The sequence below is a fragment of the Xanthomonas protegens genome (assembly GCF_038442435.1).
Taxonomy (GTDB): Bacteria; Pseudomonadota; Gammaproteobacteria; order Xanthomonadales; family Xanthomonadaceae; genus Xanthomonas_A; species Xanthomonas_A sontii.
Genome location: NZ_JAQJCQ010000008.1, coordinates 168,914 through 224,555, shown reverse-complemented (window position 1 = coordinate 224,555; position 55,642 = coordinate 168,914). Strand labels below are relative to the sequence as shown.

The 55,642-nt window shown below is 68.8% G+C and carries 49 protein-coding genes and 1 tRNA gene (2 of these 50 cut by a window edge); 25 read left to right on the top strand and 25 right to left on the bottom strand.

Annotation, left to right across the window (positions count from 1 at the left end):
- The 3 genes in view from PIQ37_RS11680 to PIQ37_RS11670 are tightly spaced (each overlapping or abutting the next) and all read left to right on the top strand, a layout consistent with a single transcriptional unit that may run on beyond the window.
- Positions 1-917: the 3' portion of a TolC family protein gene (locus tag PIQ37_RS11680; RefSeq protein WP_267116748.1), read on the top strand. The gene continues 256 nt to the left of window position 1, outside the view; 917 of the gene's 1,173 nt are visible here — the last part of the coding sequence; its start codon lies off the left edge, out of view; its stop codon occupies positions 915-917.
- Positions 907-3,075, top strand: a complete 2,169-nt coding sequence (locus tag PIQ37_RS11675) for a type I secretion system permease/ATPase (protein WP_342073586.1) — start codon at positions 907-909, stop codon at positions 3,073-3,075. The genes PIQ37_RS11680 and PIQ37_RS11675 overlap by 11 nt, the downstream gene beginning before the upstream one ends.
- Entirely contained in the window at positions 3,068-4,252 is a 1,185-nt protein-coding gene (locus tag PIQ37_RS11670) for an HlyD family efflux transporter periplasmic adaptor subunit (RefSeq protein ID WP_342073585.1), read from the top strand. Before PIQ37_RS11675 ends, PIQ37_RS11670 begins: the two co-directional genes overlap by 8 nt.
- Positions 4,253-4,680: 428 nt before the next feature.
- On the opposite strand, the gene PIQ37_RS11665 is transcribed toward PIQ37_RS11670, so the two are convergent.
- From PIQ37_RS11665 to PIQ37_RS11650, 4 genes are all read right to left on the bottom strand, one after another.
- Positions 4,681-4,757: transfer RNA gene (locus tag PIQ37_RS11665), tRNA-Pro, on the bottom strand.
- Between the two features lie 60 nt (positions 4,758-4,817).
- Complete coding sequence (gene cydX / locus PIQ37_RS11660) at positions 4,818-4,949, bottom strand: cytochrome bd-I oxidase subunit CydX (RefSeq protein ID WP_017912084.1); 132 nt, start codon at positions 4,947-4,949, stop codon at positions 4,818-4,820.
- Between the two features lie 23 nt (positions 4,950-4,972).
- Positions 4,973-6,124 (bottom strand): cytochrome d ubiquinol oxidase subunit II, encoded by a 1,152-nt coding sequence (gene cydB, locus PIQ37_RS11655; RefSeq protein WP_342073584.1) that lies wholly within the window; start codon positions 6,122-6,124, stop codon positions 4,973-4,975.
- 19 nt (positions 6,125-6,143) lie between these two features.
- The gene (locus PIQ37_RS11650; RefSeq protein WP_017912086.1) at positions 6,144-7,733 is read right to left on the bottom strand and encodes a cytochrome ubiquinol oxidase subunit I; all 1,590 of its coding nucleotides are present in this window, start codon (positions 7,731-7,733) and stop codon (positions 6,144-6,146) included.
- Between the two features lie 272 nt (positions 7,734-8,005).
- Between PIQ37_RS11650 and cydD the strand changes: the two genes are divergently transcribed.
- From cydD to PIQ37_RS11635, 3 genes are all read left to right on the top strand, one after another.
- On the top strand, positions 8,006-9,751 hold the full coding sequence (gene cydD, locus PIQ37_RS11645; protein WP_342073594.1) for a thiol reductant ABC exporter subunit CydD: 1,746 nt from the start codon (positions 8,006-8,008) through the stop codon (positions 9,749-9,751).
- Positions 9,748-11,445 (top strand): thiol reductant ABC exporter subunit CydC, encoded by a 1,698-nt coding sequence (gene cydC, locus PIQ37_RS11640; RefSeq protein ID WP_342073583.1) that lies wholly within the window; start codon positions 9,748-9,750, stop codon positions 11,443-11,445. Before cydD ends, cydC begins: the two co-directional genes overlap by 4 nt.
- A gap of 268 nt (positions 11,446-11,713) precedes the next feature.
- A complete protein-coding gene (locus PIQ37_RS11635) occupies positions 11,714-13,591 on the top strand; it encodes a S8 family peptidase (protein WP_342073582.1) in 1,878 nt (625 codons plus the stop codon).
- Between the two features lie 290 nt (positions 13,592-13,881).
- Here PIQ37_RS11635 and metX read toward each other — a convergent pair whose 3' ends face one another.
- From metX to ccmA, 11 genes are all read right to left on the bottom strand, one after another.
- Entirely contained in the window at positions 13,882-14,994 is a 1,113-nt protein-coding gene (gene metX, locus PIQ37_RS11630) for a homoserine O-acetyltransferase MetX (protein ID WP_342073581.1), read from the bottom strand.
- Between the two features lie 71 nt (positions 14,995-15,065).
- Complete coding sequence (locus PIQ37_RS11625) at positions 15,066-15,461, bottom strand: nuclear transport factor 2 family protein (RefSeq protein WP_342073580.1); 396 nt, start codon at positions 15,459-15,461, stop codon at positions 15,066-15,068.
- A gap of 118 nt (positions 15,462-15,579) precedes the next feature.
- The gene (locus tag PIQ37_RS11620; RefSeq protein ID WP_342073579.1) at positions 15,580-16,614 is read right to left on the bottom strand and encodes a tetratricopeptide repeat protein; all 1,035 of its coding nucleotides are present in this window, start codon (positions 16,612-16,614) and stop codon (positions 15,580-15,582) included.
- A gap of 4 nt (positions 16,615-16,618) precedes the next feature.
- Complete coding sequence (locus PIQ37_RS11615; RefSeq protein ID WP_342073578.1) at positions 16,619-17,074, bottom strand: cytochrome c-type biogenesis protein; 456 nt, start codon at positions 17,072-17,074, stop codon at positions 16,619-16,621.
- On the bottom strand, positions 17,071-17,676 hold the full coding sequence (locus PIQ37_RS11610; RefSeq protein WP_407136835.1) for a DsbE family thiol:disulfide interchange protein: 606 nt from the start codon (positions 17,674-17,676) through the stop codon (positions 17,071-17,073). The genes PIQ37_RS11615 and PIQ37_RS11610 overlap by 4 nt, the downstream gene beginning before the upstream one ends.
- On the bottom strand, positions 17,676-19,610 hold the full coding sequence (locus PIQ37_RS11605) for a heme lyase CcmF/NrfE family subunit (RefSeq protein WP_342073577.1): 1,935 nt from the start codon (positions 19,608-19,610) through the stop codon (positions 17,676-17,678). The genes PIQ37_RS11610 and PIQ37_RS11605 overlap by 1 nt, the downstream gene beginning before the upstream one ends.
- A 207-nt stretch (positions 19,611-19,817) precedes the next feature.
- Positions 19,818-20,267, bottom strand: coding sequence for a cytochrome c maturation protein CcmE (gene ccmE / locus PIQ37_RS11600; RefSeq protein ID WP_342073576.1), 450 nt, complete (start codon positions 20,265-20,267; stop codon positions 19,818-19,820).
- The gene (locus PIQ37_RS11595) at positions 20,264-20,440 is read right to left on the bottom strand and encodes a heme exporter protein CcmD (protein ID WP_342073575.1); all 177 of its coding nucleotides are present in this window, start codon (positions 20,438-20,440) and stop codon (positions 20,264-20,266) included. Before PIQ37_RS11595 ends, ccmE begins: the two co-directional genes overlap by 4 nt.
- Positions 20,437-21,186, bottom strand: a complete 750-nt coding sequence (ccmC, locus tag PIQ37_RS11590) for a heme ABC transporter permease CcmC (protein WP_010343777.1) — start codon at positions 21,184-21,186, stop codon at positions 20,437-20,439. Before ccmC ends, PIQ37_RS11595 begins: the two co-directional genes overlap by 4 nt.
- Before the next feature lie 129 nt (positions 21,187-21,315).
- Positions 21,316-22,011 (bottom strand): heme exporter protein CcmB, encoded by a 696-nt coding sequence (gene ccmB / locus PIQ37_RS11585; RefSeq protein ID WP_017907306.1) that lies wholly within the window; start codon positions 22,009-22,011, stop codon positions 21,316-21,318.
- Complete coding sequence (gene ccmA / locus PIQ37_RS11580; protein ID WP_010343781.1) at positions 22,008-22,655, bottom strand: heme ABC exporter ATP-binding protein CcmA; 648 nt, start codon at positions 22,653-22,655, stop codon at positions 22,008-22,010. Before ccmA ends, ccmB begins: the two co-directional genes overlap by 4 nt.
- A 205-nt stretch (positions 22,656-22,860) precedes the next feature.
- Here ccmA and PIQ37_RS11575 point away from each other — a divergent pair, with 205 nt between their 5' ends.
- From PIQ37_RS11575 to PIQ37_RS11560, 4 genes are all read left to right on the top strand, one after another.
- Positions 22,861-24,009 carry a pyridoxal phosphate-dependent aminotransferase gene (locus tag PIQ37_RS11575; protein WP_342073574.1) on the top strand — a complete coding sequence of 383 codons (1,149 nt, stop codon included), beginning with the start codon at positions 22,861-22,863 and terminating at the stop codon, positions 24,007-24,009.
- A 67-nt stretch (positions 24,010-24,076) separates the two neighbouring features.
- Positions 24,077-24,385 carry a hypothetical protein gene (locus PIQ37_RS11570; RefSeq protein ID WP_342073573.1) on the top strand — a complete coding sequence of 103 codons (309 nt, stop codon included), beginning with the start codon at positions 24,077-24,079 and terminating at the stop codon, positions 24,383-24,385.
- Entirely contained in the window at positions 24,382-25,209 is an 828-nt protein-coding gene (locus PIQ37_RS11565; RefSeq protein WP_342073572.1) for an amidohydrolase, read from the top strand. The genes PIQ37_RS11570 and PIQ37_RS11565 overlap by 4 nt, the downstream gene beginning before the upstream one ends.
- A gap of 420 nt (positions 25,210-25,629) precedes the next feature.
- On the top strand, positions 25,630-26,067 hold the full coding sequence (locus PIQ37_RS11560; protein ID WP_017914143.1) for a hypothetical protein: 438 nt from the start codon (positions 25,630-25,632) through the stop codon (positions 26,065-26,067).
- Positions 26,068-26,267: 200 nt separating this feature from the next.
- On the opposite strand, the gene PIQ37_RS11555 is transcribed toward PIQ37_RS11560, so the two are convergent.
- Positions 26,268-26,963, bottom strand: a complete 696-nt coding sequence (locus tag PIQ37_RS11555; RefSeq protein WP_342073592.1) for a hypothetical protein — start codon at positions 26,961-26,963, stop codon at positions 26,268-26,270.
- Between the two features lie 263 nt (positions 26,964-27,226).
- Between PIQ37_RS11555 and PIQ37_RS11550 the strand changes: the two genes are divergently transcribed.
- Complete coding sequence (locus PIQ37_RS11550) at positions 27,227-27,673, top strand: pesticin immunity protein (protein WP_342073571.1); 447 nt, start codon at positions 27,227-27,229, stop codon at positions 27,671-27,673.
- A 177-nt stretch (positions 27,674-27,850) separates the two neighbouring features.
- On the opposite strand, the gene PIQ37_RS11545 is transcribed toward PIQ37_RS11550, so the two are convergent.
- From PIQ37_RS11545 to PIQ37_RS11535, 3 genes are read right to left on the bottom strand one after another with little or no spacing between them, the layout of a single operon-like run.
- Positions 27,851-29,404: a pseudouridine synthase gene (locus PIQ37_RS11545; RefSeq protein ID WP_342073570.1), complete on the bottom strand. Its 1,554-nt coding sequence runs from the start codon at positions 29,402-29,404 to the stop codon at positions 27,851-27,853.
- Positions 29,397-30,362 carry an SMC-Scp complex subunit ScpB gene (gene scpB / locus PIQ37_RS11540; protein WP_342073569.1) on the bottom strand — a complete coding sequence of 322 codons (966 nt, stop codon included), beginning with the start codon at positions 30,360-30,362 and terminating at the stop codon, positions 29,397-29,399. Before scpB ends, PIQ37_RS11545 begins: the two co-directional genes overlap by 8 nt.
- A 22-nt stretch (positions 30,363-30,384) precedes the next feature.
- Positions 30,385-31,326, bottom strand: coding sequence for a segregation and condensation protein A (locus PIQ37_RS11535; protein ID WP_010342676.1), 942 nt, complete (start codon positions 31,324-31,326; stop codon positions 30,385-30,387).
- A 373-nt stretch (positions 31,327-31,699) separates the two neighbouring features.
- On the opposite strand from PIQ37_RS11535, the gene PIQ37_RS11530 reads away from it, so the two are divergent.
- The 9 genes from PIQ37_RS11530 (at position 31,700) to PIQ37_RS11490 (ending at position 44,807) form a co-directional block, all read left to right on the top strand.
- Entirely contained in the window at positions 31,700-31,999 is a 300-nt protein-coding gene (locus PIQ37_RS11530) for a YciI family protein (protein WP_017909689.1), read from the top strand.
- On the top strand, positions 31,996-32,280 hold the full coding sequence (locus PIQ37_RS11525; protein ID WP_342073568.1) for a BolA family protein: 285 nt from the start codon (positions 31,996-31,998) through the stop codon (positions 32,278-32,280). The genes PIQ37_RS11530 and PIQ37_RS11525 overlap by 4 nt, the downstream gene beginning before the upstream one ends.
- 234 nt (positions 32,281-32,514) lie before the next feature.
- A complete protein-coding gene (locus PIQ37_RS11520) occupies positions 32,515-33,528 on the top strand; it encodes a LacI family DNA-binding transcriptional regulator (protein ID WP_342073567.1) in 1,014 nt (337 codons plus the stop codon).
- Between the two features lie 105 nt (positions 33,529-33,633).
- The gene (locus PIQ37_RS11515) at positions 33,634-36,606 is read left to right on the top strand and encodes a TonB-dependent receptor (RefSeq protein WP_342073566.1); all 2,973 of its coding nucleotides are present in this window, start codon (positions 33,634-33,636) and stop codon (positions 36,604-36,606) included.
- A gap of 130 nt (positions 36,607-36,736) precedes the next feature.
- A complete protein-coding gene (locus tag PIQ37_RS11510; protein WP_407136839.1) occupies positions 36,737-38,323 on the top strand; it encodes a glucoamylase family protein in 1,587 nt (528 codons plus the stop codon).
- A gap of 11 nt (positions 38,324-38,334) precedes the next feature.
- The gene (locus tag PIQ37_RS11505) at positions 38,335-39,630 is read left to right on the top strand and encodes a sugar ABC transporter substrate-binding protein (protein ID WP_407136856.1); all 1,296 of its coding nucleotides are present in this window, start codon (positions 38,335-38,337) and stop codon (positions 39,628-39,630) included.
- Positions 39,627-40,508: a carbohydrate ABC transporter permease gene (locus tag PIQ37_RS11500; RefSeq protein WP_010342668.1), complete on the top strand. Its 882-nt coding sequence runs from the start codon at positions 39,627-39,629 to the stop codon at positions 40,506-40,508. The genes PIQ37_RS11505 and PIQ37_RS11500 overlap by 4 nt, the downstream gene beginning before the upstream one ends.
- Entirely contained in the window at positions 40,505-41,341 is an 837-nt protein-coding gene (locus tag PIQ37_RS11495; protein WP_017909683.1) for a carbohydrate ABC transporter permease, read from the top strand. Before PIQ37_RS11500 ends, PIQ37_RS11495 begins: the two co-directional genes overlap by 4 nt.
- Positions 41,342-41,690: 349 nt before the next feature.
- Positions 41,691-44,807 carry a discoidin domain-containing protein gene (locus tag PIQ37_RS11490; RefSeq protein WP_342073590.1) on the top strand — a complete coding sequence of 1,039 codons (3,117 nt, stop codon included), beginning with the start codon at positions 41,691-41,693 and terminating at the stop codon, positions 44,805-44,807.
- Between the two features lie 140 nt (positions 44,808-44,947).
- Here the strand turns inward: PIQ37_RS11490 and PIQ37_RS11485 are convergent, their stop codons facing one another.
- The 5 genes from PIQ37_RS11485 to zwf form a co-directional block, all read right to left on the bottom strand.
- Positions 44,948-45,610, bottom strand: a complete 663-nt coding sequence (locus PIQ37_RS11485) for a bifunctional 4-hydroxy-2-oxoglutarate aldolase/2-dehydro-3-deoxy-phosphogluconate aldolase (protein ID WP_342073565.1) — start codon at positions 45,608-45,610, stop codon at positions 44,948-44,950.
- An 81-nt stretch (positions 45,611-45,691) separates the two neighbouring features.
- Positions 45,692-47,608, bottom strand: coding sequence for a phosphogluconate dehydratase (edd, locus tag PIQ37_RS11480; protein ID WP_342073564.1), 1,917 nt, complete (start codon positions 47,606-47,608; stop codon positions 45,692-45,694).
- Between the two features lie 138 nt (positions 47,609-47,746).
- Positions 47,747-48,466: a 6-phosphogluconolactonase gene (pgl, locus tag PIQ37_RS11475; RefSeq protein WP_017917731.1), complete on the bottom strand. Its 720-nt coding sequence runs from the start codon at positions 48,464-48,466 to the stop codon at positions 47,747-47,749.
- Positions 48,463-49,470 (bottom strand): glucokinase, encoded by a 1,008-nt coding sequence (gene glk / locus PIQ37_RS11470; protein ID WP_017917730.1) that lies wholly within the window; start codon positions 49,468-49,470, stop codon positions 48,463-48,465. The genes pgl and glk overlap by 4 nt, the downstream gene beginning before the upstream one ends.
- Positions 49,467-50,930 (bottom strand): glucose-6-phosphate dehydrogenase, encoded by a 1,464-nt coding sequence (gene zwf / locus PIQ37_RS11465; protein WP_342073563.1) that lies wholly within the window; start codon positions 50,928-50,930, stop codon positions 49,467-49,469. The genes glk and zwf overlap by 4 nt, the downstream gene beginning before the upstream one ends.
- A 414-nt stretch (positions 50,931-51,344) precedes the next feature.
- On the opposite strand from zwf, the gene PIQ37_RS11460 reads away from it, so the two are divergent.
- On the top strand, positions 51,345-52,469 hold the full coding sequence (locus PIQ37_RS11460) for an ABC transporter ATP-binding protein (protein ID WP_342073562.1): 1,125 nt from the start codon (positions 51,345-51,347) through the stop codon (positions 52,467-52,469).
- Between the two features lie 24 nt (positions 52,470-52,493).
- Here the strand turns inward: PIQ37_RS11460 and ygfZ are convergent, their stop codons facing one another.
- Positions 52,494-53,366 carry a CAF17-like 4Fe-4S cluster assembly/insertion protein YgfZ gene (ygfZ, locus tag PIQ37_RS11455; RefSeq protein WP_342073561.1) on the bottom strand — a complete coding sequence of 291 codons (873 nt, stop codon included), beginning with the start codon at positions 53,364-53,366 and terminating at the stop codon, positions 52,494-52,496.
- Here ygfZ and PIQ37_RS11450 point away from each other — a divergent pair.
- The 4 genes in view from PIQ37_RS11450 to sdhA are tightly spaced (at most 60 nt apart) and all read left to right on the top strand, a layout consistent with a single transcriptional unit that may run on beyond the window.
- On the top strand, positions 53,268-53,576 hold the full coding sequence (locus tag PIQ37_RS11450; RefSeq protein ID WP_318526716.1) for a DUF1674 domain-containing protein: 309 nt from the start codon (positions 53,268-53,270) through the stop codon (positions 53,574-53,576). The genes ygfZ and PIQ37_RS11450 overlap by 99 nt on opposite strands.
- A gap of 60 nt (positions 53,577-53,636) precedes the next feature.
- The gene (sdhC, locus tag PIQ37_RS11445) at positions 53,637-54,029 is read left to right on the top strand and encodes a succinate dehydrogenase, cytochrome b556 subunit (RefSeq protein WP_017912577.1); all 393 of its coding nucleotides are present in this window, start codon (positions 53,637-53,639) and stop codon (positions 54,027-54,029) included.
- A complete protein-coding gene (gene sdhD, locus PIQ37_RS11440; protein ID WP_010342655.1) occupies positions 54,026-54,412 on the top strand; it encodes a succinate dehydrogenase, hydrophobic membrane anchor protein in 387 nt (128 codons plus the stop codon). Before sdhC ends, sdhD begins: the two co-directional genes overlap by 4 nt.
- Positions 54,413-54,445: 33 nt before the next feature.
- Positions 54,446-55,642: the 5' portion of a succinate dehydrogenase flavoprotein subunit gene (gene sdhA, locus PIQ37_RS11435; protein ID WP_010342654.1), read on the top strand. 594 nt of this gene lie beyond the right edge of the window; 1,197 of the gene's 1,791 nt are visible here — the first part of the coding sequence; the start codon lies at positions 54,446-54,448; its stop codon lies beyond the right edge, outside the window.

The window sequence follows — 55,642 nt, the reverse complement described above, 5'->3', positions numbered from 1 at the left end:
AGGACGCCGGGGTGGAGGTCGCCGCCGACGATGCCGCGCTGGCGATCGTGGACGTGTACCTGGACGTACTGCTGGCGCAGCAGCGGCTGCAGGCGGTGCAGGCGCATCTGCAACGCCTGCAGGCCATCGCCGACCTCAGCGAAGCGCGCAGCGGTGGCTACGCCGATCGCAGCGAACTGGAGCGCACGCGGCTGGAACTGGCGCGTGGGCAGGACCAGTTGGCGTCCGAGCAGGGCACGCTGCAGGAGGTGCGCAACCAGTTCCTGCTGCTGGTTGGCACAGAGGCCGAGGGTCTGCTCGAACCGGATCTGCCGGACCTGCCGCAACTGGCGCCGGCACAATTGCCGCGGACGGTGGACGCCTCGCCCTTGCTGCGCAAGGCCAACGAACAGGTGCGTGCCGCCGAAGCGGAAGTGCGCGAGGCCCGCGCGGCGTTGAAGCCGCAACTGAATCTGGAAGCCGCCGCACTGCGTCGCGACGTCGGTGGGCGCCTGCAGAACGATTCGACCATTTCGCTGCGTCTGAGCATGGACGTCTTTCAGGGCATGTCGACGTTCCTGCGCCCGCAGGCCGCCCGGCAGCGCCTGGAAGCGGCGCAGTGGAACGTGGATGCCGTGCGCCGCGAGATCCTGCGCACCGTGCAGACGCTGGCCGATGCCGGCGATGCACTGCGCGGGCGCGAGCAGGCACTGCTGCAACAGGCGCAGCAGGCGGTGGAAGTGGCCGAGCTCTACCGCGAGCAGTTGAGCGTGGGTCGGCGCGAGGTGATCGAACTGCTCAACGTACAGCGGGAGCGGCTGGAGGCCGAACGCCAGTTGATCGCGCTGCGGATCGAACGTAAGCGCCTGCGTTACCGTGCCGCGGCGCAGATCGGGGCGTTGCAGGCCATGTTCCGGGAGAGCGCTCATGCAGGTTGAGGACAATTCGGCGGTGTCGGTCGGCGCCGCGCAGGCCGCGGAGGTGGATGGCCTGCGGCCTGGCCTGGTGTTGCTGTGCCAGCGCCTGGGGCGGCCGTTGACCGATGCCGAACTGGTGGATGGCATCGCGCTGGATCAGGGGCGACTGCCGTTGCGGTTGGTCCCCCGGGCACTGCGCCGCGCCGATCTCAATGCCGACGTGCTGGACTACCCGCTCGCGGGGATGGACGGCTATCTGCTGCCCGCGCTGCTGTTGCTGCACGATGGCCGCACCCTGCTGCTGGAGGCGATCGAGTCGGGGCAGGCGCGGGTGCTGCTGCCGCATGCCAGTGGCGGCGAGCAGGACATGCCGCTGTCCGAACTGGAGCGGCTGTACAGTGGCTCGGCGGTATTCGCCAAACCGCGCTTTCGCGACGATGGACGCATCGGCGGCTATGCGGGCAGCGACGCTGAGCACTGGTTCTACGGCCCGCTGAAGAAGTTGTGGCGCTCTTACGCCGAAGTGGCGACGGCGGCGATGGTCGCCAACCTGCTGGCGATCGCCACCGCGCTGTTCGCAATGCAGGTCTACGACCGCGTGGTGCCCAACGCGGCCTTCGATACCTTGTGGATCCTCGCCAGCGGCGTGGTCCTGGCGATCGTGCTGGAAGGCGTGTTGCGCACCCTGCGCGGGCAGTTGCTGGCGGTGCTGGGCAAGCGCCTGGACCTGCAGTTGTCCACGCTGCTGTTCTCACGCGTGCTGGCCATGCGCATGGCGGCCAAACCGGGGTCGATGGGGGCCTTCAGTACGCAGGTCCGCGAGTTCGAGTCGGTGCGCGAGTTCTACACCACGTCCAGCGCAGCGCTGATCAGCGATTTGCCGTTCGTGGCGATCTTCCTGGCCATCATCGCCTTGATCGGCGGCCACGTGGTGTGGGTGCCGCTGGTCGCCTGCGTGTTGATGGTGCTGCCCGGGCTGCTGGCGCAGCGCCTGCTCGGCGCGCTCTCGCGGCAGAACCTGCGCGAGGGCGCGATGAAGAACGGCCTGCTGCTGGAGGCGTTCGAGCATCTGGAATCGATCAAGGCCGCGCGTGCCGAAGGCCGCTGCCAGGGCCTGTGGGAGGGCCTGACCGCGCAACTGGCGGCCTCGGCGATGAAGACCCATTCGCTGACCACCGCGCTCAGCTATGCCGCCTCGGTGGTGCAGCAGCTGGCCTACGTCGGTGTGGTGGTGTTCGGCGTCTATCGGATCCAGCAGGGCGAGATGACCGTCGGTGCGCTGGTGGCCTGCTCGCTGCTGGCCGCACGCGCGATCGCACCGCTGGGGCAGGCGGCCGCGGTGCTGGGGCGCTGGCAGCATACCCGGGTGGCGATGGAGGGGCTGGACCAGTTGCTGGGCGCAGCGCAGGAGCGTCCGGCCGGCAAACGCTTCGTGCACAAGCTGCGGCTGAAGGGCGATTATCGCCTGGATGCGGTGACGCTGCGCCATGGCGATCAGCCGCCGGCGCTGGACGTGCAGGCGCTGCGGATCGGCGCCGGCGAGCGCGTGGCCTTGCTCGGTGGCAACGGCGCCGGCAAGTCCACCCTGTTGCGCCTGCTGGCGGGCCTGGTCGACGCGCAATCGGGGCGGCTATTGCTCGACGACGTGGCGATCGCGCAGATCGACCCGGCCGACCGCATGCGCAACATCGGCTACCTGCCGCAGGACGTGGCCCTGTTCCACGGCAGCCTGCGCGACAATCTCAACCTGCACGGCGCGGCGCTGGGCGACGACGAGCTGTACGCGGCGTTGGACGGGGTGGGGCTGGGGGCATTCGTGCGCGCGCATCCCTTCGGCCTGGACCTGCCGATCCAGGGCAACACCAGTCTTTCCGGCGGACAGCGGCAGGCGCTGGGCCTGGCGCGGCTGCTGCTGCAGGATCCCGGCGTGGTGCTGCTCGACGAACCCACTGCGGCGTTCGATCAGCACAGCGAGCAGTTGGTCATCGCCTACCTGCAGCGCTGGCTGGGCACGCGCACGCTGGTGCTGAGCACGCACAAGCGCAGCATGCTCGAACTGACCCGGCGTGCCGTGGTGCTGCGGCAAGGACGCGTGGTGGTGGATGGACCGGTGGAGCAGGTGCTGCAGGGCAACCGGGTACAGGCGCCGGCGCCGGCACTGGCGGGCGGCCATGGCTGAGCGCTCCTCGATCGCGCTGCGGCGGCGCTTGGCCGATCCGCTGCTGGCCTCCACCCATCCTCTGTACCGGCCGTTGTTGTGGACCGTGTTGGCGACCGTGGCGATCTTCCTGGCCTGGGCGGCCTGGGCCGAGCTGGACGAGGTCACCCGTGGTGATGGCCGCGTGGTGCCATACAGCCGTATGCAGAAGATCCAGAGCCTGGAGGGCGGGATCCTGGATCGGCTGCTGGTGCAGGAAGGCGAACTGGTCAAGCCGGGACAGCCGCTGGTGCGCCTGGAACGCACCCACTTCCTGACCAACTATCAGGAGTCGGTCAACCAGGAGCAGGTGCTGCATGCGGCGATCGCGCGCCTGGAAGCCGAAGTGCTGGGCAAGGACCGCATCGCCTTCCCTGAGCAGGTCGCCTCCAATGAGGCCTTGCAGCGTTCCGAGCGCGACCTGTTCGAGTCGCGCCGCAGCAAGCTGGCCGAAGGCAGCCAGGCGATCCAGCGGCAGATCCGGCTGGCCCAGGACCAGTTGAACATCGTGCGGCCGCTGGTCGCCCGCGGCGCGGTCAGCCAGGTCGAGGCGCTCAAGCTCAGCCAGGACATCGCCACCTTGCAGGGCCGGCTCGGCGAGCTGCGCAACAGCTATTTCCAGGAGGCTTATACCGAACTGGCCAAGCGCAAGGCGGATCTCGGTGCACTGGAGCCGATCGTGCGCCAGCGCCATGACCAGTTGCGCCGCACCGAGATCCTGTCGCCGGTAAGGGGGCGGGTCAACACCGTGCTGATCAACACGCGTGGCGGCGTGATCCCGCCGGGCGAGCCGATCATGGAGATCATCCCGGTGGAGGAGCGGCTGCTGGTGGAGGCGCGGATCAAGCCGCGCGACGTGGCGTTCCTGGTGCCGGGCATGAACGCGCGGGTCAAGATCACCGCGTACGACTACACGATCTACGGCGAGCTCAACGGCACGGTCGAACAGATCAGCGCCGACACCATCGAGGAGCAGACCCCGCATGGGAAGGAGTCGTTCTACCAGGTGCTGATCCGCACCGACGGCAGCCAGTTGCGCCGCGGTGGCGAAGCGTTGCCGATCATCCCTGGCATGGTGGCCGAGGTCGACATCCTCACCGGCAAGCGCAGCGTGCTCAATTACCTGCTGCGGCCGCTGTTGAAGGCGCGGTTGCGCTGAGCGCGGCCGCGCCCAGTCCAGCTCAGCTGCGTGACTCAACCAGAGAGATGCCCACCCGATCCACCGTTTTGTCGCGTTCGGTCACCGCTGCCACTGGCGCGCAGTAGAACGCAATCGGTGACAGGCAGAGTGCGCCCTGCGGTTTTATGGCGCGTGTCCGTTTGTCTGAGTCGTGAGCGTCGAAACGGGCATGCCCGCCGCCTCGCCTTTGGCGCGTGTCGTCGCCGAAGACGCAGGTCGTGATGCATGCGCCGGTTCCCCGTCGCCATTGTGGCGAGGCGCCGGGCCCGGGCGTCAAGGCCAGGTTGCTTCGAGAAAACGGAGGCGGGCGGCGGCGGGTGGTTGCCGCGCTGCGTGGCCGCACCGGATTGCGGACACAAAAAAACCCGGAAAACTGTCGTTTTCCAGGCTTCTTGTGACCTTGAAACTGGTCGGGGAGACAGGATTCGAACCTGCGACCTCTACGTCCCGAACGTAGCGCTCTACCAGACTGAGCTACACCCCGAAGGAGCCGCACATGATACGGAGGTCTTCCGCATTCGGCAAGCGCCTTTGCAAAAAAATTTCAGTCCGCCGCGTCGGCCGCGTCCGCGGCGGCATCCGCGGCGTTGCGCTCGCGCGCCTCGAACCACATGCCGTTGAGGATGGCGGCGGTGGAGGCCAGGCCGACACCGAGAATCCAGGCGAAGTACCACATGATCGTTTCTCCTTGCGGGCGCGTCAGTACGCGTTGGGGTTGTCGTCCAGGGAGGCGGCGGTCACCTTGCCCTTGAGCACGCGGTACACCCAGGTGGTGTAGCCGAGGATGATCGGCAGGAACACCACGGTGGCCAGCAGCATGATCCACAGGGTCAGGTGGCTGCTGGAGGCGTCCCACACGGTCAGGCTGGAGCCGGGCTGGCTGGAGGAGGGCAGCAGGAACGGGAAGATCGCAAAGCCCACGGTCAGGATGATGCCGGCGATGGCCGCGCCGGAGGCGATGAACGCCAGGCCGCCGCGGCGCTTGCGCAGCAGCACCGCGCTGAGCAGCAGGCCGAGCAGGCCGGCGGCCGGGGCCAGGGCGGTCAGCGGCATGCGCTGGTAGTTGTGCATCCAGCCGCCCACCTCGCCGAGCACGGCGGTCTTCAGCAGCGGGTTGGTGGCGCCGTCGGTGACCACCTGCGAGGTGACCGCATAGCCGGGCAGGCCGGTGGCCACCCACACCCCGGCGCCGGCGAACAGCGCGCAGGCCACCAGGGCGGCGAGGCTGCCGTAGCGCGCCGCGCGCTCGGCCACCGGGCCGTCGGTCTTCAGTACCAGCATCGCCGCGCCGTGCGCCACCAGCATGCTCACGCTGAGCAGGCCGGCGAGCAGGGCGAACGGCATCAGCAGGCCGAAGAAGCTGCCGGTATAGAACACCCGCAGGGTGTCGTCGAAGTGGAACGGCACGCCCAGCAGCACGTTGCCCACCGCCACGCCCATGATCAGCGCCGGGATGAAGCCGCCGACGAACAGCGCCCAGTCCCAGCCGTTGCGCCAGCGCTGGCTGGGCAGCTTGCCGCGGAACTTGAACCCGACCGGGCGCAGTATCAGCGCGAACAGGATCACGAACATCGCCAGGTAGAAGCCGGAGAAGCTCACCGCGTAAAGCGGCGGGAAGGCGGCGAAGATCGCGCCGCCGCCCAGGATCAACCAGACCTGGTTGCCTTCCCAGACCGGGCCGATGGTGTTCACCACCAACCGGCGCTCGGCGTCGGTCTTGGCCACGAACGGCAGCAGCGCGCCGACGCCCAGGTCGAATCCGTCCATCACCGCGAAGCCGATCAGCAGGATGCCCAGCAGCAGCCACCAGATCACGCGCAGCGTGGTGTAGTCCAATGCAATGAAGTCCATGGTGTGTCTCCTGCCGGGGTCAGAGGTGGCCGGCGGCCGCAGGCGCGGCGATCGGGGTAACGGGACGCGGGGCGGGCTGCAGCAGGGCCGGCAGCGCGTCCGGTCCCTTGCGGATCGCCTTGAGCATCAGCTTGATCTCGATGATCAGCAGCGTGGTGTAGATCGCCACGAAGCCGGCGAGGGTGATCAGGATGTCGTGCAGGGCCAGGCCGGAGGCGGCATAGAAGGTCGGCAGCACGCCTTCTACCGCCCACGGCTGGCGGCCGTACTCGGCCACGAACCAGCCGCACTCGATCGCGATCCACGGCATCGGCAGGGTCCACAGCGCCAGCTTCAGGAACCAGCGCTTGTCCTCGAAATTGTGCTTGCACGAGAACCACAGTGCGGCGGCGAAGAAGGCGATCAGGTAGAAGCCCAGGCCGGCCATCACCCGGAACGTCCAGAACAGCGGCAGCACACGCGGCACCGTGTCCAGCGCGGCCTTGGCGATCTCCTCCGGCGTGGCGTTGAGGATGTCCTCGCGGTAGCGCTTGAGCAGCAGGCCGTGGCCCAGGTCCTGCCAGTGGCGATCGAACACCGCGCGCGCCTCGGCGTCGTTGCGGTTGGCCTTAAGCCGCTGCAGCGCGCCGTAGGCGATCTGCCCGCCGCGCACGCGGTGCTCGGCGCGCTTGACCAGTTCCAGGATGCCCGGCACCGGCGTGTTCAACGAGCGCGTGGCGATCAGGCCCATCAGGTACGGCACCTTGATCGCGTAGTCGTTCTTGCCGGTGGCCTGGTTGGGGATGCCGAAGGCGGTGAAGTCGGCCGGCGCCTGCTCCGTCTCCCACATCGCCTCGATCGCGGCCAGCTTCATCTTCTGGTGTTCGTTGGCGGCGTAGCCGCTCTCGTCGCCCAGCACCACCACCGACAGCGAGGACGCCAGGCCGAACGCGGCGGCCACCGCGAACGAACGCCGGGCGATGTCGCGGTGCTTGCCGCGCAGCAGGTACAGCGCGCTGATCGACATCACGAACACCGCGCCGGTCACGTAGCCGGCGCTGACCGTATGCACGAACTTGGCCTGCGCCACCGGGTTGAACACCACCGCCATGAAATCGACCACTTCCATGCGCATGGTGTCCGGGTTGAACACCGCGCCGGTCGGGTTCTGCATCCAGCCGTTGGCGATCAGGATCCACACCGCCGACAGGTTGGTGCCCAGCGCCATCAGCCAGGTCACCATCAGGTGCTTGACCGGGGTGAGCTTGCTCCAGCCGAAGAAGAACAGGCCGATGAAGGTCGCTTCCAGGAAGAACGCCATCAGTCCTTCGATCGCCAGCGGCGCACCGAAGATGTCGCCGACGTAGTGGCTGTAGTAGGACCAGTTCATGCCGAACTGGAACTCCATGACGATGCCGGTGGCCACGCCCATCGCGAAGTTGATGCCGAACAGCACGCCCCAGAACAGGGTCATGCGCCGCCACACGTCCTTGCGGGTCATGACGTACACGCTCTCCATGATCGCGATCATGAAGGACAGGCCCAGGGTGAGCGGGACGAACAGGAAGTGGTACATCGCGGTCATGGCGAACTGCAGCCGCGACAGCTCTACGACAGTGGTGTCGATCATGGCTGTGCTACCTCGTGGAAGATGTGCATCTGGGTGGCCGAGTGGCGGGAGATTGGAGGCGATCTTCCGCCGCGCCGGTGCGTTCGACCTTGATTCAGATCAATGTGCGCAACCGGGGCGCCCGGCATCGTGGCGGCCACGGCGGTTCCGGCCCGGAAGCGCCTTCCCGCTAAACTGGCGACTTCGTTCGCCGCGCCGAGCCCGTTTTGACCGATTCCGCCGAGCCGTCCACCGCACTGCCCGCCGATACGCCGCAGCAGCGGCAGCAGCGCATGCGCTGGCTGGATGCCCTGGCTGCGGCCGCGCGCGGCCGCCAGCGCCTGGCTGCGGCGGCCATCAGCGTCTCCGGCGCGCTGCTGATCGTGCAGGCCGGCGCCATCGCCTGGCTGGTGCAGGCGCTGCTGGTCGAGCGCCGCGACCTGGCGCAGGCACTGCCGGCCTTCGCCCTGCTGGCGCTGGTGTTGGTCCTGCGCGCTTGGCTCGGCGCCGCCGCGCAGCGGGCTGCCGGCGATGTCGCCGATGCGGCCAAACTCGAATTGCGCCGGCGCGTGTACCGGCAACTGCTGCAGCGCGGGCCGCTGTGGCTGCGTGGGCAGCGCAACGGCGAACTCGGCGAGTTGCTGCTGGCGCATGGCGATGCGCTGGATGGCTACTACGCCGGCTACCGGCCCGCGCGCTGGGAAGTGAGCGTGGTGCCGCTGCTGATCGTGCTGGCGGTGGCCTGGAGCGACTGGGTGGTCGGCTTGATCCTGCTGTTCACCGCGCCACTGGTGCCGATCTTCATGATGCTGGTGGGCTGGGGCGCCGAAGCCGCCGGCCGCCGGCAGTTGCGCGAGTTGGCGCGGATGGGCGGGCACTTCGCCGACCGGCTCAAGGGCCTGGGCCTGTTGCGCCTGTACGGGCGCGGCGACGACGAACTGCGCGGGATCGCCGCTGCCGCCGAGGGCGTGCGCGAGCGCACGCTGAAAGTGCTGCGCATCGCGTTCCTGTCGTCGACTGTGCTGGAGTTCTTCGCCTCGGTCAGCGTGGCGATCGTCGCGCTGTACCTGGGCCTGAGCTACCTCGGCATGATCGCCCTGCACGGCAGCGTGCCGACCCTGGGCACCGGCGTGTTCTGCCTGCTGCTGGCGCCGGAGTTCTATGCGCCGCTGCGGCGCCTGGCCGCGCATTACCACGATCGCGCCAATGCACTGGCCGCGGCGGCCGAGGTTGAGCGCTTGCTGGAAAGCCTGCCGCAGGCCACGGACGTGCCAGTCGCGCGCGACGAGGGTGCCGCCGTGTCGAACGATGTTGGTGCCGTGACGCCGATCGAGACCGATGCCACTGCAGCGATGTTTTCCGCGCCTGCAGCGGGCGCGACGCGTGCGGAGGCGCCACTGCTGCGCGCACGCGGGCTGCATCTGCGTCCGCTGGGCGCGCGCTGTGATGCGGTGCGGGGCCTGGATGTCGACCTGCATGCCGGCCAGCGCCTGGCCCTGGTCGGGCCCAGCGGCAGCGGCAAGAGCACGCTGCTGGAAGCGCTGGCCGGGTGGCTGCCGCCGCGCGCCGGCGCATTGCAGGTGCGCGCAGGCCTGCGCATCGGCTACGCCGGGCAGCGGCCGTATCTGTTCCACGGCAGCATCGCCGACAACCTGCGCCTGGCCGATCCGCAGGCCAGCGATGCGCAGGTGCGCGCGGCCGCCGAGGCGGCGCAGGTGATGCGTTTCGCCGCGCGTCTGCCGCAGGGGCTGGACACGCCGATCGGCGAGCGCGGCTTCGGCCTGTCCGGCGGCGAGGCGCGCCGCATCGGCCTGGCGCGACTGTTATTGCGCGATCCGGAACTGCTGTTGCTGGACGAACCGACCGCGTTTCTGGATGCGGACACCGAGGCGGACCTGCTGCGCACGCTGGCGGACTTCGCCCGCGGCCGCAGCGTGATCGTCGCCACCCACAGCGAGGCGGCAATGCGCTGGGCCGATACCGTGCTGCGGTTGCCGGCACGCACCACCTCCGCCGCGACCCACGGAGCGCAGCCATGAGCGGCACCCACGACAGCTTGCGCGGCGTGTTCGGCCGCCATCTCGGCCGGCTGCTGCTGACTGCGCTGCTGGTGCTGTGCACGATGCTGGCCGGGGTCGGGCTGCTCGGCCTGTCCGGTGGATTCCTCACCGCCGCGGCGCTGGCCGGCGCGGTCGGCATGGGCAGCGGCTTCAACTTCTTCTCGCCGTCGGCCGGCATCCGCGCACTGACCTTCGCCCGCATCGCCTCGCGCTACGGCGAAAAGCTGGTCGGGCACGACGCGACCCTGCGCATCGCCCGCGACCTGCGCGTGTGGTTCTTCCGCCGCGCGCTGCCGCTGGCACCGGCACGGCTCGGCGCCAGCCGCACCGGCGAACTGCTGGCGCGGCTGATGTCGGACATCGGCGAGGTCGACGGCCTGGTGGTGCGCGCACTTGCGCCGCTGGCCGCATTGCTCGGCGCCGGCACGATCGGCATCGCCGCGGCAGCGGCGATCCACGGGCCGGCGGCGCTGGTGCTGACCGCGCTGGCGCTGGCGATCGGGCTCGGCGTGCCGTGGGTGGTGGCGCGCGACGGCGAAGCCCGCGAACGCGCACGCGCGCAGCAGCGCGAAGCTCTGCGCACACTGGCCTACGAAGGCCTGGAGGGTGCCGCCGACCTGGCCGCACTCGAGACGCAGACCGCCTGGATCGCACGCGTGGACACCAGCGCCCAGGCCTTGCGTGCCGAGGACCGTCGCCAGCGGCAGCGACTGATCGGCGGCAACGCCTTGCATGCGCTGTGCGCGGCATTTGGTCTGCTGGCGATGCTGTGGGTGGCGCTGGGTGCGGCGCGTGCTGACGCGATCAGCGCCGAACAGGCCGCCGGCCTGGTGTTCCTGACCGTGGCCCTGCTCGAGGTCTGGGCCGGGGCCGGCCTGGCCTGGCAGGCGCTGCAGTCCGGCCGCGTCGCCGCGCGGCGCCTGCAGGCGATCGCCGGGCAGGCACCGCCGGTGCTCGACCCGGCGCATCCGCAGCCGCTGCCGGCCACTGGCGAGGTGCAGTTCGACGACGTCGTGTTCGCCTGGCCGGGCGAGGCGCGGCGCGTACTCGACGGCGTCTCCCTGCGCATCGCCCCGGGCGAGCGCATCGCCATCTCCGGCGACAGCGGCAGCGGCAAGACCACCCTGTCGGCATTGCTGCTGCGCTTGTGGGATCCGCAGCAGGGCAGCGTGCGCTACGCCGGCACGGATTTGCGCGAGGTGGCCGAGGCGCAGTGGCATCGTCGCATCGCCTGGCTGCCGCAGGGCGCGCCGGTGTTCGCCGGCAGCGTGCGCGACAATCTGCGCCTGGGCGATCCATCAGCCGACGATGCGCGGCTGCAGCGGGTACTGGCCGACGTGCGGCTCGACGCCTGGCTGCACGAAGTCGGTGGTCTCGACGCCTGGCTCGGCGAGAACGGCGCCACCATGTCCGCCGGCCAGGCGCGGCGCCTGGCCCTGGCCCGCGCCCTGTTGCGCGAGGCACCGCTGCTGGTGCTGGACGAACCCACCGAAGGCCTGGACGTGGACACCGCGCACGCGCTGCTGTGCGACCTGGCGCAGGCGCTGGGCCAGCGCAGCCTGTTGCTGATCAGCCACGACACACTGCCCGATGGGGTGGTGCATGTGCGCTATCGCTTGCAGGACGGGCAGCTCGCGCGCAGCGTCGAAGCGTCGGGCGACGACCCGGTGTGAGACACGCGCAGCGTGACTGGTCACGCGTGGCGCACGTGTGCCACGAATGGCGGCAAGCTCCAAGCACGCACGTTGCAGAACGATGGCAACTGGGACGAGATTCTCTGATGGTATACAACGCGCCTTCAGTGTCGGCCTGTGAGACGTCGCCGCTCTAGAATTTCGCGGCGGTCGGTGATGCGGAACGAACACCACGAAGCGGTAGTCGGTTTCTTTCCGGATGACCGGGCGACAGGGGGTTGCCCATCAGAGAAAAGGAGTTTCACGTATGTCTGGAACAATGTTCGCAAAGAAACGTCTGTTCACGCTGCTTCGCCTGGGCGTGTCGGCAGGGCTGGCGCTGAGTGGTGCACTGCATGCACAGGCGCCCACAAACGATCCGCTTTCGGCGCAGCAGTGGAATCTTTCCGCGATTCGCGCACCGCAAGCCTGGGCGCTGGCGCCAGTGAATGGCCAAAAAATTCGTATTGCTGTGATCGATTCTGGCTATTCGGGACATCAAGATATTAATTGGGTCAAGGACGGAAATGGAAAGGATCTGTACTTTTCTTGGTCCAGTGATAGGAACGAAGGGAGGGAGGATGGGGATTTTTCACACGGTTCTCATGTTGCGGGCATCATTGCTGCAAAAACGCAGAATGGCCAAGGAATTGCCGGGGTATGCCCTCAATGCGAAATCCTATCTAGAAAAGTCAACTCCCCCTTAACTGACGATGCTCTGGCTGCTGCAATCAAACAAGTTGTCCAGTCTGGTGCCAGAGTCATCAATCTAAGTCTGGCGGAAGCTAACATGGCTTGTGGTAATTATAATTATACCAATCTCGCCATTGCCCAAGCACATGCTGCAGGCGTCTCGATTGTTGCGTCGGCTGGCAACCATAACGCGCCAGGAATAACTTTTGACCAAGGTGCTTCCGCTTCTTGGGTGGATGTAGCCGACGTGCGGCCAGCCTCTTGTCCTGGAGTTATCTCTGTCGGCGCAACCGATCAGATGAATCTTGAGGCTCCTTACACCAATGGCGGAGTTTCCTTGACGTTGATGGCTCCCGGTGGTGGAGCTACCCGTGATGAAGGGGTCTATGGCGCTGGGTTGGGGGATTGTCCAGTAATAATTAATCGGATTTCGCAGGGGAACAGCACAACGAAAGTTGGGGTGATTTCTGCTTGGGCGTTGGATAATGGCAATGGATTGACTTCGTGTTATCGCTATCTCTCGGGTACGTCCATGTCGGCACCGCACGTCAGTGGAGTAATCGGACTTATGCTGTCTGTAAATCCTAGTCTGACGCCTGATCAGATCATGAACATCCTGAAGCGCACTGCGACGCCAATGGTGTGCGAAAGCAATCGATGTGGGGCAGGTCTGCTTAACGCGGAGGCTGCAGTCAATTGGGCGCGTTCGATGGCGGGCGCTGGTAAAGCTCCTGGTCCGTGCTTGTACAATTTTGGCGGCGATTCGCTCCAAATCACGGAATGTACGTTGGACAGCATGGCAGAAGCATCCGGCGGTGTCGTGTCCGTAACTGCCTACGGTAATCTGTGGAAGTTCGACGCACAGGGGCAATTCTCGGCCAGGCCAACGCCATTGAGCAGCGTGCCGCGTTATGTCGCTGCAGCCGGTCCTTGCGCGGCATTCGTTAATATTCAGAGTGTGTGCAAATTCGAAACGCGGACTGAGGTCAATTACCCCGGCGTTGGTTACCTTGAGTCAATCACCGCTTACGGCCGCTACTGGAATTTCGATGCCAATGGCCAGCCGTTCGGTCCGCAGGGTGGAGAACTGAAAGACGTCCCGCGGTATGCGGCTGGCCCTTGCCAAGGGGGGAAGAATCCCTGCGTATTCGACACTCGCTCGCTGGTCGTGTTTCCGGAGTGGGGTGGGCTGGTCGAGTCGGTCAACGCCTATGGCCAGTACTGGATGTGGGACGCGAATGGTAATCTGCTTGGATCAGGCCTGTTGCAGAGTGTTCCGCGCTATCAGCAGATCTGCCGGTACGGGCCGGCAGGCGAGGCGTGCAAGTTCGACACGCGTGAGCTCAAGAGCAATCGACATGAGGTGATCACCGCCTATGGTCGCTACTTCGAGTTCAATGGCGAGACGCTGATCCAGAACACCGCGCTGGCGGAGATGCCGCGGTTCAACTGATTTCACCGTTGCCGGCGTTCTGCTGCAACGATCGGCGAGAGTACGGCAAAGGATCTGCCGTGCTCTCGCTCCTGCCTTTCTAGTTCCGTGTTTCGCCAGCGTTTCAGTCGGTTCGTGCGCACGACCGTGGCAGCGGTTGCGCGCAGGCGATCTACGAGATGCGACGTGTTCGGAGGGAGCCCAACTCACCGAACCGAATGCATCTTGAGGTCAGCCCATCTCGACCGATGCCAATGGCGGCATCGCCAGGCACCGCATGATGGAGTGGTACGTGCAGTTCGCTGCACCACTCACAGCGCGTCCAGAAACTCCCGCACCGCCGGCCCGAACCGCGCGAAATCGACCAGGAAGGCATCGTGTCCCTGCGGCGAATCCAGCCCCAGGAACTGCGCCTGTGCGCCGCCGGCGCGCAGGCCGTCGGCGATCTGTTGCTGCTGCTGCACCGGAAACAGGATGTCGGTGTTGGCGCCGATCGCCAGCGCGCGCTCGATCTGGATCGTGGCGATGCCGGCCAGCACGTCGCTGCCGGCAGGTTCGGCCAGGTCGAACCAGTCCATCGAGCGGCTCAGGTACAGATAGCAGTTCGGGTCGAAGCGGCGCACGAAGCGGCGGGCGTGGCCTTCCAGGTAGCTCTCGACCTGGAATTCCAGGCCGAACGGATCGTCGTCGGTCTGGTCCGAGTCCAGCCGCACGCGGCCGAAGCGGCCGTCCCATTCCAGCGCCGAACGGTAGGTGATCACGCCGAGTTTGCGCGCCATGCGCATGCCCGACTCGGGATAGGTGGCTTCGTCGTAGTCGCCGCCGTTCCAGTTCGGATCCAGGCGGATCGCCTCGCGCTGCAGCGAGCGGATCGCGATCGAGAACGGCAGTGCCTGTGCGCTGCCGGAGATGTTGATGTGGCTGCGCGCCAGGCCGGGATGCCGGTGCAGCAGCGCCAGCGCGGTCATGCCGCCCATCGAGTTGCCGATCACGCAGGCCAGCTGCGCGATGCCCAGCGCCCGCACCACCTGCGCGGCGGCGTCGGCGCCGTCTTCGATCGACAACTCCGGGAAGCGCAGGCGATAAGGCTGGCCGTCGTCCGGGTGCGGCGAGGCCGGCCCCGTCGAGCCTTTGCAACTGCCCAGCGAGTTCACGCAGATCACGAACCAATGCTGCGTGTCGATCGGCTTGCCTAGGCCGAGCATGCCGTCCCACCAGCCTGGCGTGGGATCGTCGGCATTGGCTGCGGCATGCGCGTCGGGCGAGAGTCCGGTGACGATCAGGACCGCGTTGTCGCGCGCGGCCGACAGCGTGCCCCAGGTTTCGTAGGCGACCCGCGCGCCATGCAGCTGGCCACCACGTTTCATCGGGAACGGCGAGGGCAGGGCGAGGAAGCGGCTGCCGGGCGGAATGAATTCGGTCATGCCTCGATTCTAGCCGCGCTTTGCGTGCGCGAGCGAGGCGGGACTGTTCGCGTCTGGCCGGGTCGCAGGCATCAGGTGGCGGCCACCACCGTACCCTGGTGGTAGACGATCTTCCAACCGTCCGCGGTACGCCGCCACAGCGTCGCCCGCCGCGTTCTGCGCTCCGGTTGCAGCAGGGTGTAGGTCAGCAGATAGGTATCCGCGGCGATCTGCTGGCAGCGGAAATCCTGTGTTTGCCAGTCCGCTTCCTCGGCGCCGTCGTGGCGACGCGTCGCCAGCACGGCGAGGACGTGCTCGCGGCTGTAGCGTTGGCCTGAGGCGCCGACCTCCCAGAAATCTTCCGTCGTCATGCGCTCGAAATCCTCGCGAGCGGTGCCGAATTCCGGCCGATGGAAGATCGGTTCGCGTCGGCGCAGTTCCTCTAGGACGCCGAGCAGGGCAGGGGCGGTCTGCGACGATGGTTCCATGCGCGAATCCTCCGGTCGACGACGCCACGATAGCGCAGCGCATTGCAGCGCATTGCAGCGGGTTGCCTGGCCGGCGTTCCACCGCGGATGTGTCTCGTCGCCGTGCGCACGGCGCGGTTCAGGGCTTGCCGATCACCAGCTCCACCGGCGCGGTCGCCGGCAAGGTCACTGTCACCGGTGCCGATTCCAGATCGCCGTCCTGGCGCATGGCATTACCGCTGGCCGACAGCCGCGCCACCACCTGCACCTGTTTGAGCTGCGAGAGTTTCTGCGTCGGCATCGGGCTGTCCGCATCGCTCAGCGTCACCCGCAACGGCAGTGACTGCAGCGGATGCTTCTGCACCGCCACCGGCATCGGCGGGCCGTCCGGCACGCGCGCGATCACGAACACGCTGGCGTCGCCGCGCAGGCGCACGCGGGCGGCGAACGCCGGGTCCAGCGACACCGTCACGGTCACGCCGGCGGTCGCCGGCGCCTCGTCAGGCTGCGCCGTGGCGCCGGCGGTGGACAAGGCGGGCAGGCCGGCCGCGCTGCGGGCCGCATCGATTTGCGGCCGCAGCGCCGCGGCGGTGGCCGCGTCCACGCGCGGCAACAGCGCTTCCCAGGTGGCGGCTGCGGTAGCGTCCTGGCCGCGCTGGCGCTGGGCGATGCCGAGGAACCAGGCGCCGCGTTCGCTGCCCGGCGCCAGTTGCAGGGCATGCTGCAGCCAGGCCAGTGCCTGGTCGTCGAATTGCCGTTGCGGGTTGGCCAGCGCACGCGCCTCGGCCGCTTCGATCAGCAACGGCGCCTGTTCCGGCGCCAGGCGCACAGCACGCTCGAACGCGGCCGCGGCCTCGCTGGCGTGCCCCAGCGACAGTTGGCTGCGGCCAAGCAGGGCCCAGCCGTCGGCGCGGTTCGGATCCTTGGCCAGCGCCGCCTGCAGTTGCTTCACGCCGTCCTCCAGCGTGCGCGGCGCCTCGCGGTTCTGCGCCTGCAACGCGCGCGGGGTGCCGACCATGGCGTACAGCGCCGCGCTCGCCACGCCCAGCGCCAGCACCGCGACCGCCAGCAGTGCGCCGTTGCGGCGGCCGCCGCCGCGCAGCGGCCACAGCACGACTGCGAACACCAGCGCCGCCAGCGCCACCGCCGCGGCCGACATGCCCCAACTCAGCATCGCCTCACCATTCCTGTTCGTCCTGCAGCGGCAGCGCGGTCGCCGCGGGCGCACGCCGCCGTACCATCCGGATCAGCACCAGCGCGCCGCCGGCCAGCAGCAGCAAGGGGCCGAACCACAGCAGCCAGGTGCGCGCTTCCAGTTGCGGCCGGTACAGCACGAACTCGCCGTAGCGATCGACCAGGAACTGCTTGATCTGCGCATCCGACTTGCCCTGGTGCATGAGGTCCAGCACTTCGCGGCGCAGGTCCATGGCGATCTGCGCGTGCGAGTCGGCCAGCGATTGGTTCTGGCATTGCACGCAGCGCAGTTCCGCGGTCAGGGCATGGAAGCGCGCTTCCTCGGCGGCAGAGCGGTAGGCCAGCGGCGTCGGATCGGACACCGGTTCGGCGCCGGCCAGCGCAGACCATGCCAGCAACGCCAGCAGGCCCAGCTGCAGCGCGCGTCGGCCGAGGTTCATGGCGTGGCCTTGCCCTGCGCCCGTGTCGGCGGGGCGTCGCGCTCGGCCTGCTGCAACGCCGGCAGCAGTTCGTCGCGGATGATCGCATCGGTCAGCGGCCCGGCATGCTTCCAGCGCACCACGCCGCGCGCGTCGACCAGGAAGGTCTCCGGCGCCGCGGCCACGCCCCAGTCGATCGCGGTGCGCCCTTCGGGATCGAACAGCACCGCCAGGAACGGATTGCCCAACTGCTCCAGCCAGCGCAGCGCGTCCTCGCGGGTGTCCTTCCAGTCGTAGCCGATCACCCGCACACGCTTGCTCAGCGCGAAGCGGGTCAGCACCGGGTGTTCCTCGCGGCAGGCCGGGCACCAGCTGCCCCACACGTTGAGCACGTAAGGCGCGCCCAGCAACTCACTGCTGCGCACGCGGATCGAGGCGTCGTGCAGCAGCGGCAGTTCGAACGCCGGCGCCGGCTTGCCGATCAGCGCCGAGGGCAGCGCGTCGCGATCGGCGGTGCCGGAACGCTGCACCGCATACACCATCAACGCCAGCAGGCCGAGGAAGAACAGGGCGCCCAGCAGGATGGCGGGCAGCGGCAGGCGACGTGGAGCGGGAGCGGACATCAGGGGGTCTCCGGGGAACGACGGAAGCGCCGGTCGGCGGCGGTGACGAAACCGCCCAGCGCCATCAGCGCCGCGCCAAGCCAGATCCAGCGCACGAAAGGTTTGACGTGCACGCGCATCGCCCAGGCGTTGCCGCCCAGCGGCTCGCCCAGGGCGACGTAGACGTCGCCGAACAGGCCGGGGTGGATGCCGGCTTCGGTCATGTTCTGGCCGCCGCTGGCGTACAGGCGCTTTTCCGGGTGCAGCAGCGCCAGCGGGCGATCGTCGCGCAGCACCTGCACGTGCGCGCGCTCGGCCACGTAGTTGGGGCCCTTGCGCTGGTCCAGCCCCTGCAGCTCGAAACGATAGCGGCCCAGCTCCAGGTGCTGTCCGGGCGCCAGCGCCACTTCGCGCTGCTGCTCCAGCGCCTCGACCAGCAGCGCGCCGGCCAGGAAAACTGCGATGCCGGTATGGGCCAGGGTCATGCCCAGCATCTCGGGGGTGAAACGGCTGCCCTTGAGCTGCCGCCGGCTCCATACGAAGCGCGCGGTGCCCAGCAGCACCCAGGTAGCGGCGGCGACGCCGGCAGCGGTCTTCCACGCGCCCTGCGGCGCCAGGAAGAAGCCGATCGCGCCGGCCAGCAGGGCCAGCCCGGCCCACGGCACCAGCAGCGCCAGCGGCCGCGACGCCTGTTCGCGCTGCCAGCGGGTCAGCGGGCCGAACGGCAGCAGCGCCACCAGCGGCGCCATCAGCACGATGAACAAGGTGCCGAAGTAGGGCGGCCCCACCGACAGCTTGCCCAGGTCCAGCGCATCGGCCAGCAGCGGATACAGCGTGCCCAGCAGCACCATGGCGCAGGCGCAGGTCAGCAGCAGGTTGTTGGCCAGCAGCAGGGTCTCGCGCGAGGCCGGGGCGAAGCGTTGCCGCGCCTCGTCGGCCGCCGCCGCCACGCGGCCGCCGCGCAGTGCGTACAGCAGCAGCGCGCCGCCGCACAGCAGGCTCAGGAACACCAGGATGAACAGGCCGCGGGCCGGATCGGCGGCAAAGGAATGCACGCTGGTCAGCACGCCCGAGCGGACCAGGAAGGTGCCCAGCAGCGACAGCGAGAACGCGGCGATCGCCAGCAACAGGGTCCAGGCGCCGAAGCTGCCGCGCTTCTCGGTCACGGCCTGCGAATGCAGCAACGCCGCGCCGGCCAGCCACGGCATGAAGCTGGCGTTCTCCACCGGATCCCAGAACCACCAGCCGCCCCAGCCCAGTTCGTAGTACGCCCACCAGCTGCCGAGGGCGATGCCGATGGTCAAAAAGCTCCAGGCCACGTTGGTCCACGGCCGCGTCCAGCGCAGCCAGCGCGCGTCCACCTGGCCGTCCAGCAGCGCGGCGATGGCGAAGGCGAACGGCACAGCGAAGCCGACGTAGCCGGCGTACAGCAGCGGCGGATGGATCACCAGGCCGGGATCCTGCAGCAGCGGATTGAGATCGCGCCCTTCCAGCGGCGCCGGCAGCAGCCGCGCGAACGGGTTGGAGGTGAACAGCAGGAACGCCAGGAAGCCCACGCTGACCAGCGCCAGGGTGCCGATCACCCGCGCCACCACCGGGGCCGGCAGGCGCCGCGAGTACAGCGCGACCGCGCCGGTCCACAGCGCCAGGATCAGCGTCCACAGCAGCAGCGAACCCTCGTGCGCCCCCCACACCGCCGAGTAGCGGTACACCAGCGGCAGCAGCGAATTGGAGTTCTCGGCGACGTAGGCCACCGAGAAGTCCTGGGTCACGAATGCATGGGTGAGGATCGCGAAGGCGCCGGCCACCAAGGTCAGCTGCGCGAACGCCGCCGGCCGCGCCACCGCCATCCAGCGCGCGTCGCCGCGCTGCGCGCCGGCCAGCGGCAGCAGCGCCTGCAGCACGGCGGTGAGCAGGGCGAGGATCAGCAGGAGCTGACCGACCTCAGGCAGCATGGTGCTCGAGCCGGAACGCGGGAGCGGGCAGGGCGGCACACGACGCCAGATGCTTGCCATCCACAGACGCGGGATGCGGGATGCGCGCCTTGCAATGCGGAGTCCCTATATTCCGTCGACGCTGCTCGGTGCTACCAACGATCGAGTCCGCGCCTGTGCTTGGACCATTCCCCATTCCCCAATCCCGATTCCCGCCCCTCCAGCCCCTCACTGCATCGCCCCCACATCATGCTTGCGATGCGCGCTGCCCATCTTGTCCGCCAGTTCCTTCGGCATGTAGGTCTCGTCGTGCTTGGCCAGCACGTCCTCGGCGACGAACACGCCATCGCGCATGCTGCCGGTGGCCACCACCGCCTGGCCCTCGCGGAACAGGTCGGGCAGGATCCGGTCGTAGCGCACGGTCAGTTGCGCATCGCCGTCGGTGACCCGGAAATGCGACTGCAGCGACCCCGGGGCGCGCTGGAACGAGCCTTTCTCGACCATGCCGCCGAGGCGGAAGCGCGCGTGCGCGCCGGTCTTGCCGGCCAGCACCTCGGCCGGGGTGTACAGGTAGGCGGTATTGCGCTGCAGGGCCATCGCCACCAGCGTGGTGGTCAGGCCGGCGGCCAGCACCAGCAGCATCAGCCACAGCAGGCGGCGTTTGCGCTGCGGATTCATCGGCTCAGTTCCAGCGGCGGCGCCGGTTCGGCCTTGGCCTGGCGCTTGCGTTGTGCGCGCAGCCGTGCCGCCCGCAGCGCATGACGCACCTGCAGCCGCGCCAGCACGAAATCGGCCAGCAGCACCCCGGCGAACACCGCATAGGCGCCGACCACATACGGCAGGTAGTTCATCCGCGCGCCTCCGCCAGTTGCGTCACCCAGTCCTTGCCGGCCTCGCGGCGCAGGTTGTCGGCGCGCGCGCGCGCCAGCAGCGAGCCGGCGAACCAGAACTTGGTCGCGGCCACCATCAGCCACAGCGGCGGCAGCATGCTCGGGTCCATGCTGGATTGGCCGAACAGGCGGATGGTCTGGCCCTGGTGCAGCGAGTTCCACCACACCACCGAATAGCGGATCACCGGCAGCAGCACCACGCCGACGATGGCCAGCAGCCCGGCCGCACGCGCGGCGGTGCGCCGGTCCTCGATCGCCAGGTACAGGCCCATCACGCCGATGTACAGGAACAGCAGGATCAGCTCGGTGGTCAGGCGCGGGTCCCAGTCCCACCAGGCGCCCCACATCGGCTTGCCCCAGATGCTGCCGGTCAGCAGGGTGATCAGGGTGAAGGCGGCGCCGATCGGCGCGCAGGCCATCGCCAGGATCTCGCACAGCTTGATCCGCCAGACCTGGGCGATGGCCGCGTACACGGCCATCAGGCCGAACACGAACAGGCTCATCCAGGCGCTGGGCACGTGGATATAGAGGATGCGGAAGGCGTCGCTCTGCAGGCGGTCGGCCGGGACCACGAACAGGGCCTGCCAGATGCCCACGCCGGCCAGCAGCAGCGCCGCCAGGTAGCACCACGGAGTCCAGCGCGCAGCGAAGCGATCGAAGGTCGGCGGCGAACCGAGTTGGTGGAACCAGCGGACGAGAGAGGCCATGCGGACGATTCTAGCTGGCGGAAGGCGGGCTTCGATGCGACAACATTCGATGCGACAACGACGGAACGGCGAGGGAGCACTGCGCTTGCTATGGTACGGCCGCCGCCGCGCCGGCGCTGCGCCAACGGCTCAGCTCAGCGAGATGCGGATCGCCGCGGCCGCCGCCAACGGCGCCAGCACCAGGCCCGCGACCAGGCCGGCGGCCAGCAACAGCAGGCCGCCGGCCGGATCCAGGCCCTGCGCCGCCGCCGCCACGCTGCCGGCGCCGAACACCAGCACCGGCACGTACAGCGGCAGGGCCAGCAGCGCGACCAGGATGCCGGCGCGCTTCATGCCCACCGTCAGCGCCGCGACCACCGCGCCGAGCAGGCTCAGCAGCGGGGTCCCCAGCGCCAACGATGCCAGCAGCACAGGCATGCGGTCATGTGGCAGGTGCAGCAATTCGCCGAGCAGCGGCGCGGCCACGATCAGCGGCAACGCGGTGGTGACCCAGTGCAGCAGCACCCGCACCAGCACCAGCCAGGCCAGCGGCACCGGCGCCAGCAGCCATTGCTCCAGCGAACCGTCCTCGGCGTCGCTGCGGAACAGGCTGTCCAGCGCCAGCAGGCCGGCCAGCAGCACCGCCAGCCACAGCGCGGCGCCGGCCACCTCGCCGAGCAGGCGCGGCTGGTTGCCCAGCGCCAGCGCGAACAGGGCCACGATCAGCAGGGCGAACAGCGCCGGCTGCAGCGCGTCGCCGCGACGCCGCCACAGCAGGCGCAGGTCGCGCAGCAGCAGCGCACGTGTGGCCTGCCACAGCGAGGGAACGGGCGTGGCCAGGCTCATGCGGCGACTCCGCTCAAGGTCAGCATGCGGGTGCGCACCGGTGGCGCGGCATAGGCGCCATGGGTGGTGACCAGGGCCGCGCCGCCGCTGCGCAGGTGCGCGGCGATCATGCGGTTGACCAGGGTGATGCCGTCCAGGTCGAGGTTGGCGTAGGGCTCGTCGAGCAGCCACAGCGGCGCCGGCGACAGCCACATCCGCGCCAGCGCCAGGCGCTTCTTCTGCCCGGCCGACAACTGCCGCACCAGGGTGTCCTCGTAGCCGGCCAGGCCGACGATGGCCAGCGCGCTGCCTGGCATCTGCTTGGCCCGGCGCCCCTGCAGGCCGCACAGGTAGTGCAGGTTCTCCAGGGTGCTCAGGTCGGCCTTCAGCGCGCCCAGGTGGCCCAGGTAGGCCATGAAGCGGGCGCGGTCGCCGCGCCGCACCGGGTGGCCGTCGATCTCGATGCGCCCGGCCTCGGCGCGCAGCAGACCGACCAGCACCCGCAGCAGGGTGGTCTTGCCGGCGCCGTTGTCGCCCTGCACCAGCAGCGCTTCGCCGGCATCCAGGTGGAAGTCCAGCGGACCGAACACCGCGGCGTCGTCGCGGGCGAACGTGAGCCCGTGCGCGGCCAGCAGCGGCGGCGGGGTGTACAGCGGATCGGTCATCGGCGAAGGCCGCGGCGGATGGCGCGGCGGCGGGCGGCAAGGGAAGGCGCGCATTGTATCGGCATGCGGGCGTCCGGCGGATGCCGGCGGCGGCCACACGCGGCGATGCGCATGTGCTGCGTTAGTGGAGCGGCGGCGGCATGCCGCATCGCCGGCAAGCGGCTTTGCGTACACTCGGCGTTTTCCCGCTGCCGCAGATCCCCGCATGCATCCGCAGACCAAGCTGCCCAAGGTGGGCACCACCATCTTCACCGTGATGTCGCAACTGGCCGCCGAGCACGGCGCGGTCAACCTGGGCCAGGGCTTTCCCGACTTCCCGGTGCCGCCGCGGCTGATCGAGGCGCTGGACCGGGCGATGCGCGACGGCCACAACCAGTACCCGCCGATGACCGGCGTGCCGGCGTTGCGCCAGGCGATCGCCGAGAAGGCGCTGCGCTGCTACGGCGCCCAGGTCGATGCCGACACCGAGGTCACCGTCACCAGCGGCGCCACCGAGGCCCTGTTCAACGCCATCCACGCGGTGGTGCGCCCGGGCGAGGAAGTGATCGTGCTGGATCCGGCCTACGACAGCTACGAGCCGGCGATCGACCTGGCCGGCGCGCGTGCGGTGCACGTGCCGCTGGACCCGCAGACGTTCGCGGTGGACTGGGAGCGGGTGCGCACGGCGATCACCCCCCGCACCCGCCTGCTGATGCTCAACAGCCCGCACAACCCGTCCGGGGCGATGTTCGGTGCCGACGACCTGCAGGCGGTGGCCGAGCTGCTGCGCGGCAGCGACATCTTCCTGATCTCCGACGAGGTCTACGAGCACATCGTGTTCGACGGCCGCCGCCACGAGTCGGTGCTGCGCTGGCCGGAACTGCGCGAGCGCGCCTTCGTCGTCTCCAGCTTCGGCAAGACCTACCACTGCACCGGCTGGAAGATCGGCTACGCGATCGCGCCACCGGCGCTCAGCGCCGAGTTCCGCAAGGTCCACCAGTACAACACCTTCGCCAGCTTCGGCCCGGCCCAGCACGCCTTCGCCGCGATGATTCGCGAGGAGCCAGAGCACGACGAGCAACTCGGCGCGTTCTACCAGGCCAAGCGCGACCGCTTCCGCGAACAATTGCTGGGCACACGGCTGAAGCCGCTGCCGGTGCCCGGCGGCTACTTCCAGCTCGTGGACTATTCGGCGGTCAGCGACCTGCCCGACACCGAGTTCGTGAAGTGGCTGACCATCGAGAAGGGCGTGGCGGCGATCCCGCTGTCGCCGTTCTACCAGGACCCGCCGCCCGCCCAGCGCCTTGCCCGGCTGTGCTTCGCCAAGAACGAGGCGACGCTGGATGCGGCGATCGAGCGCTTGCAGCGGCTCTGACGAGCCGCCGGGATTCGGGATTCGGGATTTGGGATTCGTAGAAGCGGGTTCCTGGGCGGGGTGGGGCATGTCGGTGGCAGGCATCTATTTCGGGGTGACGTTTGGGCTGGCGGCGGTCTGCGCGGTGGTCGACGGGGCGCTGTTCTACGGGCATGTGCTGACCGGGCTGGCTGATCGTGGCCAGCGGGTGGGGATGGATTTCAGCGTGGTGCCGTTCCGGCGGCAGGCCTATGTGGACCGCTACCTTGCGGTGTTGACGCCGCAGGAGCGGGGCACGCTCGCCAACCGCCTGGTGCGGCACCTGCCATGGGTAACGCCTACACTGGGGCTGCTGTGCCTGGTCGGCACGATCTGCATCGGAGTACGTTGGGGATGACACAGGTGGCACAGGATCTGAGGATCTCGTTGGTCCAGGGCGATACCCGCTGGCACGATCCGGCCGGCAACCGCGCGCATTACGCCGAATTGCTGGCGCCGCTGGCCGGCGTCACCGACCTGGTGGTCCTGCCGGAGACCTTCACCAGCGGCTTCTCCAACGATGCGCTGGCGCAGGCCGAGGACATGGACGGGCCGACCGTGGCGTGGATCCGCGAGCAGGCGGCGCGGCTGGGTGCGGCGGTGACCGGCAGCGTGCAGTTGCGCGTGCCCGACGCCGATGGCGAGGCCAAGGTGTTCAACCGCCTGCTGTGGGCCACGCCGGACGGCGCATTGCAGCATTACGACAAGCGGCATCTGTTCCGTTACGGCAACGAGCACCTGCGCTATGCCGCCGGACGCGCGCGCCTGTGCGTGGAGTGGAAGGGCTGGCGGATCAATCCGCAGGTCTGCTACGACCTGCGCTTTCCGGTGTTCTGCCGCAACCGCTACGACGTCGAGCGCCCGGGTCAGCTGGATTTCGATCTGCAGCTGTTCGTCGCCAACTGGCCGTCGGCGCGCGCCTACGCCTGGCGCACGCTGCTGCGTGCGCGCGCGATCGAGAACCTGTGCTTCGTGGCCGCGGTCAACCGCGTCGGCGTGGACGGCAACGAGCTGCACTATGCCGGCGAGAGCGCGGTGATCGATTTCCTCGGCCAGCCGCAACTGGAGATCCGCGAGCGCGAGCAGGTCGCCACCACCACGATCTCCGCCGTCGCGCTGGCCGCGCATCGCGCGCGCTTCCCGGCCATGCTCGATGCGGATGCCTTCCGCCTCGACGACTAGTGGGGGAGAAGTGGCTGCTGCCGGGGTCGCCGGAAAGCGCCTGGCGTGGCTGGAAACGCGGGTGCCTCTGATGGCGAAAGCACGCGTTCCGTAGGAGCGGCTTCAGCCGCGATGGGCTTTCCCGGGAAAGCCCGTCGCGGCTGAAGCCGCTCCTACAAGACAAGCTGCCTCCGGCTTGATCGTGGCGAGCGCCGGCGCGGCGACGTATCCCGGCTGAGCCGCGGCCTCCGTCATGGACCTGTCCTGTGGTTGGCGCCGCGCCCCGCCTGCCCATCGACCGGACTGCAACTCGTCCTGGCGTCTGGCTGACGCGAGTGGAAATGCCTGCTGAACGCGCGCGCGACACCCGCGCAACCTTGTCGCGGCCGCGACAAACCCATTGCTACCCTCGCGCCTTGTCCACCCACCCGGAATGCCCACATGATCAAGTCGCTCTCTCTGCTCGCACTGCTGGGTGCGGCCGCGCTCGCGCCGCAGGCCCAGGCCGCCGGCAACATCGATTGCAAGCTGTCCTTCAACCTGTCGGGCTGGTCGGTGTTCTACAAGACCGCCAAGGGCACCGGCACCATCACCTGCAACGACGGCGCGGTGATCCCGGTCAAGATCAGCAGCAAGGGCGGTGGCCTGACGGTCGGCAAGTCGAAGATCGTCGGTGGCCGCGGCACCTTCACCGGCGCCTATAGCCTCAACGATCTGTTCGGCACCTACGCCGCCGCCGAAGCGCATGCCGGCGTGGTCAAGTCCAGCACCGCGCAGGTCGTCACCAAGGGCGATATCTCGCTGGCCCTGGCGGGCACCGGCGAAGGCGTCGACCTGGGCGTCAACGTCGGCAACTTCGTGATCGAGCGCCGCAAGTAAGAGGCTGCGTTCCGCCCTGACGCTGCGTTGCAGCCAGGGCGGAGACGACGCAACAAAAAATCCAGGCGCGGTGCGCCTGGATTTTTTTTGGTCAAAGGTTTCTCTCGAGAACTCGGCCGGAAGCCCGCCGTGCGGCGGAGATGCGATGCGGCCCGGCAAACCGGGCTCTGCGCCAGGGCGCGTTTCGCGCTGCCGCGCGCTTACTGCTGCGCGAACACCCAGGCCAACTGGCCGCGTACCGGCTCGGGCGTCGCCAGCGCCTGGCGGTACAGGGTCCGCGCGGTCCAGCAGGCGTCCTCGTCGCTGGCCTTGGCGATCTCCGGCAGCACCCGCATCAGGCGCTGCTGCTGGTCGGCAGGCAGCGACTTGACCAGGGTGCCCATCGCCGCCTGGATCTGCTCCTGGCTCACCGGCTGCGCCGGGGTCTTGTTCAACTCCGCGTCGGTGGCCTTCAGCGAGACGTCGAACCAGCGGTCGATCTGCGCCTGCGGCAGCTTTTCCAGGCCCGACAGCATCGCCGCGCTCAGCGCCTGCGCATCGTTGGGGTTGCCGCCGCGCGCCAGTACGGCGCACTGGGGCACGTCGACCTTGTCGCTGACCTGCGACAGGATCTGCAGGCGCTGTTCCAGCGTGGCGTGGTCCAGTCGCGCGATGCCGTTCTGCGCCAGTTGGAAGCCGGCCTGCTGCGCCTGCGGGCCGCTCTGCTTGAGCAGCGCCACGTAGCGCGGATCGTTGGCCAGCTTGCGCAGCATGCGATCGAACGGCGCGTGCAGCGGCGAACTGGCCGGGTAGGGGTTCTGCGCCGCGGCGATCTCTTCCTGGGCCTTCTGCTGCGCCTTCTGGCAGGCGCCGAGGCTCAGTACGCCGGCGATCAGCAGCGGCAGGGTGATCTTCATCTTCCGTGTCATCGGGAATTCCTGGTCGGTGAGGGCGGCCACCCGCAGCGGCCGCCAGATGCGCCAGGATATCGGCTTCGTCCGCGCAGGGCGAACGGCGCAACGGCGGGTGGGCCGGTGTCGCCACGCCCCTGTCGTTCGAGCCTGCGCGACGCTGTCGGGCGCCGCCTGGTCGGCAGCCCCCGCGCACGGCAATCTTCCTTGGGCCCCGGCGTTCCCGGCGCTTATCATCCGCGACTCCCTCCGCGCGCGAGATTGTCCGCATGACCTTCGGAATGCTTGTTGGCCTTCTCGCGCTTGGCCTCGGCGCGTCGTCTCCGGCCGTATCGCAGCAGGCAGGCGTCGTCGACGCGGTCATCCGGCACCTGGACCTGACCTCGTTCCCCAACTCGGTCGGCCCCCGCCGCCTGCCGGGGAAGACGACGTTCGCGGACTATGGTTTCGTGGATGTCACCAAAACCGCCCATGGCGCGCGCCTGCTCGAGGCCGACAAGGGCTGGATGATGCGCTTCGAGGTGCTGTCGGCCGATGCCACGTCCGTGCGTCTGTGCTTCCATGACACGGGATTGGCCAGGCCCGGCGCGACACAGGCCCCCAGCTACGACGCAACCTCGGCGCTGCTCGTCTCCACAGCGTCTCAGGGCAAGTGGACCGCCAAGCAGATCCCGGCGGGATTTGCGGACTGCAGGAACGCGCCTGCCGGCGCGTGAGTGCACGGGCGGCCGCGATGCGGGCCGTCGCACCACCTGCGTGAGAGGGCTGCCGCAGCCTGACGCCGCGCGCCGTCCCCGTTGTCGATAGCGTCCCCATAAAAAAACAGGGCGCCGCTTGCGCAGGCGCCCTGTCGGGTGCGGGGCGGGCCGGCGCGCACGGCGCCGGCGTCGTCCTCAGCCGCCGCGCGGACCGCGGTTGCCGCCGCCGCCGGGACGGCCGCCGCCACCCGGAGGACGTCCACCGGCCGGGCGGTTACCGCCGCCGGGGCGTCCGCCCGGACCCGGGCCGCGCTTCTGGCCGCCGGCCGGGCGCGCTGCGCGCGGCGCGGCGCCGTAGGGGTTGAAGCCGGGGGTGGCGTGGTCGGACGGGAAGCTCGGCGCGTTGCCCGGATGCCCGTAGGGGTGCGCCTTGCGTTGCTGGCCCTGGCCCGGACCGCGGCCCTGGCCGGCGCCCGCACCAGCGCCGGCACCGGCCGGACGCGGCTTGGCGTAGGGACGCCCCTGACCTTGACCCTGGCCCTGGCCACGACCGCCGGGACCGGCGTTGCGGTGGCCGGTCGGCCCGGTGCTGACGCCATCGGGCACGTACCAGGTGCGGAACGCGGCGGGGTTGCCGTCCGGCAGCGGCTTGGGGCCCTTCGGCGTGCGCTGCTTGAACGGCTTCTGCGATTGCTTGGCGGCCATTTCGCCGCTCACGGTCAGGCCGCCGTGTGGCTTCTTGCCGCCGCGGCCGCGGCCGCGGTCTTCGCGGAAGGTGTCGAAGCGGCGCAGCTCGCGGCCTTCGTCCGCGGTGTTGTGGCCGTTGACGTAGGCGTTGCCGCCGCGGCCGACCTGCACGGTGGCCTTGGCCGCCTTGCGCTGGCCGATCACCGGCTGCAGGGTCAGCGCCGACGGGGTGCCTTCCTCCAGCTTCAGCTCGGCGCGCAGCGCCTCGACCTTGTCCTGCGCCAGCTCCATCGAGTGCCCGCGCAGCAGTTCGCGCGGCAGCGCGATCTTGCCGTAGCGGGTGCGCTTGAGCCGGCTGACCTGGCAGCCCTGCGATTCCCACAGGCGCCGCACTTCGCGGTTGCGGCCTTCCTTGACCACCACCCGGAACCAGTCGTGCGAGTCGGTGCCGCCGATGCGTTCGATCTCGTCGAACTTGGCGCCGCCGTCCTCCAGCAGCACGCCGCGCGAGAGCCGCTCGATCATGCTGTCGGGCACGGTCTCCTCGCCTTCCGGGGCGCGCACGCGCACCACGTACTCGCGCTCGATCTCGTAGGAGGGGTGCATCATCGCGTTGGCCAACTCGCCGTCGGTGGTGAGCAGCAGCAGGCCGGTGGTGTTGATGTCCAGGCGGCCGATCGCGATCCAGCGCGCGCCCTTCAGCGCCGGCAGCGCCTCGAAGATGGTCGGGCGGCCTTCGGGATCTTCGCGCGTGGTCACTTCGCCTTCGGGCTTGTTGTAGATCAGCACGCGCGAGGGCTCGGTCAGCGCGCTGGCGACGAAGCTGCGGCCGTCCAGCTCGATCTTGTCGCCGCTGCGGATCGACATGCCGGTCTGCGCGACCTCGCCGTTGACCTTGACCAGGCCGTCGGCGATGCGCTGTTCCAGCGCCCGGCGCGAGCCCAGGCCGGCCTGGGCCAGGACCTTGTGCAGGCGTTCTTCCAGTTTCGGCTGCTCGGCGGCAGCGGCGTCGCGCTTGAGCGAGAGCTTGTTCAACGACAGCTTGCGGGAGGTGTCACTCATTTACTTGGCTCCGGCCGGCGCGTTGCGCGTCGGCCTGTGGTTCGGAATCGGCATCGTCAACAGCCACGGTCGTCGTCGCGACGGCGTTGTCTTCGGCTTCGTTCGCATCCGCCGCGCGCTCTCCCGGCGCGGCTTCGGGTTCGCCCGTCGGGGCGGTCGTGGGATCCGTGGCCGCCGGCGCGTGGGCGTCGTCGGTCGCGGGGGGGTGCGGTGCTGCGGTGTCGCGTGCTTCTGCGTTTGCGTCGTCTGCGTCGGCCGCGTCTGCCTGCGCCGTCGCGGCAGGCTTGGCGGGTTCGCCGGCGGCTGCGGCCTGTGCCGTGGTGTCGCCCTGGTCGCCCTGATCGGCGGCGTCGCCCGGTGCGGCATCGGCCTGGGCCATGTCGCCGACCGGCAGCGCGTCGCGGTCCAGCGGCAGCTGCGGCTCGAGTTCGCCGATGTCCTTGAGTTCGGACAGCGGCGGCAGTTCGTCCAGGCGCTTGAGCCCGAAATAGTCCAGGAAGGTCTTGGTGGTGCCGAACAGTGCCGGCTTGCCCGGCACATCGCGGTGCCCGACCACGCGGATCCACTCGCGCTCTTCCAGCGCCTGGATGATGTTGCTGCTGACCGCCACGCCGCGCACCTGCTCGATCTCGCCGCGGGTGATCGGCTGCCGGTAGGCGATCAGCGCCAGGGTCTCCAGCGTGGCGCGGGTGTAGCGGGTCTTGCGCTCGGTCCACAGCCGCGCCACCCAGGCATGCACGTCGCTGCGCACCTGGTAGCGGAACCCGGAGGCGACTTCGACCAGTTCCACACCGCGGCCCTCGCAGGCCTCGCGCAGCAGTTCCAGCGCGCGCTCGATGCTGCCCGGCGGCGCGGGTTCCTCCTCCGGGAACAGGCCGTGCAACTGCGCCAGCGGCAACGGCTGGTTGGCGGCGAGCAGGGCGGCCTCGACGATGCGGTTGATCAGCGCTTGATCCATGCGGGGGCGGGTTCTCGGTGGCTCAGGTGGTGGCGTCGGCGGCGTCGCTGTCGTCGAACTCGCTGTTGAACTGCAGCGGCGCGTTGGTGTTGCCCAGTGCCAGCGACTTGACGTAGATCGGCGGCATCGGCGGCCGCTCTGTGGCCTCGGCGGGGACGTGCGCCAGCGGTTCCTGGACGATGTCCAGCAACTGCTCCTTGGCCAGTTCCAGCAGCGCCAGGAAGGTGACCAGCACGCCCAGCTTGCCTTCCTCGGCACTGAACAGCGATTCGAAACGGTGGAACTTGCCGTCGTCCAGACGGCCCAGCACGTCGCCCATGCGCTGGCGCACGCTCAGCGCCTCGCGCTTGATCGCGTGGCCGCTGAACAGCTCGGCGCGCTTGAGCACGTCGTACAGCGCCAGCAGCATTTCCTTCAACTCCACCGGCGGCGGCAGCTTGACCGCGGCACGGTCCGGCACATGGGCGTGCACCGGGGTGGTGTCGCGGTCCTGCCGCGGCAGCGCGTCGATGTCCTCGGCCGCCTGCTTGAAGCGTTCGTACTCCTGCAAGCGGCGGACCAGTTCGGCGCGCGGGTCCACTTCCTCGCCGTCCTCGGCCGGCGGCCGCGGCAGCAGCATCCGCGACTTGATCTCGGCCAGGATCGCGGCCATCACCAGGTATTCGGCCGCCAGTTCGAAGCGCAGCTCCTGCATCACGTTGATGTAGTCCACGTACTGCCGGGTGATCTCGGCGACGGGGATGTCCAGGATGTCCAGGTTCTGCCGGCGGATCAGGTACAGCAGCAGGTCCAGCGGGCCTTCGAACGCATCCAGGATCACTTCCAGCGCGTCCGGCGGGATGTACAGATCCTGCGGGATCTGCAGGACCGGCTGCCCATGCACGACCGCCAGCGGCATTTCCTGCTGCTGTGGCGGGGTCGTCTGGGTTGGCGGGTTCGCGTCGAGCGCGAGTTCGGAAGTCATCGGTTGGACATCGGTGTTGCGGTAGCGAAGGGCCGGGCAGGCGCGACCCGGCGCGGCTCCTTGCCGGCAGTGCTGCGGTTCAATGGCGCGTCGTCCCCGCAACGCGCTCGGTACTTCAACAAGACACACGACGCACGCCACGCGTGTCGTGGCGGCGGGAACTGCAGAGGAGGACGTCTGCGCGGGCGGTGTCAGGCAGCGAATCGGTCGTCGGAAGGGGCTTGGGGTCGCCGATCACCGACGGGCCGCTGCATCCGGCCGCGTGCAATACGACCAAGGGTAATGCGCCGGCGGGGTCGGTGTCCAGCGCCGCCGTGCCGGGCCAGGTTCTACAATGGCGGGTCTTTGGATAGGCAACGAGGGCGGAGACGCGATGTGGTACGTGATCGAGGGGTACGACGTGGCCGATGCGCTGCCGCGGCGGGCGGCGGCGCGGCCGGCGCATCTGCAGCGGCTGACCGCGTTGCAGGAGGCCGGGCGGCTGCTGCTGGCCGGGCCGTGCCCGGCGATCGACGCCGAGGATCCGGGTCCGGCCGGCTTCAGCGGCAGCCTGGTGGTGGCCGCGTTCGACTCGCTGGCCGAGGCGCGGGCCTGGGCCGAGGCCGATCCGTATGTCGATGCCGGCGTCTACGCCCGGGTCGAGGTGCGGCCGTTCCGCAAGGTGCTGCCATGAGCCAGGTCGGCGCCGAGCGGGTGGCGCGGATCCGCGCCGCGCTGGAGGCGGCGTTCGCGCCGCAGGCGCTGGAGGTCGAGGACGACAGCCATCGCCATGCCGGCCATGCGGGCGCGCGCGACGGCCGCGGGCATTTCAATGTACGGGTGGTCAGTCCGGCCTTCGCCGGCATGGCGCCGCTGGCCCGCCACCGTGCCGTCTACGCGGCGCTGGGCGAGATGATGCAGGCCGACATCCACGCGCTGTCGATCCGCGCCGAGGTGCCGGGCACGGGCGGCTGACACCCGCCCGCGACGGCTGCCGCCGGTCCAAACAGGGGTGTGCACCCCGGGAAAAATCGGAATCTGCACCTGGATTATGCTGCATTGCGGCACGATTCCGGCCAGTTTCTCATTATTCAAGTGACTGAAAAATAAGACGTTTATTGTAAAAATAACAAAGGGCTTCTGCCTCGCGCTGAAAACGATTACAGTCCGCGCCAGTTTCTCAAGGTCTCTGCCGCGGAGGGCGGCACGATGGCGAAGAGCGCGGTTACCATCAAAGACGTCGCACGCGAGGCCCGGGTTTCCGTGGCCACCGTGTCGCGTGCGCTCAATGGCCACGAGAACGTGGCCGCGCCGGTGCGGACCCTGGTGCTGGAAGTGGCCGAGCGCCTGCGCTACAGCCCGCATGCGGCGGCGCGCAGCCTCAGCAGCCGCCGCACCCAGACCCTGGGCGTGGTGCTGCCCGACCTGTACGGCGAATTCTTCTCCGAACTGATCCGCGGCATCGACGGTGCCGCCCGCGCGCGCCGCCAGCACCTGCTGGTGTCCAGCTACCACGGCGACCCGGAAGAGCAGGGGCGGGCGCTGCGGGCGATGCGCGGCCGCGTCGACGGCCTGCTGGTGCTGTCGCCGTATGCCGAGCGCCCGGGCTTTCTCACCGACAACCTGCCGCAGGCGTTGCCGACGGTGTTGATCAACACCCACCTGCCGGGCACCGAATATCCGGTGCTGAGCATCGACGACCACGCCGGCGCGGTAGCGATGACCGAACACCTGCTGGCGATGGGGCATCGCCGCATCGCCTTCATCGGCGGTCCGGAACTGAACTTCGACGCGCGCGAACGCCTGCGCGGCTTCCGCGACGCCATCGCACGCCATGCCGGCGACGCGCATGGCCAGGAGTTCCCGGGCGACTTCGACGAAGCCTCCGGGTATCGCGCGGGGCAGGCGATGCTGCAGGCCGGCATGCTGCCCGATGCGGTATTCGCCGCCAACGACATGACCGCGCTCGGCTGCCTCTACGCCTTCACCCAGAGCGGCGTGCGCGTGCCCAACGACATCGCGTTGGCCGGCTTCGACGACATTCCGCTGGCGCGTTTCGTTCACCCATCCCTCACCACCATGCGCGTCAGCATCGCCGGGCTTGGTGAGCAGGCGATGCACCGCCTCCTGCAATTGATCGATCGGCCCGACGCGGACGACCGGCAGCGGCAGACCCTGGTTCCTACGTTGGTCGTGCGCGATTCCAGCACGGCCCGTTCCTGATGCGACGCATTTTTCTGCGCCGTATCGCTTGTTCCACTTCGTTCCATCGAAGCACCACGCACCACCCATAACGAGCATCACGTCTTCCTGGAGGGAAAACCCCACATGCAACACACCCCGCACTCCGCCCGGCCCACGCGCAAGCTGTTGAGCTGCGCCCTCGCCAGTTGCCTGCTGCTGGGCGCCGCGCCGGCATTCGCGCAGAGCACCGGCGCCACCATCCGCGGTCAGGTCAAGGTCGATTCGGCGCCGGCCGCGTCCGCGCAGGTCACCGCCACCAACCTGGCCACCGGTCTGAGCCGCAGCGTGCAGACCAGCAACGGCACCTATTCGGTCGGCGGCCTGCCGCCGGGTTCCTACCGCATCGACGTCACCGCCGACGGCAAGACCACCTCGCAGAACGTCACCGTGCAGGTCGGCCAGACCGCCACTCTGGATCTGGGCGTGGGCGGCGAAGCGGCCACCGCCAGCGGGCAGGGCGCGACCACGCTCGACGCGGTGCAGGTGCAGGCGCCGCCGGTGCTGGTGGAAACCCGCACCTCGGAGAACGCCACCTACATTTCCAACGTGCAGATCGAGAAGCTGCCGCAGGCCACGCGCAACTTCCTTGAGCTGGCCGACAGCGTGCCGAGCGTGCAGTTCCAGCGCGACGCCAAGGGCAACACCACGGTGCGCTCCGGCGCGACCTCGGCCAACGGCACCAACGTCTACATCGACGGCATCAGCCAGAAGAACTACGTGCTGACCGGCGGCGTCAGCGGCCAGGATTCCAGCCGCGGCAACCCGTTCCCGCAGTCGGCGATCGGCGAGTACAAGGTCATCACCTCCAACTACAAGGCCGAGTTCGACCAGGTCAGCAGCGCGGCGATCGTCGCCTCGACCAAGTCCGGCACCAACGATTTCCACGGCAGCTTCTTCTGGGATACGACCAACGACGACTGGCGTGCCGAAAGCCCGCTGGAGCGCAAGGCCGGCCAGCGCGACGACTTCTCCGAGACCCAGTACGGCGCCACCTTCAGCGGCCCGATCCTCAAGGACCGCGCGCACTTCTTCGTGGCCTACGAGGCCAAGGAATACACCACGCCGAACACGGTGATTCCGGGCGGCATCTACGCCGACCGCGTCGACCAGCTGCCAGCGCAGCTGCAGCCGCTGGTCGCCACCTACAGCACCCCGTTCAAGGAAGACCTGTACTTCGGCAAGATCGACTGGACCCTGGGCGACAACAACCTGTTCGAGCTGACCGGCAAGTACCGCAAGGAAGACGAACTGTCGGACATCGGCGACACCACCACCTACCAGCACGGCAGCACCAACGGGCAGAAGGAAAAGCGCGCCAACCTGCGCTGGCAGTACAGCGGTGAGGCCTTCCTCAACGATCTGAACCTGAGCTACGAGAGCGCGTTCTGGACCCAGACCCCGCTCACCGACGGCAGCGGCTACGTGCTGTCCTACGTGCCGCAGGCCGGCAACGAGACCACCATCCTCAGCGCCGGCGCCGGCAGCAGCTTCCAGAACAAGGGGCAGAAGGGCTGGACCCTGCAGGACGACCTGACCCTCAACAGCCTCGACTGGCACGGCAGCCACACCATCAAGATGGGTCTGAAGTACAAGGACATCCAGCTCGATTCGACCCAGATCAATCCTGCCAATCCGCAGTACTACTACAACATCCTCAGCGATGTCGGTACGCCGTACCGGGTGCGCTTCGGCGACACCGGCGACGGCGGTTCGGTGCAGTCGCAGAACAAGCAGTACGGCATCTACCTGCAGGACGACTGGGAGGTCAACGAGCACCTGACCCTGAACCTGGGCGTGCGCTACGACTACGAGAAGACCCCCTCGTTCCTCGACTTCGTCACCCCGGCCGACGTCGCCAGCGCGCTGCTGAACTGGCGCAACCTGGACAACGCCAACTACGACATCGCCAACTACATCAGCACCGGCAACAACCGCAAGGCGTTCAAGGATGCGTGGCAGCCGCGCCTGGGCTTCTCCTACGACCTGTTTGGCGACCAGGCGCACGTGATCTACGGCGGTGCCGGCCGTGCGTACGACCGCAACCTGTTCGACTACCTGGCGCTGGAGCAGCTCAACAACAACTTCCGCTCCTACAGCTACTACTTCAGCAGCGCCAACACGCCGTGCCTCGGCCAGCCGTGCGTGGCATGGGATCCGAGCTATGCGACCCAGGCCGGCCTGAACGGGCTGGCGGCCTCCAACACCGGCGGCGCCGGCGGCGGCCGCGAGGTCTACCTGATCGACAACAACATCAAGGTGCCGTACTCCGACCAGTTCAGCCTGGGCATGCGCAACATGGTGCATTTCTGGGGCAACGACTGGTACACGGACGTGACCCTGAGCCGCATCGTCAGCGAGGACGGCTTCGTGTTCCTGCGCGGCAACCGCCGTGCCGACGGTTCGTTCTTCCTGCCCGGCACCACCTCCGGCGTGCCCACCGACTCGCCCAACGGCTACAGCGCGATCGTGCTCGGCACCAACGGCCTGAAGACGCGCAACAACCAGCTGGCATTGAAGCTGGACAAGCCCTACGACAAGGAGTCCGGCTGGGGCCTGACCGTGGCCTACACCTTCTCCGACGCGAAGGAGAACCGCCAGTACGGCGAGCACTATGCGCTGGACCAGCCGTCGATGGCCGGCTACGGCTGGCGTGAGGCCGGCGGCATCCCGAAGAACCGCCTGGTGGTGACCGGCATCTACGATCTGCCGTACGACGTCACCCTGTCGGCCAAGCTGTCGTTGGCCAGCCAGACCCCGCGCTACGGCACCAACTGCCTGGCGGGCAACGACCAGTGCTATATCATTCAGTACAAGCCGGACGCCACGCTGGGCTACAAGGAATTCAGCCTGGCGGCGAACAAGGAATGGGATACCGGGTCGGGCATCAAGTTCAACGTGCGCGCCGATGTCATCAACCTGTTCAACTGGACCAACTACGCGGACTACAACACCGCAACCGGCACGTACGCCGATCTGAACACGGCGTTCGGTACGCCGAACGGCGTGCTCGCCTCGCCGATGCGGACGTTCAAGCTGTCGTTCGGCTTGAACTGGTAAGCAAGGCCGCCGCGGCTCCCGTGCACCGGGGGCCGCGGCGATGCGGAAGTGGGGTATTTTTTGCGTGCGTGTAAACGATTTCACGGGGGGCACGATGAAGAAGCAGCGCAGGTTCATCAGGTTTTCGTTGATGGTGATGGCAGCAGGGGTGCTGCTGACGGCGTGTAAGAAGGTCGAGGAGCCGAAGGCGGTGGAGAAAAAGCCGGTGCAGGTGATCCTGGTCGAGGCGGAACTGCCGCCAAAACCACTGAAGCCCGAGCTGCCACAGCTGTTCAGCGACATCGAGCGGCGCACTTTCCAGTTCTTCTGGGACACCACCAACGACACCAATGGCCTGACCCCCGACCGCTTCCCGTCGCGTCCCTTCGCCAGCATCGCGTCGGTGGGGTTCTCGCTGACGGCGTATCCCATCGGCATCGAGAACGGCTGGATCAGCCGGACCCAGGCGGTGGATCGCACCCTGACCACGCTGAAGTTCTTCCGCGATGCGCCGGTCGGCCCGCAGCGCACCGGCAAGGCCGGCTACAAGGGCTTCTATTACCACTTCCTGGACATGCAGAACGGCCACCGTTACGACAGCTGGGTGGAGCTGTCGAGCGTGGATACCGCGCTGCTGATGATGGGCGTGCTGTTCGCGCAGTCGTACTACGACGGCGACGACCCGCGCGAGAAGGAGATCCGCGAGATCGCCGACACCCTGTATCGGCGCGTGGACTGGACCTGGCTGCAGCAGCGCGATCCGCTGATCTCGATGGGCTGGTTCCCTGAAAGCGGCTTCATCAGCCACGACTGGATGGGCTACAACGAAGCGATGATGCTGTACGTGCTGGCCTTGGGATCGCCCACCCATGCGGTGAGCCCGGATGCGTGGACGGTGTGGACCCGTACCTACAACAACGACTGGGGCGTGTACTACGGCCAGGAATACCTGTCGTTCGGGCCGATGTTCGCGCACCAGTACAGCCACGTCTGGATCGACTTCCGCGACATCCAGGACCAGTACATGCGCGAGCGCGGCATCGACTACTTCCTCAACAGCCGCCGCGCGGTGCTGGCGCAGCGCGAGTACGCCATCGCCAATCCGATGAAGTGGAAGGACTACGGCGAGAACGTGTGGGGCCTGACCGCCAGCGATGGGCCGCAGAACACCGAGCAGGAGTATCGCGGCGAACAACGCCAGTTCCGCCACTATTCCTCGCGCGGCGCCGGCCTGCGCGAGAACTTCGACGACGGCACCATCGCGCCGACCGCGGCGGTGGCCTCGCTGGTGTTCGCGCCGGAAGTGGTGATTCCGGCCACCGAGGAGATGCACAAGCGCTACGGCGACTTCATCTACTCCAGCTATGGCTTCCTGGATTCGTTCAACCCCAGCTTCAACTACGATATCCCGCTGAAGACCGGGCGCGTCGTGCCCGGACGCGGCTGGGTCTCCAGCGACTACATCGGCATCGACCAGGGCCCGATCCTGACCATGATCGCCAACTACCGCAACGAGTTCGTCTGGAACGTGATGAAGAAGAACAAGTACATCCGCACCGGACTGGAGCGCGCCGGCTTCAGCGGCGGCTGGCTCACTCCGGAGGGCGAGGCGCAGCCGGTGCCGAAGAAGGACGAGCAGGCCGCCGCGGCGCGGGCGATCGGCATCGCCGAATCGCGCGCCGCCGCCGCGCAGGCGCAACAGAACCCCGACCAGCGCCAGCCGCAGAAGCCCGAATGAGCGCAGCACGCATGATCGGTCGTTGGGTGTCGCTGGGCTTGCTGATGGTGGCCGTATGCGGGTGCGCGCGCGCGCCGAAGGGCGAGGTGGTGCGGTTCTGGGCGATGGGCCGCGAGGCCGAGGTGGTGGCCGAGCTGATCCCGGAGTTCGAGAAGGAGAATCCCGGCATCCACGTCGATATCCAGAACATCCCGTGGACCGCCGCGCACGAGAAGCTGCTGACCGCCTTCGCCGCCGATGGCCTGCCGGACGTGTGCCAGCTGGGCAATACCTGGATCCCGGAATTCGCCGAACTGGGCACGCTGCAGCCGCTGCAGCCGTATGTCGACCGTTCCAAGGTGGTCGACCCGAAGGACTACTTCCCCGGCATCTGGGACACCAGCGTTATCGATGGTCAGCTCTACGGCATCCCCTGGTACGTGGACACGCGCCTGCTGTTCTATCGCAAGGACATGCTGCGCGACGCCGGGGTGACCAAGCTGCCGCAGACCTGGGCCGAGTGGGAGCAGGCGATGGCGGCGGTGAAGAAGCATGTCGGGCCGAAGCGCTACGCCATCCTGATGCCGCTCAACGAGTTCGAGCAGCAACTGTCGCTGGGCCTGCAGCTGCCCGATCCGCTGCTGCGCGACCACAACAACTACGGCAACTTCGAAAGCCCCGGCTTCCGCAAGGCGCTGGCGTTCTACGCCAACATGTTCGACCAGGGCTGGGCGCCGAAGATGTCGGAGACGCAGATCTCCAACGTCTGGGACGAATTCTTCAACGGGTTCTACGCGTTCTACATCTCCGGCCCGTGGAACATCCGCGAGTTCCGCAAGGTGCAGCCGGCTGCGCTCAAGGACCAGTGGGGCACCATGCCGCTGCCGGGCCCGGACGGCCCCGGCGCCGGCATCGCCGGCGGCACCAGCCTGGTGATCTTCCGCAAGTCCGAGCACAAGGACGCGGCGTGGAAGTTGATCGAGTTCCTGTCGCGGCCGCAGATCCAGGCACGCTTCCACGCACTGATCGGCGACATGCCGCCGCGGCGCAGCACCTGGGCGTATCCGTCGCTGGCCGACGATCCGCTGGCGCACGCGTTCCGCGATCAGCTGGAGCGGGTCAAGCCGGCGCCGAAGGTCCTGGAGTGGGAGCGCATCGTGCAGGAGATGCGGCTGGCCACCGAGCGGGTGGTGCGCGGCGGCGAACCGCAGGAGAAGGCAATGCGGGAACTGGACAAGCGGGTCGACGAGATCCTGGAGAAACGCCGCTGGATCCACCAGCAGCATCGCGAAGGCACGGCGGCGCCGGCCGCGGGAGCGGCGCCATGAAGCGCGGTTCCCTGATCGGCTGGCTGTTCGCCGGCCCGGCGCTGATCGTGATCGGCGTGTTCTTCGGCCTGCCGGTGCTGTCGGCGCTGGCGCTGAGCGTCACCGACTTCGACCTGTATTCGCTGGCCGACCGCCACAACCTGCGCTTCGTCGGCTTCGGCAACTACATCGAGTTGCTGCAGACGCCGATGTTCTGGAAGTCGCTGTGGAACACCACGTACTTCGTGATCGTCGGCGTGCCGCTGTCCATCGGCGCCTCGCTGGGCGCGGCGCTGCTGCTGAACGCGCCGGTGGCGCGCTTCAAGGCGCTGTTCCGCACCGCGCTGTTCGCGCCGGTAGTGACCACGCTGGTGGCGGTGGCGGTGATCTGGCGCTACCTGTTCCACACCAGCTACGGCCTGGTCAACTACGGCCTGGCGCACCTGGGCATCGGCCCGATCGACTGGCTCGGCGACCCGCACTGGGCGATGCCGACCATCATGCTGTTCGCGGTGTGGAAGAACTTCGGCTACAACATGGTGATCTTCCTCGCCGGCCTGCAGGCCATCCCGCAGGACCTGTACGAGGCCGCGCGCATCGACGGCGCCTCGAAGTGGCGGCAGTTCCTGCACATCACCCTGCCGATGCTGGGGCCGGTGTTGCTGGTGGTCGGGGTGATTACCGTGTCCGGCTACTTCCAGCTGTTCGCCGAACCCTACGTGATGACCCGCGGCGACCCCCTGCAGAGCACGGTCAGCGTGCTGTATTACATGTTCGAGGAAGGCTTCAAGTGGTGGAACCTCGGCCGCGCGTCGGCTGTGGCGTTCCTGCTGTTCCTGATCATCCTGGGAGTGACGACGGTGATGCTGCGCTTCGGCCGCAAGAGGGACCTGGTATGAGCCGGGAGATCGGCGCCTCGCGCTGGAACACGCTGCTGGTCAACGGCGGGCTGCTGCTGCTCGCCGTGATCAGCCTGGCGCCGCTGTTGTGGATGGTGTCGGTGTCGTTTATGCCGGCGGGGCAGGCCAGCCGCTTCCCGCCGCCGATGCTGCCCACCGGCGCCACCCTGGCCAACTACGGCGAGCTGTTCTCGCGCACCGGCATGGCCCGCAACTTCGCCAATAGCCTGCTGGTGTCGTGCGCGATCACCTTCGGCTCGCTGCTGATCAACACCATGGCCGGCTACGCCTTCGCCAAGCTGCGCTTCGTCGGCAAGGAACGGATCTTCCAAATCCTGCTGGCGGCGCTGGTGATCCCGGCGCAGGTGGCGATGCTGCCGCTGTTCCTGCTGATGAAGCAACTGCACCTGGTCAACAACTTCGGCGGCGTGGTCGTGCCGGCACTGGCGACGGTGTTCGGCATCTTCCTGGTGCGCCAGTACGCGCGTTCGATCCCCGACGAGCTGCTGGAGGCCGCGCGCATCGACGGTGCCGGCGAGCTGCGGATCTTCTTCCAGATCGTGCTGCCTATGCTCAAGCCGGTACTGGTGACGCTGACCATCTTCACCTTCATGGCGGCGTGGAACGACTTCATGTGGCCGCTGATCGTGCTGACCGACCAGGAGCACTACACCTTGCCGGTGGCGCTGGCGGCGCTGTCGCGCGAGCACATCATGGACGTGGAAATGATGATGGCCGGCGCCGTGGTCACCGTCGTCCCGGTGCTGGCGCTGTTCCTGGCGCTGCAGCGCTACTACATCCAGGGCCTGCTGCTCGGCAGCGTGAAGGGGTGAGCGAACGCGCCTGCGAGCCACTGGCTCGCGCGTTCGCGAACGCCTGGCCATGGATGGCCAGGCCGGACGATCTGGTGTGGGATTGTCACGCCATGGATGGCAGCGGTGAAGCGGAACATCGAGCGCCACTGGCGCGCGTTCGCGAACGCCCGGCCATGGATGGCCAGACCTGACGTGTAGGAGCGGCTTCAGCCGCGACAGCAAGCAACGCGATGCCGTGGGGCGCCGACGGGTGCGATGCCCGCTGGCATGCACAGACACACACAAGCAGACACGCAACGAAACGACAGCGACGGGGAAGGCAATGAAGGACGGGATGGCGATGACGGGCGCACGCGCGATGCTGGCGATGCTGGGACTGGCGGCCGCCCATGCCGTCGCCGCGCCGCCGACCTCCACGGTGACGCTGGACAGCTTCAACGATCTGGACAAGTGGCAGATCGTCGTCTCCAACCAGGTCACCGCCTCGACCCGGCTGGTGCAGGCGCCCAGCGGCGGCCGCGCCAAGGCGCTGTGCCTGGACTACGACTTCAACGGCGTGTCCGGCTATGCCGGTATCCGCCGCAGCGTGCCGATCGAGTACCCGGACAACTACCAGTTCTCGTTCCAGCTGCGCGGCGAGTCGCCGCGCAACGACCTGCAGTTCAAGCTGGTCGACGCCAGCGGCGACAACGTGTGGTGGGTCAACCGGCCGCGCTACGACTTCCCCACGCAGTGGAGCACGGTCACCTACAAGAAGCGGCAGATCGACAAGGCCTGGGGGCCGAGCCCGGAGAAGGAGCTGACCCGCAGCGCGCAGATCGAGTTCACCATCTACAACCAGGTCGGTGGTGCCGGCACGGTGTGCTTCGATCAGCTGACCCTGACCCCGTTGCCGCCGCAGGACACCTCGCCGCTGACCGTCAAGGTCAACACCGATACCGCGCCGGCGCTGGAGCAGCGCATCGCCGACGGCAAGCCCGACACCGTCTGGTACAGCGGCAACGCCAAGACCCAGACGGTGATGCTGGACCTGGGCAAGGTGCGTGAGTTCGGCGGCGCCAAGGTGCAGTGGGCGCCGGGCGTGTATGCCTCGCGCTACACCGTGCAGGGCTCGGCCGACGGGCGCAGCTGGCGCGAGTTGCGCAGCGTGACCGCCGGCAACGGCGGCACCGACTGGCTGGCGCTGCCGGAAACCGAGGCGCGCTACGTGCGCTTCGACCTGCAGGACGGCCCCAGCTTCCGTTACGGCATCGCCGACATCACGCTGCAGCCGCTGGCCTTCGCCGCGACCCAGAACGACTTCATCAAGTCGGTGGCGGCGCAATCGACCCGCGGCTGGTTCCCGCGCGGCTTCAGCGGCGAGCAGCCGTACTGGACCATCGTCGGCCTGGATGGCGGCCGCGAGCAGGGCCTGGTCGGCGAGGATGGCGCGATCGAGGTGGGCAAGGGCGGCTTCAGCATCGAGCCGTTCCTGCTGCTGGACGGCAAGCGCCTGAGCTGGGCCGACGTCAAGACGGCGCAGAGCCTGCAGGACGACTACCTGCCGATTCCCAGCGTGGACTGGACCCACGACAACGCCGCGCTGCGCGTGACCGCGTTCGTGCAGGGCGAGCCGGAACAGGCGCAACTGGTGGCGCGCTACCGGCTCAGCAACCCGAGCAAGCAGCCGCACGACTACACCCTGGCGCTGGCGGTGCGTCCGTTCCAGGTCAATCCGCCCAGCCAGTTCCTCAACACGGTCGGCGGGGTCAGCCCGATCCGCTCGCTGGCCTTCGCCGGCACGCAGGTCCAGGTCAACGGCCAGCCGCGGGTGTTCGCGGTGCAGAAGCCCGATGCCGCCTACGCCAGCGCGTTCGACGCCGGCATGGACGTCGAACGGCTGAGTACCGACGCCAGCGGCCTGCCGCAGCAGGCGCAGGATCCCGATGGGCTGGCCTCCGGCGCGCTGCTGTACCGCGGGCGCCTGGCCCCGGGCGAGGTGCGCGAGGTGGCGCTGGTGATCCCGCAGACCGGTAGCGCCGGCGTGCCGGCGGGCTTCGATGCGGCGCGCGCGCAGCAGCAGGTCGCCGCGCAGTGGCACGAGAAGCTGGACCGCGTGCAGCTGCACGTACCGGCGCAGGGCAAGGCGGTGACCGACACGCTGCGCACCGCGCTGGCGCACATGCTGATCTCGCGGATCGGCCCTCGCCTGCAGCCGGGCACGCGCTCGTACTCGCGCAGCTGGATCCGCGACGGCGCGATGATCTCCGAAGGCCTGCTGCGGCTGGGCCGCGCCGACGTGGTCCGCGAATACGTGGAGTGGTATGCGCCGTACCAGTTCGCCAACGGCATGGTGCCGTGCTGCGTGGACGATCGCGGCAGCGACCCGGTGCCGGAGAACGACAGCCACGGCGAACTGATCTACAGCGTCGCCGACTACTACCGCTACAGCGGCGACCGCGCCTTCCTGGAGCAGATGTGGCCGCACGTGCTCGGCGCCTATACCTACATGGAGCAGCTGCGGCTGAGCGAGCGCACTGACGAGAACCGCGCGCGCAACGCGGCCTTCTACGGGATGATGCCGGTGTCGATCAGCCACGAGGGCTATTCGGCCAAGCCGATGCACTCGTACTGGGACAATTTCTGGGCGCTGCGCGGCTACAAGGACGCGGTGAGCATCGCCGCCGAACTGGGCCGCATCGACGATGCCGCGCACTTCGCCGCCTCGCGCGACCAGTTCCGCCAGGACCTGTACGCCTCGCTGGACGCGGCCACCCAGCAGCACCACATCAATTTCCTGCCGGGCTCGGCGGAATTGGGTGATTTTGATCCGACCTCGACCACCATCGCGCTGGCACCGGGCGGCGAGCAGGGCCGGCTGCCGCAGGCGCTGCTCGACAATACCTTCGAACGTTACTGGAGCGAGTTCGTGGGTCGCCGCGACGGCACCCGCGAGTGGAAGGACTACACGCCGTACGAGTGGCGCAACGTGTCCGCGTTCGTGCGCCTGGGCTGGCGCGAGCGCGCCTGGGAGGCGACCCAGTTCTTCTTCAAGGACCGCACGCCGCAGGCGTGGAACCAGTGGGCCGAAGTGGTCTCGCGCACGCCGCGCAAGCCGTTCTTCCTCGGCGACCTGCCGCATGCCTGGGTGGCCTCGGACTTCGTGCGCTCGGTGCTGGACATGTTCGCCTACGCCCGCGACGTCGACGACAGCCTGGTGCTGGCGGCCGGCATCCCCGCCGACTGGTTCGACGGCAAGGGCGTGGCGATCGAGCAGCTGCGCACCCCGCAAGGGCCGCTGAGCTACCAGTTGCGGCGACAGAAGAACCGCCTGCTGCTGAACATCCCCGAGGGCCTGCGCATGCCCAGCGGCGGCCTGGTGCTGCCGTGGCCGTACCCGGGCGAACCGGGCCGCACCCTCGTCAACGGCGAAACCGCGCAGTGGGAGCACGGCGAACTGCGCATCCACGCGTTGCCGGCGGATGTGCAGATCGAGGTGCGGTGAGGCTGGGAATCGGGAATCGGGATTCGGGAATCGCAACAGCGAAAGAAAAAGAAAAAGCGCCGGCATGCCGGCGCTTTTTTTGCTTCTGGAGTCCTGAGCTGTGAGAGCCGAGGTTCGGGCTTTTACCGATTCCCGATTCCCTATTCCCGATTCCCGGCTTCACGCACGATCGCGGCCGCCTTCGCCGAGCTCTCGCGCACCTTGTCCCAGGCGCCATCGGCCAGCCAGTCCTTGGGCACCATCCACGAGCCGCCGATGCAGACCACGTTGGGCTGGGCCAGGTATTCGGCGGCGGTGCTCTCGCCGATGCCGCCGGTGGGGCATAGCTTGAGCTCGGCCAGGGGGCCGGCCAGGCCCTTGAGCATCGCCAGGCCGCCGACGGCGGAGGCGGGGAACAGCTTGCAGACGCGGAAGCCGCGTTCCATCAGCGCTAGCAGTTCGCTGGGGGTGGCCGCGCCCGGCACCACCGGCAGCGGCGCCTGCGCCAGGGCGTCGGCCAGGGTCGGGGTGGTGCCCGGGGTGACGATGAAGTCGGCGCCGGCGTCGATCGACTGCTGCAGCTGGGTGGCGTTGAGCACGGTGCCGGCGCCGATCACGATGTCCGGCAGTTCGCGCTTGAGCATCGCCAGCGCTTCCATCGCCACCGGCGTGCGCAGGGTCAGTTCGATCGCCGGCAGGCCGCCTTCGAGAAGCGCGGCCGACACGCGGCGCGCTTCTTCCAGGGTGTGGACGGTGACGACGGGCAGGATGCCGGCCGCGCGCAGCAGCTGTTCGGCCTTGGTCTGGTGTTCGGCGATGGTCATGGGCGTCTCGGTTGCGAGGGGGCAAGGCCCCGGCCGCGCACGGCCAGGGCAGGGTGGGGCGCGCGGCGGCAGCGCCGCCGCTCAGGCGTCCTTGGCTTCGTGCGGCGCGGCGGCGGCCTCGGCATCGCGGCCCAGGTCGTACTCGGCGTCGTAGTTCCACAGGTCGCCGTCGGCGGCCGGCGGGCCGCAGGAGATCGACAGCGCGCCCTGGTCGGCGGGGCCGACCATACGGCGGTTGAGCCCGAACAGGTTGCGGCCCATGTCGTGCGCAGCCGGCGCGGTGTTCGGCGCCAGCGGCCGCGCCGCCCACTCGGCGGCGTCCACCAGCACTTCCAGGGTGCCGGCCTCGCCGTCCAGGCGCACGATGTCGCCTTCGCGCACGCGCGCCAGGGGGCCGCCGCGCGCCGCTTCCGGGGTCACGTGGATGGCCGCGGGGAACTTGCCGGAGGCGCCGGACAGGCGCCCGTCGGTGACCAGCGCCACGCGCCGGCCCTGGTTCTGCAGCAGGCCCAGCAGTGGCGCCAGCGAATGCAGTTCCGGCATGCCGTTGGCCTGCGGGCCCTGGTAGCGCAGCACCAACACGAAGTCGTGCGGCAGCGCGCCGGCGGCGTGCAGCTTGTTCAGCGCCTGCGGCGCGTCGATCACCACGGCCGGCGCTTCGATGGTGCGGAACTGCGGCTTCACCGCCGACAGCTTGATCAGCGAGCGGCCGAGGTTGCCGCGCAGCAGGCGCAGGCCGCCCTGCGCTTCGAACGGGTTGGACGCCGGACGCACCACCGCCTCGTCGGCGCTCTTGGCCGGGCTCGGCACATAGGCCAGCTTGCCGTTCTGTACGCAGGGCTCGTCGCCGTAGGCGCGCATGCCGCCGGGCACGATGGTGGCCAGGTCGTCGTGCATCAGCCCGGCGTCCATCAGCTCGCGGAACACGAAGCCGATGCCGCCGGCGGCGGCGAAGTGGTTCACGTCGGCCTCGCCGTTCGGATACACCCGCGCCAACAGCGGTACTAGCTGCGACAGCGCATCCAGGTCGTCCCAGGTCAGCACGATGCCGGCCGCACGCGCCACTGCCAGCCAGTGGATGGTGTGGTTGGTGGAGCCGCCGGTGGCCATCAGCGCGACCACGGCGTTGACGATGGCGCGCTCATCGATCAGCCGGCCCAGCGGGCGGAAGTCGCTGCCCAGGGCGGTGATGCGCAGCGCGCGCTCGGTCGCCTGCTGGGTCAGCGCCTCGCGCAGCGGGGTGCCGGGGTTGACGAAGGAGGCGCCGGGCAACTGCACGCCCATCGCTTCCAGCAGCACCTGGTTGGAGTTGGCGGTGCCGTAGAAGGTGCAGGTACCGGGGGCGTGGTAGGAGGCCGATTCGGCGGCCAGCAGTTCCTCGCGGGTGGCCTGGCCGGCGGCGTAGCGCTCGCGCACCTCGGCCTTCTGCTTGTTGGGGATGCCCGGGGTCATCGGTCCGGCCGGCACGAACACCGCCGGCAGGTGGCCGAAGGCCAGCGCGCCGATCAGCAGGCCGGGCACGATCTTGTCGCACACGCCCAGGTACAGGCTGGTGTCGAACATGTCGTGGCTCAGGCCGATGGCGGTGGCCTGGGCGATCACGTCGCGCGAGAACAGCGACAGTTCCATGCCCGGCCGGCCCTGGGTCACGCCGTCGCACATCGCCGGTACGCCGCCGGCCACCTGCGCGGTGGCGCCGAGCGCGCGCGCGGTGCTGCGGATGATCTCCGGGTAGTGCTCGAACGGCTGGTGCGCCGAGAGCATGTCGTTGTAGGCGGTGATGATGCCGAGGTTGGGGGTGATCCCGCCTTCCAGCCGGCTCTTGTCGGTGGGGCCGCAGGCGGCGAAGCCGTGGGCGAGGTTGCCGCAGCTCAGGCGGCTGCGGAACGGACCGTCGCGCAGCGCGGCGTCGATGCCGGCCAGGTAGGCGCGCCGCGACGGCGCACTGCGCTGGCGGATGCGTTCGGTGATCGCGTGGAGGGTCGGATGCAGGCTCATTGGCGGAAGTGGCTATGAAGGGGGAATCGGGAAACGGGAACGGAGAATCGGAAGAGCGAAGATCGGGAATCGGAAGAGCGGGAACGCATCAGCGCGCAGCCGTGGCGAATCCCTAATCCCCAATCCCCACTCCCGGCATCACTCGCACCAATGCACGCGCAGGCGCGCACCAGGCGTGTCGAAGGCGACGCGGATCGGGTACTCGTGCGGATCGGTGCCGGCCAGCGCGCGCTCCAGCACCTCCAGTTTCTGCTTGCCGCGCAACAGCAGCATGCGCTGGCCGATCGGCGCCAGGCCGGCCGGGGTCAGGGTGATGCGCAGCGGCCAGGTGTTGGCGCCAGGGCAGCCGGTGGCGTCGAGCGTGGCGTAGGGCAGCGGGTTGGCCAGGGCCTTGTTCAGGTCGGTGGCGCCCGGGAACAGCGAGGCGGTGTGGCCGTCGCCGCCCATGCCCAACACTGCCATGCACGGGGCCGGGGCGTGCTGCGCGTGCAGGTTGGCCGCGTGCACGCAGTCCTGCAGCGGCTTGCCGACCCGCACCAGCGGCTCGAAGCGCGCCTCTTCGGCGCGGTCGAGCAGGCTGTGCCGGACCAGATAGGCGTTGCTGTCGCTGTCCTGCGGCGACAGCCAGCGCTCGTCGACCAGGCCGACCTCCAGCTTGGACCAGTCCAGCGGCAGCTCGGCCAGCGCCTGGTACACCGGCGCCGGGGTGGTGCCGCCGGACAGCAGCAGGCGCGCGCCGCCGCGGCGCTGGATCTCCTCGCGCAGCGCGGTGCCGATCTCGGCCGCCGCCGCGTCGATCCATTCGTCCGGATCGTCGTAGCGGATCAGCGTGATGCGGTCGGACAGCGTGGGGCTCATGCAATGGCTCCTGGGGATTGCCGCGCGGCGTCCACCGCGTAGGCGGCGGCGCCGAGCAGGCCGGGACGGGGATGGATCACCGCCAGCGACGGCACCCGCGCCATGATCGACGAAAACCGGCCCTTGTGCTCGAAGCGCTGGCGGAACCCGGAATGCTGGATCGCGTCGAGCATCTTCGGCACCAGCCCACCGGTCAGGAACACGCCGTCCCAGGCGCCCTGCATCAGCACCAGGTCGCCGGCGATGGCGCCGAACACGGCGCAGAACACGTCCACCGTGCGCATCGCCCGGTAGTCACCCTGCGCGGCGCGCGCGGTGATGTCTTCCGGCTGCAGCGGGCCCGGGTCGTCGCCGGCGATCTCGCTGAGCGCACGGTGGATGTTGACCAGGCCGGGGCCGCAGATCAGGCGCTCGTTGGAGACGCGGCCGAACTGCTGCGACAGCAGCTCCAGGATGCGGATCTCCTCCGGCGTACCCGGCGGGAAGCTGACGTGGCCGCCCTCGGTCTCCAGCGGAAAGCAGCGCCCGCCGCGCATCAGCAGGCCGCCCACGCCCAGGCCGGTGCCGGGGCCGATCACGCCGTAGTTGCGCGGCACCTCGACCGGCGACGGGGTCCAGCTGGCGCCGCCGACCTGGACCACGTCCTGCGGCCGCAGCAGGCTGATCGCCATCGCCTGCGCGGCGAAGTCGTTGATCAGGTGCAGTTCGTCGAAGCCGAGCATGGCACGGGTGCGCGCCCGCGAGATCACCCACGGATGGTTGGTGATGCGCGCCTCGTCGCCATCGACGCGGCCGGCGACGGCGAAGGTGCCGCTGCGCGCGTCCACCCCGGTCTGTTCCAGGTAGTGGCGGGCAGCGTCGCCCAGCGACGGGAATTCCACCACCGCGTAGGTCTGGGTGCTGTCGTCGAGCAGCGGCACCGAGGCGTCGAGATCGGCGAGGGCGAAACGGGCATTGGTGCCGCCGATGTCGGCGACCAGCACCGGGCGCTGCGGCGCGCTCATTGCGCGACCTTCGGCGCGGCGCCGGACTGGTCGCAGGAGACGTAGGCCTGCGCTTCCTGCGGCCCCCAGCTGCCGGCCGGGTAGGGCAGCAGCGGCAGGCGCGCCTGCGCCCAGGCGGCGCTGACGCTGTCGATCCAGGCCCAGGCGGCGCGCACCTCGTCGTCGCGCACGAACAGCGCGTGGTTGCCGTTGAGCGCGTCGAGCATCAGCCGCTCGTAGGCGATGCGGCGGTGCAGGCCGGTGGGCACCGACAGTTCCAGTTCCAGCGGCTGCAGTTCCAGCGCGCCCCATTCCGGGCCGGCCAGGCTGCTCATCAGCCCCAGTTCGATGTTCTCCTGCGGCTGCAGCTGGAAGGTCAGCCGGTTCGGCGCCACCTGCTGCGCGGCCGGGCGCTCGAACAGCCAATGGGTGACCGGCTTGAGCGTGACCACCACGCGGGTGGAGCGCTCGGCCAGGCGCTTGCCGGTGCACAGCCGGAACGGCACGCCGGCCCAGCGCCAGTTGTCGATGTAGGCGGTGACCGCGGCGAAGGTTTCCACGTCGCTGCCTTCCGGCGGCTGGTAGGCCTGCGCCGGCTGGCCGTTGATGGTGCCGGCGGTGTAGCGCCCGCGCACGCTGTCGCGGGCGGCATGCTCTGCGCTCAGCGGACGCAGCGCGCGCAGTACCTTGACCTTCTCGTCGCGGATGCGGTCGGCTTCCAGCGACGCCGGCGGCTCCATCGCCACCAGGCACAGCAGCTGCAGGATATGGCTCTGCACCATGTCGCGCAGTGCGCCGGAACGCGCGTAGTAGGCGTCGCGACCGTCCACGCCCTCGCTCTCGGCGACCAGGATGTCCACCGACTCGATGTAGTTGCGGTTCCACACCGCTTCCAGCAGGGTGTTGCCGAAGCGCAGCGCGATCAGGTTCTGCACCGCGGCCTTGCCCAGGTAGTGGTCCAGGCGGAACACGCGGTCCTCGTCGATCAGCGCGCCGATCGCCTGCACGATCTCGCGGGCGCTGTCCGAATCGTGGCCGATCGGCTTCTCCAGCATCAGCCGGTGCGGTGCGGCCAGGGCGCCGCCCAGGGCCAGGCCCTGGCAGGTGCTGATGTACAGCCCCGGCGGGATCGCCAGGTAGCTCACGCAGCGGCGCGCGGTCAGGTCGCGCACCGCGGCGGCGACCGATTCGGCATCGCGCAGGTCCACCGAGCGGTAGTCGATGCGCGCCAGCAGCGCCTGCACGATCGATTCGCCGATCTGCGGCATCGCCACCTGCAGGCGCGGCTTGAGGATCTCGTGGAACTTGGCGGTGTCGTGCGGCGACAGCGCCAGCGCGCGGATGCGGAAGTCTTCCGGCAGGAAGCCGTCGTCGAGCATGCGCAGCAGCGAGGGGAACAGATAGCGCTGGGCCAGATCGCCGGTGGCGCCGAACAACAGGAAGGTATCGTGCATCGACCGGGTTTCGGTTTCGGGTGACATGGTGTCGATCACCTGGGGGCTAGGAGTGACGTGGCGTGGGAAAGCGAACGGCGGGAACGGCCTGTATCCGGCCGGTTCGGGCGAGGGCGTGACGCGGGACGGCCGCCAGGCGGGGACGCACGATCCAGGAGATGAATACGACTGCCAGACCTCTGAGCATACCTCTCCAATGCCTCATGCTGCAGGCCGGCTGTCATTCGGCATGATGACGATGGCGCGCCGGATCGGCGGCTGGCGGATCGCATTGCGTGCCCTCCCAGGCTCGATGTTGCCCCGTGAAAACGGTTACATGGCAGAATACCGCATCGCGATCCATTGTTGCCTGCGCGCGGGCATGATGCGACCCGCATTCGTATGCACTGCCCTCGGGAGGGACCGGCGGCAGCCCGTTACCTCCTGCCGGAAACCGGATACATGGCGAAAGTACAACTGGACAACATCCGCAAGGTCTACGACAACGGCCAGGTCGCCGTGCACGGGGCCAGCTTCGAAGTGGCCGACGGCGAACTGATGGTGCTGGTCGGGCCGTCGGGCTGCGGCAAGTCCACGCTGCTGCGGATGATCGCCGGCCTGGAAGAGATCAGCGGCGGCGAGCTGCGCATCGGCGAGCGCGTGGTCAACGACGTGGCGCCGAAGGACCGCGACATCGCCATGGTGTTCCAGAGCTATGCGCTGTACCCGCACATGACCGTGGCCGAGAACCTGGCGTTCGGGCTCAAGCTGCGCGGCGAGAGCAAGGAGGTCATCCGCCAGCGCGTGGCCGCCGCGGCCGACACCCTGGGCCTGACCCCGATGCTGGGCAAGCTGCCGCGGGCCATGTCCGGCGGCCAGCGCCAGCGCGTGGCGCTGGGCCGCGCGCTGGTGCGCGAGCCGGCGGTGTTTCTGCTCGACGAGCCGCTGTCCAACCTGGACGCCAAGCTGCGCCATTCCGTGCGCACCGAGATCGCGCAGTTGCACCGCAAGCTCGGCACCACCATGATCTACGTCACCCACGACCAGGTCGAGGCGATGACCCTGGGCCAGCGCATCGTGGTGCTCAAGGACGGGATGATCCAGCAGATCGACACGCCGATGGCGCTGTACGACCGCCCGGCCAACCTGTTCGTGGCCGGTTTCCTCGGCAGCCCGGCGATGAACGTGCTGCGCGGGCGGCTGGTCGAGGAGGGCGGCCTGCATCTGCAGTTGCAGGATGGCGGACGGGTGCCGCTGCCGGGTGCGCAGATCGCGCCGCAGTGGCTGGGCCGGGAGCTGGCGATCGGCGTGCGGCCGGAGCATCTGCAGCCCAGCGACGAGGGCCAGGGTGGCTTCGAGACGACCATCGAGGTGATCGAGCCGGTCGGCAACGAGATCTTCGTCAATCTCAGCCACGGTGCGCAGCCGCTGGTGATGCGGGTGGCGCCGCGCGCGCTGCCGGGCCTGGGCGAGCGCCTGCGGGTGGCGGTGCGCGGCGATGCGCTGCACTTCTTCGATGGCGAGAGTGGGGGGCGCCTGGAGGCGCGGGAGTCGGGATTGGGGATTGGGGATTCGCAACAGCCGTAGCAAATCTGGCGTAACGGCGCGCGCTCAGCGCGCCAGGCCCTCGACCAGGGGCTGCCACCTTGCGGGGTGGCCGTCGACGTCCAGCCCCGTCGGCGGTGTCTCGTCCAGCGGCAGCACCGCTAATGCCAGGCTGCCGGCGACGCTGACCACGCTGCCGAACGGCTGGCCGTCGCGCAGCACCGCTGCGTCGATCGCAACGGTTTCATCCACCTCCAGCAACTGCGCCGCGCGCTTGGCCTTGCCCAGGAAGTGGGTGCGGGCGACGATTTCCTGGCCGGGATAGCAGCCTTTCTTGACGCTGAAGGCGTGCAGCCGGTCCAGGCCCAACTGCTGCGGCGTCCACTGTTCGCGCTGGCTCGGCGCAAGCCGGGCCAGGCCCAGGCGCAGGTCGGTCGCGCGCCAGGCCGCCGTCAGCGCCGGATCGGCCGCCGGCGCATCCACCGGCGGCGCGGGTACCAGGCGCAGCGTGCGCGGCAGGCCGTCGCCGCCCATGTCCAGCTCGATCACGCCGGCCTCATCGTGCGCCGACATCGCGCCCCGGGCTTGGTCGGGTAGGCTCATTCGACCGACTGCATGCAGCGTGTCCTCGACGGTGAGGCGCAGCTTGCGCCGGAACACGAAGCGGCCCAGCGCCGTCGCCAGGTCCTCGGCGCCGCCGTCGGGAAGCAGCATCAGCAAGGCGTCGTCGGCCTGGCGCAGCAGCGCGAACACCGCGATCACTCGGCCCTTGGCGGTGAGCCAGGCGTTCCACTGCCACTGGCCCACGGCCAGCGCCTGCACGTCGTTGGCGAACTGCGCATGCGCGAAGGCCGCTGCATCCGGACCGCGCAATGCGACGTATTGCAGGTGTGGCAGGGCGGAAAAACCGCCGGATTCCAGATTCAGGTTGTCAGGCACGAGAGGGGAGGACTAAAATTGACGAGTTGTGAGACCCGCATGATAGGCCAACCAACCCCCACACCCGAGTCCGATCCCGAAACGCAGCGGCCCGCCGAGGACACCCCTCCGCAGACCGAGCCTGCGCCGCGGGAGATCGGCGGGCGCGGCGGCCTCGAGCCGACGCGCTACGGCGACTGGGAGAAAAACGGACGCTGCATCGATTTTTGAGCAGCTTTGAGCCAACGCGGCCTTAAGCACGCCGCCCAGCCGAGACAACGAGCCCAGCGAATGGCTACGCGCGAACGTCCTCTTTCCCCGCATCTGCAGGTCTATCGCTGGCAGATCCAGATGGTGACCTCGATCCTGAATCGAGCCACCGGCATCGTGCTGTCGATCGGTGCCTTGATCATCGCCGCCGGCCTGTTGGCGCTGATGCTCGGCCCCGCCTCCTGGAACTGCTTCCGCGACATCGCCGGCGCCTGGTACGGCCAGGTGTTCCTGTTCGGCTGGACCTGGTGCTTCGCTTTCCACCTGTTCGGCGGCCTGCGCCACATCCTGCAGGATTTCGGCCAGGGCTACGCCGTCCGCGCCTTCGTCACCATCGGCTGGCTGTCGGTCGTGCTCAGCTTCGTGCTGACCGCCGCCGTGTGGGCCTACGTGCTGCTGGGAGCCACCGCATGAGCCGCTATCGCACCCCGTTGAAGAACGTCCGCGGCCTGGGCGCGGCCAAGACCGGCACCGAGCACTTCGTGCTGCAGCGCCTGACCGCCACCGCGCTGGTGCCGCTGTCGATCTGGTTCCTGATCTTCGTGCTGAGCCTGCTCGGTTCGGACTACGTCGCCGCCACCGAAGCCGTGGCCAAGCCGTGGAACGCGATCCTGCTGGTCGGCTTCCTGATCGCCGCGTTCTGGCACGCCCAGCTCGGCATGCAGGTGGTGCTGGAAGACTACGTGCACACCTCGCTGCTGGCCCTGGCCGCGCAGACCATCGTGCGCTTCGTCGCCGTGCTCGGCGCCATCGTCAGCATCTTCGCCGTGGCGCGCATCGCGCTGGGCATCGCCTGATCCATCGGCGCCCCCTCTAGGAACCACATTTCGATGTCCGCTTACAAGATCACCGAACACAAGTACGACATGGTCGTGGTCGGCGCCGGCGGCGCCGGCCTGCGCGCGACCTTCGGCCTGGCCCAGAAGGGCCTGCAGACGGTCTGCCTGACCAAGGTCTTCCCGACCCGTTCGCACACCGTGGCGGCGCAGGGCGGCATCTCCGCCGCGCTCGGCAACATGGGCGAGGACGACTGGCGCTACCACTTCTACGACACCATCAAGGGCTCGGACTGGCTGGGCGACCAGGACGCCATCGAGTACATGTGCCGCGAGGCGATCCCCGCGATCATCGAGCTGGAGCACTACGGCGTGCCGTTCAGCCGCACCGAGGACGGCAAGATCTACCAGCGTCCGTTCGGCGGCATGACCACCAAGTACGGCGAAGGCCCGTCCGCGCAGCGCACCTGCGCCGCCGCCGACCGCACCGGCCACGCCATGCTGCACACGCTGTACCAGCAGTCGCTGGCGCACAACGCGCGCTTCATGATCGAGTACTTCGCGCTCGACCTGATCTTCGACGAGGAAGGCGCCTGCCGCGGCGTGCTCGCCCTGGACATGGCCGAAGGCTCGCTGCACCTGTTCCGCGCCCACGGCGTTGTGCTGGCCACCGGCGGCTACGGCCGCGCCTACTTCAGCGCCACCTCGGCGCACACCTGCACCGGCGACGGCGGCGGCCTGGTGATGCGCGCCGGCCTGCCGATGCAGGACATGGAGTTCGTGCAGTTCCACCCGACCGGCATCTACGGCGCCGGCTGCCTGATCACCGAAGGCGTGCGCGGCGAAGGCGGCATCCTGCGCAACAGCAGCGGCGAGCGCTTCATGGAGCGCTACGCGCCGCACTACAAGGATCTGGCCTCGCGCGACGTGGTGTCGCGGTCGATGACCATCGAGATCCGCGAAGGCCGCGGCGTCGGCGAGCACAAGGACCACATCCTGCTCGACCTGACCCACCTCGGACCGGGCGTGATCGACGACAAGCTGCCGGGCATCGCCGAGAGCGCGCGCATCTTCGCCGGTGTCGACGTGCACAAGCAGCCGATCCCGGTGATCCCGACCGTGCACTACAACATGGGCGGCATCCCGACCAACTACCACGGCGAAGTGGTGCGCAAGGACGGCGACAACCCCGATGCGGTGGTGCCGGGTCTGTACGCCATCGGCGAGGCCGCCTGCGTGTCTGTGCACGGC

What these genes read in the sequence shown, in the direction of transcription:
- metX (WP_342073581.1), bottom strand. Translation starts at nt 14,994, where the DNA reads ATGACCGAATTCATTCCGCCCGGCAGCCGCTTCCTCGCCCTGCCCTCG.
- zwf (WP_342073563.1), bottom strand. Translation starts at nt 50,930, where the DNA reads ATGTCACCCGAAACCGAAACCCGGTCGATGCACGATACCTTCCTGTTG.
- PIQ37_RS11505 (WP_407136856.1), top strand. Translation starts at nt 38,335, where the DNA reads ATGATCGGTCGTTGGGTGTCGCTGGGCTTGCTGATGGTGGCCGTATGC.
- ccmC (WP_010343777.1), bottom strand. Translation starts at nt 21,186, where the DNA reads ATGGCCTCTCTCGTCCGCTGGTTCCACCAACTCGGTTCGCCGCCGACC.
- sdhC (WP_017912577.1), top strand. Translation starts at nt 53,637, where the DNA reads ATGGCTACGCGCGAACGTCCTCTTTCCCCGCATCTGCAGGTCTATCGC.
- ccmE (WP_342073576.1), bottom strand. Translation starts at nt 20,267, where the DNA reads ATGAATCCGCAGCGCAAACGCCGCCTGCTGTGGCTGATGCTGCTGGTG.
- PIQ37_RS11490 (WP_342073590.1), top strand. Translation starts at nt 41,691, where the DNA reads ATGCTGGGACTGGCGGCCGCCCATGCCGTCGCCGCGCCGCCGACCTCC.
- PIQ37_RS11515 (WP_342073566.1), top strand. Translation starts at nt 33,634, where the DNA reads ATGCAACACACCCCGCACTCCGCCCGGCCCACGCGCAAGCTGTTGAGC.
- PIQ37_RS11620 (WP_342073579.1), bottom strand. Translation starts at nt 16,614, where the DNA reads ATGCTGAGTTGGGGCATGTCGGCCGCGGCGGTGGCGCTGGCGGCGCTG.
- PIQ37_RS11485 (WP_342073565.1), bottom strand. Translation starts at nt 45,610, where the DNA reads ATGACCATCGCCGAACACCAGACCAAGGCCGAACAGCTGCTGCGCGCG.
- PIQ37_RS11560 (WP_017914143.1), top strand. Translation starts at nt 25,630, where the DNA reads ATGATCAAGTCGCTCTCTCTGCTCGCACTGCTGGGTGCGGCCGCGCTC.
- PIQ37_RS11615 (WP_342073578.1), bottom strand. Translation starts at nt 17,074, where the DNA reads ATGAACCTCGGCCGACGCGCGCTGCAGCTGGGCCTGCTGGCGTTGCTG.
- PIQ37_RS11670 (WP_342073585.1), top strand. Translation starts at nt 3,068, where the DNA reads ATGGCTGAGCGCTCCTCGATCGCGCTGCGGCGGCGCTTGGCCGATCCG.
- PIQ37_RS11610 (WP_407136835.1), bottom strand. Translation starts at nt 17,676, where the DNA reads ATGTCCGCTCCCGCTCCACGTCGCCTGCCGCTGCCCGCCATCCTGCTG.
- cydC (WP_342073583.1), top strand. Translation starts at nt 9,748, where the DNA reads ATGAGCGGCACCCACGACAGCTTGCGCGGCGTGTTCGGCCGCCATCTC.
- glk (WP_017917730.1), bottom strand. Translation starts at nt 49,470, where the DNA reads ATGAGCGCGCCGCAGCGCCCGGTGCTGGTCGCCGACATCGGCGGCACC.
- PIQ37_RS11595 (WP_342073575.1), bottom strand. Translation starts at nt 20,440, where the DNA reads ATGAACTACCTGCCGTATGTGGTCGGCGCCTATGCGGTGTTCGCCGGG.
- PIQ37_RS11530 (WP_017909689.1), top strand. Translation starts at nt 31,700, where the DNA reads ATGTGGTACGTGATCGAGGGGTACGACGTGGCCGATGCGCTGCCGCGG.
- cydD (WP_342073594.1), top strand. Translation starts at nt 8,006, where the DNA reads ATGCGCTGGCTGGATGCCCTGGCTGCGGCCGCGCGCGGCCGCCAGCGC.
- cydX (WP_017912084.1), bottom strand. Translation starts at nt 4,949, where the DNA reads ATGTGGTACTTCGCCTGGATTCTCGGTGTCGGCCTGGCCTCCACCGCC.
- PIQ37_RS11625 (WP_342073580.1), bottom strand. Translation starts at nt 15,461, where the DNA reads ATGGAACCATCGTCGCAGACCGCCCCTGCCCTGCTCGGCGTCCTAGAG.
- PIQ37_RS11550 (WP_342073571.1), top strand. Translation starts at nt 27,227, where the DNA reads ATGACCTTCGGAATGCTTGTTGGCCTTCTCGCGCTTGGCCTCGGCGCG.
- ccmB (WP_017907306.1), bottom strand. Translation starts at nt 22,011, where the DNA reads ATGAGCCTGGCCACGCCCGTTCCCTCGCTGTGGCAGGCCACACGTGCG.
- PIQ37_RS11675 (WP_342073586.1), top strand. Translation starts at nt 907, where the DNA reads ATGCAGGTTGAGGACAATTCGGCGGTGTCGGTCGGCGCCGCGCAGGCC.
- PIQ37_RS11535 (WP_010342676.1), bottom strand. Translation starts at nt 31,326, where the DNA reads ATGACTTCCGAACTCGCGCTCGACGCGAACCCGCCAACCCAGACGACC.
- PIQ37_RS11565 (WP_342073572.1), top strand. Translation starts at nt 24,382, where the DNA reads ATGACACAGGTGGCACAGGATCTGAGGATCTCGTTGGTCCAGGGCGAT.
- PIQ37_RS11450 (WP_318526716.1), top strand. Translation starts at nt 53,268, where the DNA reads ATGCGCGAAGGCCGCTGCATCCGGACCGCGCAATGCGACGTATTGCAG.
- sdhD (WP_010342655.1), top strand. Translation starts at nt 54,026, where the DNA reads ATGAGCCGCTATCGCACCCCGTTGAAGAACGTCCGCGGCCTGGGCGCG.
- PIQ37_RS11555 (WP_342073592.1), bottom strand. Translation starts at nt 26,963, where the DNA reads ATGAAGATCACCCTGCCGCTGCTGATCGCCGGCGTACTGAGCCTCGGC.
- PIQ37_RS11520 (WP_342073567.1), top strand. Translation starts at nt 32,515, where the DNA reads ATGGCGAAGAGCGCGGTTACCATCAAAGACGTCGCACGCGAGGCCCGG.
- PIQ37_RS11510 (WP_407136839.1), top strand. Translation starts at nt 36,737, where the DNA reads ATGGTGATGGCAGCAGGGGTGCTGCTGACGGCGTGTAAGAAGGTCGAG.
- PIQ37_RS11635 (WP_342073582.1), top strand. Translation starts at nt 11,714, where the DNA reads ATGTCTGGAACAATGTTCGCAAAGAAACGTCTGTTCACGCTGCTTCGC.
- PIQ37_RS11460 (WP_342073562.1), top strand. Translation starts at nt 51,345, where the DNA reads ATGGCGAAAGTACAACTGGACAACATCCGCAAGGTCTACGACAACGGC.
- edd (WP_342073564.1), bottom strand. Translation starts at nt 47,608, where the DNA reads ATGAGCCTGCATCCGACCCTCCACGCGATCACCGAACGCATCCGCCAG.
- pgl (WP_017917731.1), bottom strand. Translation starts at nt 48,466, where the DNA reads ATGAGCCCCACGCTGTCCGACCGCATCACGCTGATCCGCTACGACGAT.
- scpB (WP_342073569.1), bottom strand. Translation starts at nt 30,362, where the DNA reads ATGGATCAAGCGCTGATCAACCGCATCGTCGAGGCCGCCCTGCTCGCC.
- PIQ37_RS11650 (WP_017912086.1), bottom strand. Translation starts at nt 7,733, where the DNA reads ATGATCGACACCACTGTCGTAGAGCTGTCGCGGCTGCAGTTCGCCATG.
- ccmA (WP_010343781.1), bottom strand. Translation starts at nt 22,655, where the DNA reads ATGACCGATCCGCTGTACACCCCGCCGCCGCTGCTGGCCGCGCACGGG.
- PIQ37_RS11500 (WP_010342668.1), top strand. Translation starts at nt 39,627, where the DNA reads ATGAAGCGCGGTTCCCTGATCGGCTGGCTGTTCGCCGGCCCGGCGCTG.
- PIQ37_RS11570 (WP_342073573.1), top strand. Translation starts at nt 24,077, where the DNA reads ATGTCGGTGGCAGGCATCTATTTCGGGGTGACGTTTGGGCTGGCGGCG.
- PIQ37_RS11575 (WP_342073574.1), top strand. Translation starts at nt 22,861, where the DNA reads ATGCATCCGCAGACCAAGCTGCCCAAGGTGGGCACCACCATCTTCACC.
- cydB (WP_342073584.1), bottom strand. Translation starts at nt 6,124, where the DNA reads ATGGACTTCATTGCATTGGACTACACCACGCTGCGCGTGATCTGGTGG.
- PIQ37_RS11525 (WP_342073568.1), top strand. Translation starts at nt 31,996, where the DNA reads ATGAGCCAGGTCGGCGCCGAGCGGGTGGCGCGGATCCGCGCCGCGCTG.
- PIQ37_RS11495 (WP_017909683.1), top strand. Translation starts at nt 40,505, where the DNA reads ATGAGCCGGGAGATCGGCGCCTCGCGCTGGAACACGCTGCTGGTCAAC.
- PIQ37_RS11545 (WP_342073570.1), bottom strand. Translation starts at nt 29,404, where the DNA reads ATGAGTGACACCTCCCGCAAGCTGTCGTTGAACAAGCTCTCGCTCAAG.
- PIQ37_RS11605 (WP_342073577.1), bottom strand. Translation starts at nt 19,610, where the DNA reads ATGCTGCCTGAGGTCGGTCAGCTCCTGCTGATCCTCGCCCTGCTCACC.